Origin of the sequence: Psychrobacter sp. 5A.1, from assembly GCF_030407455.1 — a bacterium.
Taxonomy (GTDB): Bacteria; Pseudomonadota; Gammaproteobacteria; order Pseudomonadales; family Moraxellaceae; genus Psychrobacter.
The window spans coordinates 57,672-114,371 of the sequence record NZ_JASDDJ010000003.1 but is presented as its reverse complement, the minus strand read 5'-3'; the positions used below and the strand labels follow the sequence as shown (position 1 = coordinate 114,371).

Genomic DNA, 56,700 nt, shown 5'->3' with positions numbered 1-56,700 from the left:
CGACAATAGCATGATGGCACCACCTGATCCCTTCCCGAACTCAGAAGTGAAACATCATAGCGCCAATGGTAGTGTGGATTCGTCCATGTGAGAGTAGGTCATCGTCAGCTCTCTATATTTAAAAAGAGTCACCCTTAACTGGGTGGCTTTTTTTTTATCTTTTATTTCTAGTGACTAGCGCAGCACATCCTATTTAAAGGTGAGCAAGGAGTAACGACTGTCTGGGAGACAGTCGTCCGTAGCGCAAGACGAAAGGCTATGCCTGTAGATAGCTCTTGCGCTGCATTAGGGAGTAAGAAGCAAAACACAGTTTCGCCCGACGCAAGACAAGAGCTGTGCTCGCAATTAGCATGCTTTGCTTTTATAGCGCTCTTCTCGTTCGTCAGCTCTCTATTCCTAGAAAACCCCCTCTGACATAAGTCAAAGGGGGTTTTCTTTTGCCTGGCGTTTTAAGAATGCAGTATAGTAAAAATGCAGTGTAGTATTATCTGTGATATCGGTTTAAAGTAGATGAGTAAAACAATCAATAAAACCAAGCTAGAAAGCAAATTAGGATATAAACCGATGTTAATTATCAAACTGACTGATAGCAGAGAAACTCTAGATGACATTGAGAAAGTATGTCTATATTTAACAACGCACAAAGAGTTATTGCCTTTGATAACACCTGAAGAATGTAAGGATATTTCTTATATTTTGAAGCCAACGTTTAAAGCTGATCATAACGAGTCTGAAAAGAAAGCACACTGGGAAAAAGTGTTTAATGAATTTACGTTGACTGATAATAAAGGCGATGAAATGCGTTTTTATAGAGAGGAAAAAACAGACGCTCTATACTTTGGTACTAAGAAAGGATTCGAGACCCTAGAAAGTATTAATAATGATCAACCTATTATTGAAAGTAGATTTAACAACTAAGGTGTATTGATTACTCACAAATAGGCATTGCTGTTCGCTAATACGCTTAAAGACAAGGCAGATGGTAGTCTTGTCTTTAACTAGGTTTACAACACACTGCTTATATATAGTCGGTGAACTACTAAACTGCTACGGCGTTACCCTCCTTAGATGTACTACTTGTACAATCTGCAGTCGGCTGTCTTGTACTCATTTTAGAGTTCTTTGACTATAGATCTAGTAGGAAAGCATTAAGCTAATAAAGGATAATTCATGTCAATTTGGTCACTGGTTCTAATATCATTTTTGCATATTACGATTGGTGGGGCTTTTTCACTGGGTTTTCTCTTTTATATCTGTGCAGAAAATAGCCCAGTTTTATCCAAATTTGAAAATATGGCTCTGTTTACTTTACTCATCGCATATTCAGTCTCTCTGCTAGTGAGTATTGGACTGGCTATTTACTTTTATGTGGCACTTGATAGCGAGTCATACTATTTATGCTTTTCGTTATCTTGGGGCTTGCTCATACTGCTGTTAGGTTATTGGACATATATTTCAGTGTGATTTAGATAAAAAATTATTTAAGAGTATTTGGCAGATTAGTGAGATTGGATTAAGTGGTTGTAGAGTATTCTTTGGTATGGAAACGTTAACTGTGAGCTTTTTATTCCAGATGATTTTCCAAAGTTGATTTGTTAAGGGACTATTTTCCAGCTTTTATTAAATTATAATCCTTTTCAAATCATCTATCAGTTAGCTTCATTAGAGCTCTTGCACAAGTTATTTCTAGCCCTCCATCAGTAGAAATCAATGACTTGATACTTTTGCAAGAGCTCTATTGTTCAAGCAATATAAATTAACTAAAGTGGACTGTGTTTCGATATTCATATTGTTGGCCTTTAATATTAATGCTAAATTTGGAAGAGAAAAATATTTTTTTAAATTAACGTGAGGATAAAATTTAGAACCTAAATTTTTTCGTCTTTTAGCAACGCTTTATATTTCTTTTGGAGAAATTAGTGGCAAATCATATTAAGCAAAATAAAAACGACGTTGATGGATGGTTTGATGCGGTAGTTAATAATGGAATTATTTTTCTTGACTCTTCAGTTAGTAATTTATCAAAGTCTCCTAAAAGCTCACTGATTGATTTATACACTGCAATAGAGCTATTTTTTAAAGCTCGACTAATGAAAGAGCATTGATCACTCATTATTTCAAAGCCAGAATCAGCAGATAAACAAAAATTTGAAAGTGGTGACTTTCATTCTGTTTATCTGGAGCAAGCACATATTCGTTTGAAAAATATCTGTGGAGAAAATATTAAAAAAGAAGCTATGAATAATTTTAAAGCCTTGGGTGAGCATCGAAATCAAATTGTTCATTTTGCTCATACAGGGTTTTCAGGTAAAGAAACAGAGGTGGTTATCGAGCATTGGGTATCATGGTTTCATTTGCATAAACTATTAACTAATAATTGGGCTGATATTTTTACTAACTATATAGGCTCAATAGATGAAATAGATGTAAAAGTTAAATTGAACCATAATTTTCTTAAAGCCAAGTTTGATTTGATTCAAGATGAAGTTGAGATAGAAAAGAATAGAGGGAATCGTATCGTCTCTTGTACATCATGCGGATTAGAGTCAGCTAAAGTGCTTAAATCACATAGCTGGGGTGGAGAAGATATCGAGTGCTTAGTCTGTGATGTGAAAGATTTAAAGTTAAAAGCAATCGAAATTTCAATACCATGTTCAAACTGCAATAAAGAAGTTAAGTATTTTATGGTTAAAGATCATAAATGCACTGAGTGCCAGACAGAGTTAGCTTCTGAATATGCTCTGGAGAAATATACTGAAATATATCAAGAGCAAGATCCTGAGACCCGTTATGATGATGAGGCTGATCCATTGGCTTATTGTCACAAATGTCAAATCGAAAAACAAACAGTATTAAACTTGGAAGGTATGTGGGTTTGTGTTGAATGCGAAGATCGTGGTTGGGCTGCTTTAGATTGTGAAAATTGTGATAGTTTCGTTACAGGAGATGTGGAAGCTATTAGATATTTTGCTTGTCATCGCTGCGAAGAGGAAGTTAGAAAAAATTATGTAGATACATGGGAAAATATATAGCTGGAATTACAAGTTAGATATCATAATATTTTTAAATTGAATCAATCTCACAAATTAGGTTCCACTATAGGTTTATCTAACTATTCTAAGTTATTTAATGAGAGTTTATATATAAAGGCTTTCTTTGGACATTCCAGAGCTTAATATTCCACATTGCAACTAATGGAACATAAGTTACTATTGTCTAACAGCGCTATACTATTTAAAAAGAAGTAATCCAAAAACAACAACTACCAAAGAGAAACCCCCATGACAACCTCAAAAGTAACCTATCAAGGCGATTTACGTACCACCGCCATTCACCTACAGTCAAACAACCAAATCATGACCGATGCTCCTACAGACAATCTGGGCAAAGGCGAGGCGTTTTCACCGACTGATTTGATAGCGACCAGTTTGGCCAGTTGTATGTTGACGATTATGGGTATCAAGGCCCATGACATGGGTATCGATATCACAGGAACCACTGCCGAAGTGACCAAAGTCATGGCTGCTGACCCAAGACGCGTGAGTGAAATAAATATTATCGTAACGTTTAACAAAGCACTTGATGACAGAACGAAAACGATATTCTACAACACAGCACTCACTTGTCCTGTGGCGAAAAGCCTACACCCTGATATCATTCAGGATGTTACTCTTAAATGTATAACATCGCTTTGATAAGATAATGATTATGGCCGCTAAAACGCTACTGATCGTCGCTCATGCACCATCGCCCAATACTAAAAAATTGGCGCAGGCAGCTTATGACGGTGCTAATCATTCTGATATAGATATTAACGTCATCTTGAAGTCACCGCAGGAGACGCAGCCTGAAGATGTGTTGGCTGCTGATGCGTTACTGTTAGGCACGACTGAAAATCTGGCGTATATGGCAGGGCTGACCAAGGACTTCTTTGATCGTTGCTACTATCCTGTGCTAGAAGAGAAGCAAGGCATGCCATTTGCGGTATATATACGAGCAGGGCATGATGGCACAGGTACGAAGCTTGCTATCAAGACGATTACGACAGGGCTACGTTGGTCATGGAGCCAAGAGGCGCTGATACTACAAGGCGATTGGCAAGAGAGCTTCACTGAGCAAGTAGAAGCGCTAGCCATGACGCTAGCCGCTGGGGTCGAGGCAGGTATTTATTAATAGTGAGATGTCTGATAATGCTTGTTGATATATGCAACTACTGCCAAAAGTACCATAGACAGTTTGGAGAGAGCCGTAATGCACAATGATGATTTGAATAATAAAGTGGATGTTTCTGCGTTGCCATTTTCCCAAGCGTGTGAGAATAATAAACAGCCTATCTTAGAAGTGCTTCAAAGCGAGCTACAAGGCTCTAATCATGTATTGGAGATTGGTTCTGGAACTGGTCAGCATAGTGTTTATTTTGCGCCTCATTTAGCACATTTAAAATGGCAAACTAGCGATGTCACTAGTAATCATCGCCACATAATCGCTTGGCATGATGCTTATCCTGCGCCCAATTTATATGCCCCTTTAGCATTTGATTTGAGTACGGATGCCGTACCTGTCAATAGCCAGTTAAACTTACCATATGATGCAATGTTTACAGCCAATACCTTACATATTATTGGTTGGGATTTGGTCAAAAAGTTATTTGCATTGGCAGGTGATACTTTGCAAACAGATGATAAGCTGATTGTATATGGCCCTTTTAATGAGCATGGTGACTATACCAGTGAGGGCAATCAGCGATTTGATGCGATGTTGAGAGCAGGCAATCCTGACAGCGGGATTCGCCATAAAGAAGATATTGTTAGTCTAGCAAAGGTTCATCATTTACAACTCAGAAAAACATATACGATGCCTGCTAATAATCAACTATTGGTATTTCAAAAAATATAAAGCACCAAACTCTTAGAACAGAAAAGCCACCTCAATTAAGATCAGAAGATGATCGATTGAAGTGGCTTTTTAGTTGGGCTTTCTTATTTTTTTCGCTGTTAGACTATTTATATTCTTCTGCTAAAAAGTCCAAATAACGTTTCCAAGAGCGCTCATCGGCACGTGCATCATATCTATCACTACCGAATACACTAAAGGCATGTGGCGCACCGCTATAAGTAACCATCTCATGAGGTACCTTGGCCGCTTCTAATGTTTTACCTAGTGTCGCAAAGCTTTCTAGAGAGACGGACTGGTCGGCAGAGCCGTGAAAGACTAATATCTCCCCAGTGGTGTTGTCATAACTTTGACCGGTTGGAACCTCAAAAGCCCCATGGAATGGTACAAACGCTTTTTGCTCAAAGCCTGAGCGTGCTAGCTCTAACGCAACCGTACCGCCAAAACAATATCCCATAGTCGTGCCTTTTCGCACATCATTGCCTTGCAGCTGTCCTGCCGTTAATGCCCCTGCTAATATCCGACGCATTTTATTACGGTCGTCATATAGCTCCCCCGTTAGACGTTTGTTTTCTTCAATAGAAGTAGGGCGAACGCCTTGACCGAACATATCTGCTGCTAATACGTTGTAGCCTTCAGTCGCTAACATATCAGCACGTTTGCGCTCATAATCGGTGAGACCATCCCAGTCATGAATGAGTAAAATAAAAGGTGCGTTGGGCTTATCCGCTTTGGCGTAATAACCTTCGTATGCTTGATCATCCACTGTATAGGTAACGTTTTTGGTCGTGATAGCAGCAGCCGTTTGACTGAAAGTCAGTGCCATTAGGCCGATTGAAGCACCCATTAGCAATGAGTGGTAAGGTTTTTTGGATGGGGAATTTAAAATTGGTAACATGGTAGGTCGCCTTATAGTCATATAAAAAATAGTCGCATCGTCAAATCCATACAAACCCGCTACATCGTCATCCTCGCTAACCATACTAATGTATAGCTTGCGCTCGGTTTCCTTGTATCGGAATTATTTGAATCCAACGATATAAAAAAGATAAATATTTTGAAATGAGGACACACCCTAAAACCATGCCAATGTATTTATCAGTCGTTTTTAGTGCTTGATAAAAGCATACCTTAAAAAATCACTACATTACAAGAATCTATTATCAGTGTTGATACCCGCTTTAAATAGTCTAAAACGGCTTATTTATCACGGCTGCAAACTTTAACCAAATATCAACAAGGAGCGCCATGAATTAGTCATATCTTTTGGCTAATATTAAATACAGCTCAGCATAGAGCCTACTTTTAATGACTAGCTAGGATGCATAATGAAAAATAATATTGATCATACTGACCCCGCTAAAGATATGAATACGGAACGTGGAAATGGAGGCGAAACCCATCAGCGTGCCGGTGATGACACGAAAGTTTTGACGACGCAACAAGGCGTTGCCATTTCTGATAATCAAAACTCTCTAAAATCTGGCAGTCGTGGCCCTACATTGCTAGAGGATTTTGTACTGCGTGAAAAGATTCATCATTTTGACCATGAGCGTATTCCTGAGCGTATCGTCCATGCGCGCGGTAGTGCTGCACATGGTTATTTTGAGCTGACAGAATCACTAGAAGAATATACCACGGCGAAAATTTTGACCGAGACGGGTAAGCAGACGCCTTTATTTACCCGTTTTTCTACCGTTGCTGGTAACAAAGGCTCAAAAGATACGCCACGTGATGTCCGTGGTTTTGCCGTGAAGATTTATACCGAAGAAGGCAACTGGGATATCGTCGGTAACAACATGCCGATTTTCTTTATTCAAGATGCGATGAAGTTTCCGGATTTGATTCATGCGGTAAAACCAGAGCCTGATCGCGGATTCCCGCAAGCAGCATCTGCGCATGATACCTTTTGGGACTTTGTATCATTGAGTCCTGAAACCATGCACAACTTGATTTGGCTGATGAGTGATCGCGGTCTGCCACGTAGCCTACGTATGATGGAAGGCTTTGGTATTCATAGTTATCGTCTCATCAATGAAGAAGGTAAGAGCACCTTTGTACGTTTCCATTGGAAGCCAGTATTGGGTGTGCAGTCAACCACATGGGATGAAGCAGTAAAAATATCAGGTGCTGATCCTGATTATCATCGTCGTGATTTGTTTGAATCAATCAATAATGGTGACTATCCTGAATGGGAGTTTGGCGTTCAGTTATTTACCGAAGAAGAAGCCAATGAGTTTCCATTTGACCATTTAGATGCGACCAAGCTGATTCCAGAAGAAATGGTGCCGGTGAAAGTAGTCGGTAAAATGGTGCTCAATCGTTATCCGGATAATTTCTTTGCGGAAACGGAGCAAGTCGCGTTCTGCCCATCACACTTGCCACCGGGTATCGACTTCAGTAACGATCCATTATTACAAGGTCGTCTATTCAGTTATCTAGACACGCAGCTATCGCGTTTGGGTTCGCCCAACTTTGCGCAGATTCCAATCAATGCGCCTAAATGTCCGTTTGCGAACAATCAGCAAGATGGTCATATGCAAATGCAAGTGCCTAAAACTCGTACGCTGTATGAGCCGCAGAGCTTAGATCCAACGAGACCACGTGAAAGTGCCAAACGTGGTTTTGAATCATTCCATGAGCAGTTGGATGATGGTGTAAAAGGTCGCGTACGTGCAGAGAGTTTCGCCGATCACTATAGTCAACCACGTATGTTCTATCGTAGTCAGACACCAACTGAGCAAGCACACATTGCAACGGCGTATGCCTTTGAGCTGGGTAAAGTAGATACCGCTCATGTACGTGCTCGCATGCTTGGTCATTTGATTCATATCGATGAAGACTTGGCCAATCGTGTGGCAACCGCGCTCGGTATGGAACTGCCAGAGCCTGCGGATGCCGCTGCACCTGTCCAAGATATGGCAACGTCTAAAGCCGTACAAACCATCGGTCTGACACCTGACAGTCTAAAAGGTCGTATGATCGGTATATTGGTAGCAGAAGGGTCTAACAGTAGCGAAATCAAGAAGTTTGAAGCAGCAGCGATGGAACAGGGTGCTAGCGTGAAAATCGTTGCCCCTAATAAAGAAGTGGTATTAGACGATGGCACACGCATACAAGCGGATGAGCGTCTAGCTGGCGGGCCGTCAGTGATGTTTGATGCGGTTGTCAGTATCATCATGCCAGAGCAAGCCAAAAAGCTCGCAAAAGACAGCTCAGCACTAGACTGGTTTAATGATGCGTATAACCATTGCAAAGCCATCGCTTATTGCGGAGCGACCGATGAATTTATCCTAAGTAAACTGCCAGTTGAAAAAGACAGTTTTGTCACGCCACTTGCCGAACTAGATAGCTTCATTGAAAATGCGAAGTCTCGTCTGTGGGAGCGTGAGCCAAAGGTTCGTGATTTGGCCTAATAGACGTTTTAGTCTAAGAGAAGTGTTAGTCTAAGAGAAGTGTTAGTCTAAGAACCAGCCATAGCAATATGGCTGGTTTTTTTGGTAAGAGGAAGTGTTTAAACCATCTCAGCATTTACCGCAAAAACACCACATAACCTTTAAAGTATGGATTGTTTTCCAAAAACGCTGCGCCTTGCCATTGACCGCCTTCAACAATACCAACCTTAAAATCAAAGGGTAGGTTTTCTAACTTTTTTAGGTATCGGGAATAATTGGTCAAAGTAGTCGTTCCTTGGTAGGTTTGGATAACCAGCTCATCGACGGCATCACTGAGCTGCATAAACTGAGGGTCCTCAGCTTGGTTTGACCAATCAAGCAATCCAGTCACACTCAATTGATAATGCGCTGGCAGCTGCTGACGAACATGCCTAAGTAATTGTGCGTACTTATCTAGTTGATAGGTGGGAGCATCATAATCTATTTGGAGCCCCATAACGTGATTGCCTGCACGTTGCCATTTTTCTAAGCGTTCAATAAGCTGTGCCATCACTTCGTCTGACCACTCTTGACTGGTCGCACGATAGACGAGCCAAATCTTTTTATCACTTAGAGACCGAACGCCTAAACCTTGCGGGGTTAGCGTTGCAAGTGCAGCATGATCCGCATTCTCATTGGTATTGGGACGATAATACGGAATATTAGACGGACGAATTTCACCTTGTAAAATATATAAGGTATGAGCTTGGCTAAGCTTGGTATCATCTTCGGGCGGTGTCCATATCCAAAATTGCTCATAATCCTTAGTATGAACAATCTCATCGCCAGTAGCAGTATTGGCAAAAGGAACACTATTGAGAGAGCTATCCATTGATTGGGTTTGTTGATAAATCTCAGACTCATGAATTGAAGTAGGACTAGTGATTTGATTATAAATAAAAGCCGCAAAAACCAATATGATTAAGCCAATAGACCCTAATACCACTCCTTTATATTTCTGCTGATTTTTTATCAAATCAATAAGCCCTTAAATTTACCAGTAATATTTTTGATTTTGTGCCCAAGTAGTATGGCTAAAGTCTGATTTTAAACGTTTAAACCAAGCTTTGCGGACTGACATGTCCACATTTTCATCGCTACAGTGGTTACTACCAGAGCTGGCAAAACAGCCAATCGCACGATGTAGCGCATAAGCAGATAACTCGTCATCTCGATTGCTGGCAAATATGGATTGATAGATGTCCAATCGGTTTAGTGCTTGACCTTCAAAACGACTGGGCATATCACCCAAGTAAGGATAGCGATAGCCTGAATCGCTTTGATCAGAAAAATGATAAGACTGATCATAATCTTCGAGATAGTAAGTTAACGTTGAGTCATCCATAAACTCGGCCAGACATAGGGTTTGTAGTCTGTCTTTTGGGTTTTGGCTCAGGCGCGTCACTGTTTTTGTTAAATCTTGGCAGTTTATGCTAGGACTAACCTTTTTACCTTGCCAATTAAATTCACTGAATACAGGCAAGTATTTCAATGTTTCGTCTTCACTATCAAAGCCTAAATACTTTTGTGAGTTCTTTGGAAGATAGTCCTGCTGGTATGTTAAATAATCAGCATAGCGTCCCTGTATTAGCGATTTGGTCAGTAGCGCGTAACGAGCCTCTGCGCCAATCTTATCCGTAGCCGAATGACTATTAGCAATTTTCTTTAAGCGTGCTGGATCGGCAGAATATTTTATCACTCGCATTTTTAAAGTTTGAGATTGTACCGTAGCGTTATTGCCAAAAAGCTGGCTGTAATCATTGGTTTGATCTGCTTGAAGTGCTAATGCAAGCTCGGTTACCGTGTTTTGAAACGGCTGTTTGGGCAGTTGATGCAGACGACTCCATAGTGTGTTTGCCTCATTGATACTACCCATTTTCTGCAATGCCTTGGCTTTTAGGACATATTGGCTAAATTTTGAGTATGACATCTCGCCTGTCGGTAGCGTGGTTGGTAAATATTTTATGGCAAGTTTTGGATTATTCTCCTGCACGAAATAATAGGTCGCTATGAGATACTGGTACAAATCCATGCGATCTTTAAACTTAGGTTTTAGACGCTCAAGCTCTGTTCGCGTTAGCGGTGTAGGAGCGTTGAGAGAGTCGGCAGGTCTTAAACGGTATAATGCAAAACTGGTGAGCAAGATTGGGTCATTAAGCTTGTTAATATCGATTGGCTCATCAAAATTTGCAAAGAAGACTTTTTGTTCGATCTCTTCTGGCAATAAGCGACTATCAAGATTAAAGCGTAGAGAGTTTGTATGATCGATTTGCCATTCGATCTCATCAACCAGCTTTTCTTGTTGACCTGCCAGCCAATATAGTCGGCGTTGTAAGCCGCGAGCTGAGGCAGTATAGTGACCATTTTTAAAGCGGCTAAGGTAAGTATTGATAGCCTTTTGAGTGCTAGCAAACAGTTTTGGATCAACGGTCTCGCTCTTATAGCGGTAGTCTCCCATGCCATGCTGATAAATACGATTAATACCAGTACGAATCAGCATATAGTTGGCGGTATCGACTAGCCAAGCAAGCCCTGCATTATTACCTGTTTTAAGATCAATCAACGCACTATAGAGATTATGGGCACTGTCAAAGTCTGATTTTTCACCCAAATAAAACAGTTGAGTGGCCATAATATAGTCTGCGTATGGCTGAGCATTGATAGACCATTTTAATGGAAAAACAGGTGCGTCCTCTGCTGATGAGGTGTCATGACCGAACGAGTCCGTACATTCGCTGCGAATGGCTTGGCGAAACTGCATCAGTTGTAAGCGTTCTTTAGACGTCAATTGAGTATCAATTTTGAGCGCGCCTTCTAGCGCCTCTTCACCCGTATAAAAACTATTACAATATTCGGCGTAATGACTTTTTTCAGAGTGCTCTAAAAAATTCTGATTGGGGTTTTTGACTTCATTCACAGCCGTTTGTCTTAAAGTCCTTAAGTTTAACGGAAAGTCATGAGCCTGATAAGAGTCTGAGTCATGCGTATTAGGCTCGTCAAAGCGAATTAAGCCTTTATCTGCGAGTAGTAGATATAGGTTGGTTTGGGTGTCATTGCCTGTGTCTAGGATTGGAAAATTAATCTGACATTCGTTATAGGTGCGATTGTCCAATGAAAAATTAGAGCCGCAGTATCCACCACCACCAGCTTTTACAGAGATAGAGAACCCCAGTAATCCTGTTGTGAATATTGTTAAAACACAACCCTTCGTAATAAGATTTAAAAAAGGGTGTGTAGGCAGTTTTATCATCTCTGCAATATTATTCATGGACAGCTCATTAATTATGATTTCATTAGACCTTGTAATCATATCAGGATTTTATTTGAACTATGCCATGTTTTACCAAAAACTCAGCTTATGTGCTGAGTTTTTGTTTTATGAAGAAGAATGGTTTATAGTCACAAGCGTTCACTCAAAGTCATTACAATCTACATGGCGAGGGTTATACTAAATTCTATTAAGGCGCGTTAAAAGCGTCTCATATAGTAGGGATACTATAAAAGTGACCAATCATGTAGCAGGGAATGCCAATGAGTTTATGTGAGATTATAAGGTTAGAGGGATATATTCAAAGCACGTATCTGGCGGTATATCCAGATAAGATTATGCTGTTAGATGGGGCGTGTCGACCTGATGTACCGATGGTATTAGACTATATCAAGACAACGTTGCAACGACCAATAACGGATCTAAAAGTCGTCGTCGTGACTCACATGCATCCAGATCATGCAGGCGGCGCGCATAAGTTCCGAGGGCAAACGGGCTGCCTCATTGTCTCAGCAGACAAAGACACGCAGTGGTATAGCCGTATCGCTGGGCATACCATGCATTTCGTGGATATGAATCTGGCGCACTATGTGGCGAGACGTCAAGGTCGCTCCCCAAAAAACCTATATTATCCAGCACATCTCAAAGCCGATATCACCGTTGGTGAGGGCGACTGCGTGCCAGGGTTTGATGAATGGCAAGTATTAGAAACCCCAGGACATACAGACCGTGATTTGTCTTTGTTTCATCTACCCAGCCGACAGGTTTACACTGCTGATTTGATTATCAAACTGCGGCACAAATTTGTGGCGCCATTTCCTATCTATGATCCCAAAGTCTATATTCAATCACTCCAAAAAATAAAAGATTTAAAACCATCAATGGTCATGATGGCACATGGCTGTGAGCTGGCAATAGATGAGGCAACTTTTGATCTGTTGATTAGCCAAGCGCCTAAGCATCCACGTACGATTAAAGATACCATTAAACATAAATTGCTATGGCGTAAAGGAGATGGCTTTCGACTCTTTAAGCGTAAACATAATAAGTAGGTATCAATAAAAACTAAAAAATGACGTTTAAAAAACTCAGACGAAAAAAAGCCCAGTCACTATGATAGTAACTGGGCTTTCTAAATATGGTGGGCTGTCCGCGACTCGAACGCGGGACCAATTGATTAAAAGTCAACTGCTCTACCAACTGAGCTAACAGCCCTAACGTTTAAAGTGTTTGTATCCCTAAACGTGAGAGCACATTATATATACTATTATGACAATTACAACCCCATATGACGAAAAAAGTGCAAATCTAACGTAAAAATCGCTATTTTTTTATAATTTCATCATTATATTGAGAATAAGGGCTCAATATTTTGCCAAAAGTGCCTTAATAACGATTATTAGTCCCTAGACAGGGCTTCCACGGGATCTAATTTGGCGGCATTACGCGCTGGTAAGAATCCAAATACAATACCAATCAGTGTCGAACACACAAAAGCGGCAATAATAGAGGTCGATGAATAGATGACTTTGAAATTGTCACCGCCCACACTATTAATTAATTCACCAATGGCAAAGGCCAATCCAATGCCAATCAATCCTCCTAAAATACAGACCAGAACGGCTTCAATGAGGAACTGCTGCATGATATCGCTTTGACGCGCACCCACTGCCATGCGTACACCAATCTCGTTGGTACGCTCGGTGACAGACACCAGCATGATGTTCATGACCCCAATACCGCCGACTATCAATGAAATCACAGCAACAGAGGATATGAGTAATGTCAAAGCACCGGTTGTCGATTCAATGGTTTGACGAATAGAGTCTGAATTACGTATTTCAAAGTCATCCTTGCCATGGCGACTCTCTATCAAGTCAGAGATGGCCGTCTCGGCCGCACTAGAAGAGATGCTGTCGTCTAACAGCGCCACAAAGCGGTCAATATTGGTGCTGCCTGTGACCCGCGACATCACAGTGGTATAAGGCATATAGATGGTGGGCGTCGTAATATCTGGCCCAAATCCACCATCGTTTTCTTCAAGCACGCCAATCACGCGCCCAGGCACACTACCAATCAATATCACTTCGCCAACAGGATTGTCAATATCCGCAAAAAAGGTTTGTTTGGCATTGTCATCGATAATAATATCTTGGCTGCGCAGCGTAATGCTTTTGGTATCGAACCCTTGGCCCAATGCCAATGCCTCACCAGTGACTGCTAAATAATCTTCACCAACCCCGTTGACGGTGGCATCTTCTTGTACATTGCGATAACGAACGCTAGAGTTGGCATTCACTTGCGGACTGACGCTGATGATATAAGGCTGATTGCCGACAGCTTCTGCATCTTCTGGCGTCAGGTTGTCATCGTTGTAACGGCGTCTAGGGTCGCCTCTAGGATAGCCATCATTGACGGTGATGGTGTTAGTACCCAATGAGCTGATATTGGCGAGGATCTGCTGCTGAGAGCCTTGTCCAAGGCCTACGATCGATACGACCGCGGCGATACCGATGATAATACCTAACATGGTCAATAGGGTGCGCATCTTGTGCGCGCGCATGGCGAGTAAAGACATCTTAAAAGCTTCAAGCAGTCGATCAACAAAGCTACCAAACGCACTTTTTCGATGTTCACCGAGGATAGGCTCTGGCTTTTTGTCCGTTTGCTTATAATGCTCAGTTTTATAATCAGCGATGACATAGCCGTCTTTTAGCTCAATCACGCGCTCCGCTTGTGCCGCCAGACTGGGATCATGGGTGACCATGATGATGGTATGACCTTGTGCATTTAGGTCATGCAATATCGCCATCACATCTTCGCCAGACTTGCTGTCTAGAGCACCAGTGGGCTCATCTGCCAAGATAACGTCGCCACCATTCATCAACGCTCGAGCGACAGACACACGCTGTTGCTGTCCACCTGAGAGCTGATTGGGGCGATTATTGACTTTATTACCAAGGCCCAAATCCGTTAGTAGTTTCTCAGCACGGTTGATACGAGCATCGGTATCCATGCCAGCATATACCGCAGGGACAGCGACGTTGTCTTTGGCACTGATATCACCAAGCAAATGATAGCGCTGAAAAATAAAACCAAAGTGCTCACGACGTAATTCGGCAAGCTCATCGGCATCGAGCTTACGTGCTGATTGGCCATATATTTTATAATCACCAGCAGAGGCCTGATCTAGACAGCCTAAGATATTCATCAATGTGGATTTGCCAGAGCCTGACTGGCCAATGATAGCGACCATTTCACCTTGATGAATCGTTAGATTGACATCGTGCAGGACTCGAATGGTTTGCTCACCAGCAGGAAACTCTCGGATAATGCCGGACAGTTCCATAATGGGCTTGCTTGACGACGTGTGGTGAGTGGTCTTGGTGTTTGCCGAATGGTTTGTGTTGTTTGCATGCTCGGTAGCCGTGTGCGGCCCTGACTCTTGAGCCGTAGCACTTTCAGAACCACTTTTAGACGGCTGTTTAGAAGGTTGAGATATAGTCATAGCAATGTCTTTAATAAATAAAGGCTAATATAGTCATTCCACTATAAAAGTATTACAGCGTGAACCTCGCTTGAAGTATTTCATATACGTCTACACTCGGTTGCCTTGTACTGCTTTTAAATTGAATCGACTATAAGCGTTGTAGCGTCGTTAAGGAAGGGCTGCTACATTCAACAAGCCCTTCCTTTGTCAACACAGTCAAAGAACAAGTTACATTCGAGGCCCACCAGATACACGGCCGTTGCCTGATTTATCGCTGTTTTCTTCACTGATGACCACTTTTTCCCCTTCTTTCAAACCGCTTAAGATTTGTACTTTTACTCGGTTGTCGATACCGACTTTTACGGTTCGCTCTTCTACGCTACCGTCCTCTTTTAACACACGTACAAACTTGCTCGTTTTTGCTTTTCCGTTTTCTTTACCTTTGGAAGGCTGCTCTTGTACCACCGTTGACGGTACGAGTAGTGCGTTTTTGGCTTCATCAACGATGATATAGATTTGCGCGGTCATATCAATACGAAATAAGCGCTCAGGGTTGGGTACTTCTACGTAGCCGACATAATAGATAGCGGAATCTGTCGAGCTGGTATTACTGATTTGCTCGGGGGCAGGCTCGATGGCGGTCAGCGTCGCATCATACTGCTTGTCTGGATTGCCAATGATATTGAAATAAGCGGGCATACCAGCACTGACATTGATGACGTCAGCTTCGGAGATTTGCGCGTTAATACGTACGGTCGATAAGTCGGCTAGCGTCACCAATGTTGGCGCGGTTTGATTGGCGTTGACGGTCGTACCTTGCTCAGTCGTAATAGACACGACAGTGCCTGATATCGGCGCACGAATGGTGGTATAGCTCAAATCTTCTTCAGCGGTGCTGACGTTGGTTCGTGACTTGCGCAGTGCCGCTTGCTGACTATTGATATTGGCCGCTGCCGTCGCAATGGCGGCTTTTGCCGTATCGATAGCCGCCCGTGCATTGGCAACGGCTGCTTTTGCTGTCTCAACGCTGGTCGCTTGTGTGTCATATTCTTGTTGAGAGATGGCATTAATAGCGACTAAATCTTGTAGACGCGCAAAATCAGACTGTGCTTGCTTTAGCTCAGATTGACGGCTGGCGAGATCGGCATAGGCACTTTTTAGACCAGCTTGTTTGCTTAACGATTCTGCTTGTGCACTTTGTAGAGCGGCTTCACTTTGCTCGAGGCTGGCTTGCTCATTGCTCAGACTATTCTTTTGGGTAACTTGGTCAATTTGTGCGATCAAATCGCCCTGTTGTACTTCGTCACCGACCTCGACGTATAGGCGTTTTACTTCACCAGAGACCTGCGCACCCACATCGACGGTATTTAAGGCTTTAACTTTACCAGATGCCATGACATTGTTTTCAATATCGCCAAGCTCGACCGTTGCGGTTAGGTAGTTAGGCGTGGTTTCATTTGGTTTTAAAAAAGTATAGGCCAAAGCCCCTACTGCTACAACAATTAGGGCGATAACCCCCCATTTAATAGCAGACTTTTTGCTCATTTTGCGCATGACAACAATCCAATCACAATTAAATCAAGTATAGATATAGTAGAGACTTGAGGTGCAAAAGGGAATGGCAATTAGTTTACGAAAGGTTAAGGTGGTTTTGTAAAAAAACATAATAATTTGAAAGTAGGTTAGGATAGTATGATTACTCATATTGAAATAGGGATTTTATGATGCTAAATCATCAGCAAGTTCAAAATATAATCAATGATTATGGTAAAAAAATAGGGTTGAGTACTAGGGTGTGTCTTCAATTCACCCGATAGTCATCTAAATGGGCTAAAAATGGCTAAATCTTGCCAAACATCGTCAAATAGCTGGCTAATATCCCGATATTATCTGCGCTATTTTTCTTGTTTGACGGCAATTTATCTCATTTTTATCGCCATTTTTGAAATAAAGACACGCCCTAATGATGTGCTCTTAAGAAAAAAACCATCTGGATTTGGCGAGCCACACTTAGAAATAAGCGATGACTATTACCATTACATGGTATATGAATGCGGTAGTGAACTCACTAGAGAGTCTTCTAGGGATGTAGATGATTTTATCTATAGGTTTTTCGAAACTATAACTTCTATGATAGCGGGTGAGTATCAACAGCAGAATATTGTCATCGGTGAGGATCAAAGAGTAATTCGTTTTCATAAACAAATTGAACTTATGACTCAATTAAAAGATGAGTGGGGTAGAAGGAAAGAAGCTGATATAGCAGAAACTTTACAGAATGCTCCTTATTCAATTAAAAAGCTTACTTGGCTAAATAAGTTATTAAAATTCTTTGAATAATCAAACGGTAAACAGACGCTTTCCTGCTAGTTCTAGCGCAGCTTGTAATAATAACTCCCACGCTGGCTGACGAACCAGTCCTTTGATGGCTTGGTCACAACGGTATAAGAGCGCAGGCCATTCAGCCGTTTGCGTTTTTGATTGGCGACGGCAGGCTTGTTGATATAGCCCTTGTTTGCTGCGCCAAATGCCAAGCGTTTGCGGATCTTGTCCGTCCATCAGTTGTATAATCTGACGCATGTCTTTACTAATTGCCCATAATACTAAGGTCGTCGGCTCATCAGTCGCTTTGAGTTGAAAGATGATTTTTGCCACTTGTGCGCTATTACCTGCCAGCATCGCATCCGATAAATCAAAGACGCTAAATTGAGCGTCACTGACCAGTGCTGCTTGTAAATCTGTGATATCGAGTGCCACAGTATTTGTAGGCTGTGCAAAATCGCCAGCTGTTTCGGTATCTTCATGAGGAGCCATTAACTGCGGCGCAAACAGATAAGACAGGCGCCACAAGGTTTGATAAGCACTTAATAGATGATGCTCAGTATGTGACATCAGTAGTTGCCATGCTTCTTGAGACAGCCGTAATCCAAACTTTTGAGCCTGAATCTGCAAGAGCTGCTGGCGCTGCTGCTCGTTGTATAAATTACAGTCAATGACATTGCCATATTGCGCAAAAGGGGCAAACCACTTACTGCTCTGGCTACGTTTGTCTTGCTTAGGCGTAAGCCATAATACACTATGACCGTGTGTACCTGCTTGTGCTTCAACCGCAAAGCGTTCGAGCTCAGCAATGACAGCCTTGTCAGGTTTATGGTTGCCAGTCACGATTAAGGCGCTGGCATCATCAAACAATGATTGGCTACCCAGCTCTGATAGCACTTCTTGCCAGCTCTTGACTGATATCAGCTCTATGCGCTTGATTGCGTAGTTTTGCGCGCGCCAATGTGGACGAAGCGCATCGATGAGCCATTGACTGAGCAACGGCTCATCACCGTGCGCCAGCCACAAGCCCGCTACTACAACGGAGGGTCGCAGTAGTTTTGGATAGGCTTTTATAAAAGTATCTTGCATAACGTGGTGGTACACAGGTTGATGAGGGGGGAATACCAATCTCAAAGTTATGATAAGCGGTGTAAAACTCGCTTAGTCTACTCATTTTGCTAGAAATAGTATCGTTTGATAATAAGAACGACTGAATATTAAGGTTGTGGTACGACAACGACCGTTGGTTTCACACCTTTATTCTGTAGCATCGCTTGTTTTGTCCCAGATGTGACTTTAGGGAGAGAGATAGCCACGTACTGATCAGTGATACGTCGTGCTAGGCTGTCATACAGCCAGTCACGTATTTGATCGCCTTGCTGATCATCAGTGTTCACGGACGCCTCATTGTATTGATAGCTACGCTCGACCTGAATAGGATTGCTCAGTTTAACAGGCTTGCCATTTTCCATCGTTTGATAGCTGACATCGGCTGATAGTACTAAGCGAATCTCTGTTAATACCCCGACCAATTCGTAACGCTTAAAACGCACATTATGAATGTCAATGGCGGCAATAGAATCAGCATTCGCTTGTTGGTTATTACGAGCAACTTCTGCCGAACTCATATTGCCAATGATATCGACACCTAACGTTTTTAGGCGCCGCGTCAGTGGCAGTTTTAGAGGAAAGGAGGTGCGATTGTCTTCGATAATCACCGCTGTTTTTTCGACATCAAGCAGCATCGCGGAGTCATAGCCACGCAATTGAAAGCCGCAGCCACTAAGCGCCGCCGTTGCACCGATCACCGCAAACATTGGCAGTGCAGTAAGTAATGCAGTCACTAGCTTTTGTCCGCCGGACTTTTTTGCAGTAGGGTTTTGTGCGTTTGGTGTTGATTGTGACTGCTCAGCTCGATGCTTGTACGACATAAACGCTATCCTCATATGATAAAAAGGCTTAGAACACTAGGGCGTGTCTTCATTTCAAAATAGAGATAAAAATGAGATAAATTGCCGTCAAACCAGAAAAATAGCACAGATAATATCGGGATATTAACCAGCTATTTGACGATGTTTGGCAAGAGTTAGCCATTTTTAGCCCAGTTAGATGACTATCGTTTGAATTGAAGACACGCTCTAAGCCTAAATGACCTAGCCTGCCACCACGATATTAACCAACTTATTAGGGACAACGATTTCTTTTTTGATCTCGCCAGTGATGAATTTTGCCACACTTTCCATCGTCCGAGCTTGCTCTTTTAACTGCTCAGGATCGCTGTTCGGTGCCACATCCATCTTACCACGCATCTTACCATTGACCTGTACCACCATGGTGATCATGTCCTGTACCAGTGCACTTTCATCCACGGTTGGGTAGTCTAAAGTTAAGGTGTCGAGGCCTAGCTGCTCAAGCAAATGCTCACCGACGTGTGGCGCATATACAGACAGCATAATCAGCAGATTGGTCAACGCTTCGTGCTTGACGTGTAGCTCTTGCTCATTACTAGCACTAAAGCTGGTCAACTCGTTGGCAAGCTCCATAAGGCTTGATACAGGTGTGTTCAGTGCCAAACGGTCACCTAAGTCACTGTCAATTTTGGCAATCGTTTCGTGCGTTTTACGGCGTAAGTTTTTGGCGTCTTTGCTCAGGCCTTCCGTGCTCAAGGTGGCACTGTTGAGCGTCTCAATGCTGATATTGGCGACCGTTAGCGCTTGCATATGGTCGGTGGCAATGCGCCATACTTTTTTCACAAAGTTATAAGGGCCTTTTAACGCATCATCTGACCATTCAAGCGTTTGGTCAGCAGGCGCGGTAAATAGCGTATACAGACGAACCGTATCAGCACCATATTTATCAATGGTTAGCTGCGGATCGACACCGTTGTTTTTTGACTTAGACATTTTTTCGATTTTGCCAATCGTCACTGGCTGCCCATCAGATTTTAAGATTGCTTTGATTGGTTGACCGCGTTCGTTGAAGTCAATATCGATATCTTCTGCAAAATAGTAGGTCGTACTGCCATCAGCGTTGACGCGGTAGAATGTACCAGCGAGCACCATGCCTTGGGTCATTAGGTTGGCAAATGGCTCATCACCTGTGACTAAGTTTTCGTCACGCATCAGCTTATGGAAAAAACGCGCATACAATAGATGCATCACCGCATGCTCGACACCGCCGACGTATTGATCGACCGGCAACCATTTATTGGCCGCTGATTTGTTGACCATGTTTTGCGTGTCATTTGGGCTAGCAAAGCGTGCGTAATACCAGCTTGACTCTACGAATGTGTCAAAGGTATCGGTCTCACGCTCAGCAGGGTTACCACATTTAGGACAAGTGGTATTGACAAACTCTGGTAGATTTTTAAGTGGATTACCACGACCATCAGGCACGACATCGGTTGGCAATACAACTGGTAGATCTTGCTCTTCGACAGGCACAGTACCGCAATGCTCACAGTTGATCATTGGGATAGGGCAACCCCAATAGCGCTGGCGAGACACCCCCCAATCACGTAGGCGATATTGAATTTTTTTCTTAGCCAATTCTTGTGGCTCAAGCTTAGCAAGCATCGCTTCGAACGCTTGATCGAAATCTAGACCGTCAAACTCACCTGAATTAACCAAGGTATTACGCTCAGTATAAGCAAGATTGACTTCCGTATGGTTCGCTTTTGCTTCTGCTTTTAGTTCATCAAAATAACCGTCAGGCACATTGATGACTTGTTTGATTGGTAGGTTGTATTTATTGGCAAACTCATAATCACGTTCATCATGAGCAGGTACCGCCATGACGGCGCCTGAGCCATAGCTCATCAATACATAGTTGGCGACCCAAACTGGCACTTCTTCACCAGTCAGAGGATGCGTCACAGTGAGACCTGTGTCCATACCGATTTTTTCAGCTTTGGCCAAGTCCGCTTCAGCAACTGAGCCTTTTTTGCACAGGGCGCAGAATTGCGCAATCGCTTCATCATTCTCAGAAGCATATTGTGCAAGTGGATGCTCTGCCGCAACAGCGACATAAGTCACACCCATCAACGTATCAGGACGAGTGGTGAACACATCTAAGGTGTTTGCTTCACCAGCAAGCTCATAAGGGAAGTGTACTTCCATACCAGCACTACGACCAATCCAGTTGCGCTGCATGGTCAATACTTCAGATGGCCAATGACCCTCTAGCTGATCCAAATCATCCAACAGCTCATCGGCATAATCGGTGATGTTGAAGTAATACATGGGAATATCGCGCTTTTCGACTGCAGCACCACTACGCCAGCCTTTGCCATCGATGACTTGCTCGTTTGCTAAGACAGTGTTGTCAACGGGATCCCAATTGACCGTCGACAGCTTTTTGTAGACCAAGCCTTTTTTGTACAATTGCAAGAACAACCACTGCTCCCACTGATAATACTCAGGGCTGCAAGTAGCAAACTCACGTGACCAGTCAATAGACAGACCTAACAATTTGAGCTGCGCACGCATGCTGTCAATATTGGCAAACGTCCATGCCGCAGGTGGGGTTTGGTTCGCAATCGCAGCGTTTTCTGCTGGCAGGCCAAAACCATCCCAACCCATTGGTTGCATGACTTCATAACCTTTTAGGCGATAGTAACGGCTCAGTACGTCTGAGATGGTATAGTTACGCACATGGCCCATATGCAGCTTGCCACTTGGGTAAGGAAACATCGACAGCATGTAACGACTTGGCTTGTCGCTTGGCTCATTGCTTACTTCAAAGCGCTTGTCAGTTGCCCATTTGGTCTGCTGCGCGGCTTCTATCGCTTGTGGGTTATAATAATTGTTTTCTGCTTGGTCAGATGTCACAGTATTACTCATAGTGGGCTCTAGATTGAATATTTTGATAAGAAATTAGATACGATAGAATAGCGCAAATCGGCAAAAAATGCGATGGGGCAACGTAATAATAGAGCAGTATTAAGAAGTATATAACGACTTATGAATGGATAGTAAGGCTAGACATGCAAAAACTAAAGAAAGGTCAGGTATTAAAGTATCCTATTGATTTGTATTTATCTAAAAAGAATATAGCACTTATGCTTGTTTTAGGTATGTTGCTTTTCCCCTTGTTTTTTTATGGAATACCTTGGGCACAAGAAAAAAATGATTGGCTTTTTCTGATGAGCATATGGTTTTTCATCGTTTTAATTTTTTTTGGTGTGATTGTAGTGTTACTCACGCTAATAAAAGGTAAGCCTGTCTTGCAAATTACGGATACAGGTATAACGCTTCTACAAGTTATTCGACGACCACAACAAAGATATTTGTCATGGCAGGATATTGAATGTATAGGCATCGATTGTCGGGTTGTTAAGCACCACGAAATTTGGTTGCTAGTGATTCAGCCCAAGCAAGGCAAGCTCATACAACTCCCGATAAAACCTATGAGATATAAAGACGCTATCTTGAATGAGATGGAGATTGTACATCTAGTGCAACTCGCCTTTGAAGGCCAATCCGCTATACACTACGAACCGATAGAAATGGAGAGAATGAAACTGCTCACGCCAAGAATGAAGTGGCTAATATTAGCCTTGATTCTGAGCTGTCTCGCTGTTTATCTATTTCTACTTTTTAAGTAAAACGCACATAATCCATATTATATTTAAAGGAACAATAATGACCATCACCATTTACGGTATCAAATCATGCAGCACCATGAAAAAAGCATTTACCAAGTTGGATGAATTGAATATAAGTTACGATTTCCATGACTATAAAAAACAAGGTATCGATAAAGAAACCGTACAGCGTTGGGTAGATGATCTGGGCATCGATAAGGTGCTGAACAAGCGCGGTACGACATGGCGCAAGTTGACTGACGAGCAAAAGCAAGCGGCTGATGCCAATATAGATAACGCGATTGACCTGCTAGTAGAGAATACCAGCATGATTAAGCGTCCGATTGTAGAAGGTCAGATCGACGAGAAAAACCAAGGTCAGCCAATATTGCTTTGCGGTTTTGATGAGGCTGTATTCGATAAAGTTTTTTCGTAAAAGAATATTGCTACCATCAAAAAAGCCCGAGCTTGGATACCAAGCTCGGGCTTTTTTGATGCTAATAATTATAGGCTGCTAGCACAATTATGAATCCAATTCACGACTGATTAATGTGCCGACACCTTCATTGGTGAAAATCTCAAGCAAGGTAGCATGGGGCACGCGGCCATCAACGATAACAGCGCTTTTCACGCCGCTACGTACGGCATCCAGCGCACATTGAATTTTAGGAATCATGCCGCCTGAGATCGTGCCATCTTCGATTAAGCTATCGACTTTCTTTGGCGTCAGCCCAGTGACTACTTCGCCATCACGCCCCAATACACCTTTGATGTTGGTCAGCAGCATTAATTTTTCTGCTTGCAAAAACTCTGCGACTTTACCAGCGACTAGATCTGCATTGATGTTGTAGGTATTACCTTCGGCATCGACGCCAAGTGGGGCGATGACAGGGATAAAGTCAGACGCAATGAGCATGTTAATCACGTCTTTATTGACACTGACCACATCACCGACGAACCCTAGGTCTATCGGAACAGCGATGCCATCTTCGCCGATTTTTTCCATCATTAGCTTTTTGGCTAAGATTAAGTTGGCATCTTTACCAGTTAGGCCAATCGCGCGTCCACCGTGCTTATTGATTAAGCTGACGATCGACTTATTGACGCCACCGCCTAACACCATCTCGACGATATCCATGGTGCTTTTATCAGTGACGCGCATACCATCGATACGGTCAGAATGACGGCCGAGCTCTTTTAGGAGGTTGTCAACTTGCGGGCCACCGCCATGTACGACGACTGGATGCATACCAACGGTTTTTAGCAAGACAATATCGCGGGCAAATGAGCTTTCAAGTGCAGGGTCAGTCATGGCGTTGCCGCCGTATTTGACGACGATGATCTTATCGACAAAGCGCTGGATATAAGGCAGTGCCGTGGTTAAAACTTCAGCGGTGTTTTTGGCATCATCTAAATCAAGCGTCATTACAAACTCCTAAGTTATGAGGTTAAAAAAGTCACGTTGTATTTGATGGTAATTACTAGGGCGTGTTTGATATTCATAAATAGGCACTGCCATGGTCGAATATCAAACACGCCCTAATTGGCTGGTCACGATTCGGCAGGAATAGCGGCAATCTGTTCTGCCAGTGTTTTATCAAATGGGCGACATAAAGCGGCGAATTTTCCTTGGATATCTTTTAGATCTTCCATACTGTCGCCAGCAAAGCGTACGGTCAGATTGTGACTGGTATTTGATTGGCGAAGCACCCCAAAACCATGCGCAAAATCCAACCGAACACCATCGATGCAGCTCAGTTTTGTCCCTACTGGCAATAAATATTTGGCTTGCTTGAGCGTTATGTCTTGTCCATCATACGAAAAATGACAAAGGGATGGCTGGCAAGTGGTGGCCAAATAATGACCAGTATCTGCTGCTACAGTCGCATCTACAAGTTGTCGTAAATACTGACAGAGTGTGGCCAAATGTTCTACGATAGAGCAATCTTGTTCAAGCGTTTTTGGCATTGACAGTGTTGGCAATGTCGATACTGGCCGCTGAGGCATAGGCAGTTTGGGCATGGGCAAATAATGATCCGCAGTACTGACCATGGCTGGCAAGCTTTGAATAATATCTGACAACGTCTTCTTATCATGTAGGTCGTTGCGAGTACGAGAGAACCAATGCAACAAGCGTAATGCTGCATACATCGCATCATCATAAGGAATGAAGCGACTGTCATTGAATATAAAATGTCCTGATAATTCACCAGCAAAGACAATTTGACTATCAGACTGCTGGATCTGTTGGCGCATAAAGCTGCTCCCCGTCTTACTAATCACAGGCGTAGCGCCTAGCTCAGACAAGAGTGTCGGTAAGTGATGAGAGCATTTGATATCAAACAGGACTTGAGATGGTACTCGCGATTCTAGGGGTTCTGTAGGGTGTAAAGTGGCAGGGCGTTCCGCGATAGCCACTTGTGCTAATAAATATAGCAAATGATCAGGCATGACCACTTTACCGCTATCATCGACAATCATTAAGCGATCGCCATCACCATCAAAAGCAATGCCGATGTCTGCTTTATGATGAAGCACGCTCTGCTGCAATTGTGTGAGGCGGTGGGGCTCAGTGGGATCAGGGTTGCCAGAGGGAAAACTGCCATCAGCGCTGTCATTGAGCATGATGACTTGTTGGCAGAAATGACTAAATAAACGCTGAGCGATATTGCTGGTCGCGCCATGCATACAGTCAATAACGACTCGAAAATCAAGTTTCGATAAGGGCTGTTGAGTAACTTTTGAATGTGGTCTCTTTGAATGTGGCTTACTGGATTGATAAATCTGCTGAAAAACTTGAGCGATAGCCTTAATATAAGCCGTTGCTATGTCCTCAGTAGATAAGCCTGTATCCTGAGTGTTTTGCTTGAGAGTATTCGCTTGAATGACGCTATTATTTTTTGAATTGCTTTTAGTCAACTGATGAAAAAGCAATTGAATCTCTGCACTGCTAGGAGACTGATGATTGACTAACCACTTAACGCCTAAAATTTCTTTAGCAGAATGACTGGCGGTTACAATGATGCCATGTCCCTGATACTGCTCTGCCCAAAATACCATCATTGGTGTAGTGACGAGACCTAGCTGGATAACAGTTAGACCATGCTGAGCCAATATATCAGCGAGTTTCTGTGCAATAGCTTTACTACCATTACGCACATCATAACCAATCACAATAACGATTTTTATAAAGCTGACCTGTTGCGCTAATAGGCTGTTTTTCGAATCGTTATCTTCTAATATGCATAGTAAGCCACTATAAAGATTAGCAAAAGCATTGCCGAGCGCTTGTATAAAGTTGGTCGTAAAATGCTGGCGTGAACCACGAATATCATAAGCACGAAATAAGGATTGCTGCGCCGCAAAAGTTGGCATCGCTTACTCTCCTTATAATCGTGGTTATGATGGTTGTGACAGTTGTAATTGCTAAAAAATAATTAAAACGCTAACTCAGTAATGATTACTGGCGACCTGAATGTCCGAATCCGCCCGCACCGCGTTCGCTTTCATCACTAAAATCTGTGACGATTTCAAACTCAGGACGGGCAACAGGTACGACGATATACTGTGCCATACGCTCTGCTGGATTAAGCACAAAGTCGTCCCCGCTACGATTCCAGATACTGACCATTAGCTCACCCTGATAATCGGCATCAATCAGCCCAACCAAGTTACCCAAGACGATACCGTGCTTATGACCAAGACCTGAGCGCGGTAAAATCATACCTGCATAATTAGGGTCTTGAATGTAAACGGCGAGGCCTGTGCCGATTAAGTGTGTTTCACCCGCTTTAATCGTTAACGGCTCGTCAATACAAGCACGCAAGTCAATACCTGCACTGCCATCGGTGGCACGAGTTGGTAGAGAAAACGCTTCATCTTCAGTAATTTTAGGGTTTAACACTTTAACTTGTACAGCTTGCATAACGCACTCACTTAACGATTTGATGGTTTTTAAATGATGTTTTTGAACTAGGGCTTTGAAAAAAATGTATTCAGAGTTTTTATATAAATAACAATTCTATATTTTGATTGGGTAATTAATTATTCAGCAATTGATTATAGTATTAATACGCTGGCTAAGCCTAAAAATGACATAAAACCGACAATATCCGTGACGGTCGTTAGGATAACTGAAGCAGATAGCGCAGGATCGATATTCATCCGTTTGAGCATCAGCGGTATACTGATACCCGAGACATTAGCCGCAGTCATGTTAATAGCAATGGCAAAGCCGATAACTGCACTGATCTTAATATCATGAAACCATAATTGAGCAATAAATGCCATGATTATCGCCCAAATGATACCGTTTATCGCGCCAACCCACAGTTCTTTGTTTAATAGCCAGACACGGTTAGAACCACCGATTTGGCCCATCGCCATACCACGGATAACGACCGTCAATGTCTGAGAGCCAGCAATGCCGCCCATACTGGCGACCACTGGCATGAGTATCGCTAGCGCCACGACTTGTGCTAGTACTTCCTCAAACTGCCCAATGACCGCTGCGGCCAATAGGGCGGTACATAAGTTAATACCTAGCCAAACACTGCGACTTTTGGCACTGGTCAGAATCGGCGCAAACAGCTCTTCATCTTGGCTGACACCAGCGAGGTTTTTCATGGTGCTATCGACATCATCTTGGATGATTTCCATGATGTCTTCACCGTTTAGTTGACCGACCAGCTCGCCATGGCTATTGATGACGGGGGCAAAGCGAATGTCTTCTGAACGAAAAATCGCGGCGGCATCTTGAATATCCAAGCGATCATTAATCGTAATGGCAGTGTCAATCAGTTCCGAGACCAAAGTAGTTTGATGATGTTTAATTAAATCAACCAAACTCAGTAGACCAAGTAATTGTTGGCTTTGATCGACAACGAGCAGCTCTTGGCTTTCGTCATCGAGCAGGTCGTCGTTCTCTCGTAGCCAGTGTTGCACTTTTTCTAGCGTAATGTCTTCTCGCACCTGAATAATATCAGGATCCATATAGCTACCAACTTCCCAATCCTCATAAGTATCGAGTTTGTTGACTTGAACACGGGTCTCTTCGTCTAGCGTTGCCATGACGGAGGTACGTACGCTCTCGGTCACAGTATCCAAAATCTCAGAGATGTCTTGTGCATCGAGGTCTTGGGTAAATAAAGAAATCTCTTTTGAAGAGATGTTCTCCATCAACGGCTGGCGAGTATCGACATCTAGCTCAGCGAGGACTTCACCTTTAATACTCTCTGGAACCTGCGCCCAAATTAAAAGCCGGTTTTGAGTCGGAAAAGACTCTAGTAAGTTGGCAATCTCATATTCAGACTGCTTTGTTAAAAACTCGGTAATGGCTTCATATGCCTTGTCAGCTACCAATCCCTGTAGATACAGTAGCTTATATTCAGCATTATATTCAGCTGGATTATAATCTCCCTGTAGCGTAGATGGTCGTTCTTGATTCGGCATAGGGGTAGGCATAAAATTTCCAAGGTTTTCAAAAAATATAAATAACAATTAAAGCAGTCATTTTTCGCCCAGTCTCAGGCGTGTGTTCTCAAGCATTCTTATTTAGGCATTTTCATTAAGGCTAGCGATTGCCTAATAACGCTCTAATATTTGCCAAATACTCATCAGCAACTGCTTCTGGGTCTTTGGTGGCTTTTTTCTTTTTCGCTTTGGCTGGCCAGTCGATGTGATCTTCTGGTAACTCATCTAAAAATCGTGACTCTGAAGTAACACGCATCTGACCACCTGCACGGCGCTGTGTGGCTAGCGTCAATGTGAGCTCACGGCGTGCACGGGTAATGCCCACGTACATCAGACGGCGCTCTTCTTCGACCGTCTCGCTCATGATAGAGTTACGATGCGGTAGCATCTCTTCCTCAAGTCCCATGATATAAACGAAATCAAACTCCAAGCCTTTTGCGGCATGCAAAGTCATTAAGTTGACCTTGTTGGTATTCTCTTCTTCTTGCTGCTGCTCCAGCATATCAAGCAATACCAGCTTACGAATGATGGTATCAATCGTCCGATCTTCGTCTTCTTCAGCGCGATTAATCAAAGATTGAATACTGGTATAGAGCATATCGATATTATCAATACGGTTTTTTTCTTGTTGCGGCGTTTTGGCATCACTGCGCACAAAGTCAATATATCCCGTCTCATCGATCATCTGGCGTACGATTGGCACAGGGTCAGGATGTTGATCCAACTCACGCGTATAGTGCTCGATAAATTCACCAAACTCTCTTATCGTACCATAAGCCTTTGACGGCAATACATGAGTCAGACCAGCGTGGGTACAAGAGGCCAATAGCGATATGCTGTGCTCTTGCGCAAACAGACCGAGTTTTTCTAGCGTGGCAGGTCCCATACCGCGCTTAGGCGTATTGATAATGCGTAAAAATGCGCTGTCATCTTCGGGGTTCAAAATCAGACGCAGATACCCCATGATGTCTTTGATTTCACTGCGTGCAAAGAACGACTGACCACCCGATAACTTATAAGGGACTTGTAGCTGACGCAGTTGTGCTTCTAACATCCGCGCCTGAAAGTTACTGCGATAAAGGACAGCATATTGCTCCCACTCATTACCAAAGCGCAGTTTATGAGTGACAATCTCTTTTGCTACGCGTTCGGACTCATCGTCATCATTACGGCAGTTGATAATCCGAATTTTTTCGCCTTGACCTTTATCTGACCACAGTTTCTTTTCAAATAAATGCTCATTATTCATAATGACTGCGTTGGCTGAGGTCAAAATGCGAGTGGTCGAGCGGTAGTTTTGTTCTAGCATGACAATTTTGAGCTTAGGAAAATCTTCCTTTAGCAGCGCCATGTTTTCAGGCTTTGCCCCGCGCCACGCATAGATAGATTGGTCATCATCACCTACCACGGTGAAGCGGCCTTGCGGGCCAACCAAATACTTAATCATTTCATACTGGGCGGTATTGGTATCTTGATATTCATCGACTAAGAGGTAACGAATGCGGTTTTGCCATTTATCACGTAGCTCTCTATTTTCGCGCAGTATTTTCGTTGGCAAGACAATCAAGTCATCAAAATCGACAGCGTTATAAGCACGCAAATTGCGCTCATATAATGCATACAACGTGGCAAAAATCATATCTTCTGGATCGTCTAATGTTTCCATTGCCTTGTCAGGCTCAATCAGATCGTTTTTCCAATCCGAAATCATTTTGATTGCTTTGCCGACCAACTCACGACTTTCAGCGCCACTTAGGTTGTCACGCATCATCAGCTCCATCAGCAGTCGCTTGCTGTCGTCGCTGTCCATGATAGAGAAGTTCCCCTTTAGCGGGGTATGAATCAGCTCATAGCGCAAAAACTGTAGGCCGAACTGGTGAAAGGTCGACACGGTCAGACCGCGCATCTTTTCACTTGGCAGCAGTTTGCTGACACGGGCTTTCATCTCACGTGCGGCTTTATTGGTGAAAGTCACTGCCGTGATACGCTCAGCTGGCATGTTGCATTCTTCGATCAAGTAAGCAATCTTGCGCGTGATCACAGAGGTCTTACCGGAGCCTGCACCTGCGAGTACAAGTAATGGACCAGATACGTAGAGCATGGCTTCTTGTTGTTTGGGATTGAGTTGACTCATAACGTGACCTGTAAGACAAAAGCGAAGAGAAGGGGGTGTTGATGCCGTACCGCTACCTGCAAGCGGTGCGTATCATCAAAATCGCTATCGTAGCGATATCTTAATCATATTTATTATAAGAATAATAGGGTTTCAGGTTTGAAGGTGAAATACCATAAAAATCAGGTGGGTCATTATAAAGCAAAAACAGTCACTTTGGGGGAGGACTTGGGTGATGAAAAAGGGGTATTCGGGCACTTGATTTTTGATAAATAGCGTGGCAGTGGTTGCTCATAATCAAAAGCATGGATTTGGGGTTAATATAAGGTAACGTCTATATCATAATTCATAGTAAAAAAAACACATTTTTTTTACACAGAAAGTGACCGTTCAATACAGTTAAAAACTAGCTTTTGGGCACTGATATGCGTATAGTACGTAAATAATTTATGCCAGTTGTCTCGTCTCTATTGACCACGTGTAATGAGCTATTAAATCAATTAAGTAAGCAGTCGAATATGATATTGATTTAATACGTTGATCTTACGTTGTTAGAAGATGCGTTGGGCGACCAGCCTTTATCCGCGCGCATACCGGAATCTCTACAGTTGGTCACGTCTGACATCGTCGTCAATATGCTTGATAATTGGTTATTACTAGCAAAATACCTAACATGTGACTCAATGACAGTTACTTAAACACAGTGGCAGTTACTTAAATATAGTGACAGTTGCATCGTGTTTTCGTCTGCGTTATACCTGTCGCAAGATGACCTTGGTGGGTCATTGCTTGCGCTGTGTCTAACACTCGATTGGGTGAGGAGCACGTATTATCATGTCTGCTTTTAATTGGTCAGCCATTGCTTTTATCTTAGCCGCCATTGGGCTAGTTGTCTTTATGCTGGTCGTGCCGCGTTTGCTTGGCGGTCGCTCTCAAGGCTCACAAAAAGAAGAAGTATTTGAAGCGGGTGTTGTCGGATCTGGCAACGCCCGTATTCGTTTGTCTGCCAAATTCTATTTGGTGGCAATCTTCTTTGTCATCTTCGATCTAGAGGCGCTGTATTTGTATGCTTACGCCGTTTCAGTACGTGAGGCTGGCTGGCTTGGTTTTGCCGCTGCTGCCATATTTATCACCATCTTAATCATCGGTTTGATCTATGAGCTGAGTTTGGGTGCGATGAACTGGGCACCTGCTGATAAACTGCGCAAAAAGGCACGGCTCTATGCTGCGCCTGCTGGTTTTAACTTAGCAGACATCACCAAGTTTGATGGTGCTCATGAGCTGATGGTTGATCCGACGGGTAAAGTGCCAGCGCAGTCATCTGGTCAAATCAATGTTTCGAACAATATTGAGACCAATCGTCGTCATCTACAAAACATCGATCATATTAATACCACGGGTAACGTTACGTCTGTGGATTTTGCGACGTCTGCTAAACAAGATAAAACTGAGCGTTAATGCCAGTTGATGATTTTGGCTCATAGAGTTTGTAAAGACGGGTAGCAAGAGATAAAGACGTCAGTCTGTTTGTATTAATGATCGCTGATGATTAGCCACTTATTAATAATAAAATTATGGTGACAGCGCGCGCAAGATGATTGCCACGCCAAGCCTAATATGAAGGTTGTATGTTATGAAATACACATTAACAAAAGCCAACCCCGATGCAGATACCTATCCTGCACAGACCAGTCAAACGGTCAATGACCCTATCGAAGACGAAGTTAATAAAAACGTCTTTATGGGTCGTCTCGAAGACCTCGTCCATTCGACAGCAAACTGGGGGCGCAAGCACTCACTATGGCCATTTAACTTTGGTACTTCTTGTTGCTATGTAGAATACGCCACCACCCTGACAGCCGTTCATGATTTGTCACGCTTTGGTGCTGAGGTTATTCGTGCCTCGCCTCGTCAAGCAGATGTCATGATCGTCGCTGGTACTTGTTTTGTCAAAATGGCACCTGTTATTCAACGTCTTTATGAGCAAATGCTTGAGCCAAAATGGGTCATCTCAATGGGTGCCTGTGCCAACTCTGGTGGTATGTATGATATCTACTCTGTCGTACAAGGCGTGGATAAAATCATTCCAGTCGATGTCTATGTGCCAGGCTGTCCGCCACGTCCAGAAGCGTTGATTCAAGGCTTGATGTTATTGCAAGAATCTATTACTAAAGAGCGTCGTCCGCTGGGCATTCATGTCAATGAGCAAGGTATCTATCAGCCACAAATGACGCCTGAGCGTGACCGTAAGCAAGCAGATCGTATCGCTGTTAAAAACTTGCGTAGTCCAGACAGTATTTAGATTTGTGCGTTTAGATTTATAGCGATAGCAACAACATCAATATTTTATGCCCTCATCATAGTTCGGTTATGATTAACATAGCTTAGTTATGGTTGACATAGTTCGGTTATGACTAACATAGTTCAGTTATGATTAATGAAGGAATACATCATTCATGGTCACGGTAGTCGAAAACATAGATCCTAAGATTAAGCCTGTCCCAGCGGTTATCAAAGAGCTGGAGCAGAAGTATGCCGGTAAGTTTGTCGTGCAGCATACTGTTGATGAGATTCCAACAGTGTGGGTTGCGCGTGCGGATTTGCTCGATGTTCTCTTATTCCTGCGTAAATTGCCACAGCCATACGTCATGCTATTTGACTTGTCAGCGATAGATGAGCGTTTACGCCAACATCGTCAAGGCTTACCTGACAGTGACTTTACGGTGTTTTATCATCTAATGTCGCTTGAGCGCAATAGTGACGTACGTATAAAAGTCGCGCTGAGCGAAGACGATGTCAATGTACCTAGCGCCACCAATATTTGGCCAAATGCCAACTGGTATGAGCGTGAAGTATGGGACATGTTCGGTATTGTCTTTACGGGCCATCCGCATTTGACCCGTATCCTATTGCCAAAATATTGGGAAGGTCATCCACTGCGTAAAGAGTATCATGCGCGTGCGACGGAATTTACCCCATACTTCTTGAATACGGCTAAGCAGCAATATGAGCAAGAAAATCTGCGGTTTGTCCCAGAAGAATGGGGCATGAAACGTTCAGGTCGTGATGAAGACTTTATGTTCTTGAACATCGGTCCTAACCATCCCTCTGCTCATGGTGCCTTCCGTTTGGTGCTACAGCTTGATGGCGAAGAAGTCGTCGACTGTATCCCTGATATCGGCTATCACCATCGCGGTGCAGAAAAGATGGCTGAGCGTCAAACATGGCACTCATTTATTCCTTATACCGACCGTATTGATTATCTCGGTGGTGTGATGAATGAGCTGCCGTACATCATGTCGGTCGAAAAGCTTGCAGGGATTACGATTCCACCGCGCGCTGAAACCATCCGCGTGATGATGAGCGAGTTTTTCCGTATTACCAATAACCTACTATTCGTTGGTACGTTTATTCAGGATGCGGGCGGTATGACCCCTGTATTTTATATGTTTACCGATCGCCAAAAAGCCTATGACGTCATCGAAGCCGTGACTGGCTATCGTATGCATCCCGCTTGGTTCCGTATCGGTGGTACGGCTGCTGATCTGCCACGTGGTTGGCAGCGTCTGGTTCGTGAATTCCTAGATTGGATGCCAAAACGCTTGGACGAATATGTCAAAGCAGCATTACAAAACAGCGTGCTCAAAGGCCGTACTCAAGGGGTTGCTCAATATAATGCCAAGCAAGCATTGGCTTGGGGCGTCACTGGTGCAGGTCTGCGTGCGACAGGCGTTGACTTTGATCTGCGTAAAGCACGTCCATACATGGGCTATGAAAATTACGACTTTGAAGTGCCAGTTGGCTACAACGGTGATGCTTATGACCGTTGTATGGTAAAAGTCGAAGAGATGCGTCAGTCATTGCGTATCATCCGTCAGTGCATGGATAACATGCCACAAGGCCCTTATAAAGCGGATCATCCATTGGCTGTGCCACCGCCGAAAGACCGTACATTAAATGATATCGAGACGCTGATTAACCACTTTATCTCAGTATCTTGGGGTCCTGTGATGCCAGCGGGCGAATGTACGATGATTGTAGAAGCGACCAAAGGTTTGAACAGCTATTACATCACTTCAGATAAGGCGACGATGAGTTATCGTACCCGTATCCGTACGCCGACATTTGCGCATTTGCAGCAGATGCCATCAGTGATTAATGGTTCGCTCGTCTCTGATGCCATTATGTATCTGGCATCGATTGATATTGTGATGGCTGATTGTGATCGCTAATACTTTGATCTAAGACTAGTGCTTTGATTAGAAAATTATCGTTATTAAAGAAATACGTTTATCAATATATCATTGCCAAATGGCACACCAAAATGCTGATATTTTGCCATGTAGCGACACTCATAAAACTGTCGCTATTAGCTGATAAAGCGTGATGAGTGAGGACAGATAGAAGACTATGAAAATTGTTTCCGACAAAATGCCAAAAGTAGATGTGGCAAGCATCCTCACTAGCGAGGAAATTGCGGCTATTCATGAGTTCATGCACCATTACCCACAGGCGCGTGCCGCCTCGTTAGATGCGCTAAAAATTGTGCAAAAGCGCAACGGCTGGGTCGACGATGCACAAGTGAATGCCATTGCCAATATTCTAGACATTCCAATGTCAGATATGGACGGGGTCGCTACTTTCTTTAACCGTATTTATCGTCAGCCTGTCGGTCGCCACGTCATCCTTATTTGTGATTCAGTGGCTTGTTTCTTGACAGGTTATGAGGCGTTATCGGCTGAAATCAGATCGCAGCTGGGTATTGAATATGGTCAGACGACGGCTGATGGTCGTTTTACGCTATTGCCAATTTGCTGTTTAGGTAACTGTGATAAGGGTCCTGCTGTGTTGATTGACGAAGACACCTATGGCCCTGTCCAGCCTGAAGAAGTAACGCAATTATTGGAGCTATACGCATGAGATTAACACTTTCAGAGCAGATTGCTCAACGTAGCCAAGGCAAAGCACCAAGCCAGCTTAATGAGCAGCGCATTCCAATTTATGGTGATAAAGCCACAGCGACTAGCGAAACCAAGCCGTTAACATGGCGTCTAGCACATCATGATGCAGTACTTGATTTGGCCACCTACGAATCTCTAAAAGGTTTCACTGGTTTAAAGCAGGCCTTGAGTCAATCGCCTAAAGAAGTCGGCAATATGATCAAAGCTGCCAACGTCAGAGGCCGCGGCGGTGCAGGTTTTAATGCTGGTTTGAAGTGGACATTTATGTCGCCGCCGGATGGTTTGCCACGCTATCTCATTTGTAATGCAGATGAGATGGAGCCGGGCACGTTTAAAGATCGTCTATTAATGGAGCGTCTACCGTTTCAGCTGATTGAAGGTATGTTGATTACCGCACATGCGATTGGTGCCACTGACGGTTATATCTTTATCCGCGGTGAGTACATCTTGGCCGCTGAACGTTTGGTCGCTGCCATTGAAGAATGCTTGGCCAACAATCTAATGGGCAAGAATATTTTAGGCTCAGATTTTAGTTTTAATCTACATGTGCATACGGGCGCTGGCCGCTATATATGTGGTGAAGAAACCGCACTGATTAATTGTCTAGAAGGTCGCCGTGCTAACCCACGTACCAAACCGCCTTTTCCGCAAATCTCTGGTGCATGGGGTCGTCCAACGGTAGTCAACAACGTTGAGACTTTGTGCAACATGCCAGCGATTTTGAACCATGGCGTCGAATGGTATCAGTCATTATCTACTATCAAAGGCAAGAGCCAGACACCAGGCACCAAATTGTTTGGTTGTTCAGGTTTGGTCAACGACCCAGGTCTATGGGAATTACCATTTGGTTATACGGCGCGCGAAATCATTGAAGATTTAGCAGGTGGTATGCAAGCAGGTAAAACCCTCAAAGCTTGGCTACCGGGCGGCGCATCGACTGACTTTTTAACCACTGAGCATTTAGATGTGGTGGTAGATTTTGACACCATTCAAAAAGCAGGTAGCCGTATGGGTACTGGTCTTATTATGGTTGTCGATGAAGCTCAAGATATGGTGCCACTCGTTCGCAATCTCGAAATTTTCTTCCAACGCGAATCCTGCGGTTGGTGCACACCATGCCGTGACGGTCTACCGTGGGGCGTCAAACTGCTTACCGCTATCAATGATGGTGAAGGGCAAGTAGGCGATGTGGAAAAATTAGAAGGCCTTACGCGTGACTTATGGATTGGTAAAACATTCTGTGCGCATGCCCCAGGTGCGATGGAGCCACTAATGAGTGCGATTAAATATTTCCGTCCAGAGTTTGATAAAAAAATCACTCAGGCGGTTGGTGTAGATATCATTGATGCTGCAGCCAATCAACAGCCAGTAGTGAAATAAGGAGAGCGGCATGGCAGTCATACATATTGATGGAACCACTGTCGAAGTAGATAGCGCGGATAACTTGCTACAAGCTTGTTTATCACTCGGCATTGATGTGCCGTATTTTTGTTATCATCCAGCCCTTGGCTCAGTAGGCTCGTGCCGTCAGTGCGCGGTCAAGCAATTCCAAAACAAAGAAGATATGGAAGCAGGTCGCGGTCGTCTCGTGATGTCATGTATGGTCGCTCCTGGCGATGACATGTACATCTCGGTCACTGATGATGAAGCAAAAGCATTTCGCAAGTCGATGGTTGAGTTACTTATGACCAACCATCCACATGACTGTCCAACCTGTGAAGAGGGCGGACATTGCCATTTGCAAGACATGACCTATATGTCAGGTCATAGCCGCCGTCGCTACCGCTTTACCAAACGCACGCATCACAACCAAGAGCTTGGTCCATTCATCGCGCATGAAATGAACCGCTGTATCGCTTGCTATCGTTGTGTACGTTTTTATAAAGACTATGCGGGCGGCGAAGATTTGGGTGTTTATGGCTCAAACAATCGCGTTTACTTTGGCCGTGATAAAGATGGTCAGTTCGAAAGCGAATTCTCAGGCAACTTAACTGAAGTATGCCCAACCGGTGTATTTACTGACAAAACACATTCTGAACGTTATAACCGTAAATGGGACATGCAGTATGCGCCAAGCATCTGTCATGGCTGTTCGGCAGGTTGTAATATCTCACCAGGTGAGCGTTATGGTGAATTGCGCCGTATCGAAAACCGCTATAACGGTGAAGTAAACCGCTATTTCTTATGTGACCGTGGTCGCTTTGGTTATGGCTATGTCAATCGTGACGATCGCCCAACCCAAGCGCTTGAACGTATCAATGATAAGCATGTCAAAATCAATATTGACTATGCACTCGATGAAACCATCAAGCGTATCAAAGATAAAAAAGTCATCGGTATTGGCTCACCGCGCGCCAGTCTAGAGACTAACTTTGCGCTAAAAAATCTCGTTGGCTTTGATAAGTTCTCAACAGGTTTGAACCATCAGCAGCAAGCACTGGTCAATAAATGCATCGAAGTATTAAGTACTGATGGCATTTATAACCCTAGCATGACTGATATCGAAAGCCATGATGCGGTATTGGTGTTGGGTGAAGATATCACGCAAACTTCATCACGTGTCGCGCTGTCAGTACGTCAAGCCGCAAAAAATGAAGGCTTGAAAATGGCGGCGGCGCTGCAAACGCAACCTTGGCTTGCAGAGCCTGTTAAGCGTATTGCTCAAGATGCGTTAAGCCCAGTCTATGTCATCGATGTAACGCAAACTAAGCTAGAAGATATCAGTAAAGTGAGCGTAGTGGCGACCCCTGAAGACATCACTAAGCTTGGCTTTAAAGTCGCTGATGAGATTGCTAGTTTCGCTGATGATTTAGCGGAAATAGCAGATCCACAAGCGGCTGAACAAGATGCTGATGCCAGTACTGAGACTGACGGCATGCAAGTGTTGGCTCAGCAAATCGCTTATGACTTGATTCAGGCCGATAAGCCATTGGTCATCTCGGGTAGTAGCTTATCGTCTACCGCATTGATAGAAGCAGCGGCGCAGATTACTCAAGCATTGACGCAAAAACGCGCGGCAATCAAAGCGACTGAACAGCAGCAAGTTGAAGCGCATAACGCCAAAGTAAAAGCAGCTAATGACCAGCCTGAAGAAGATCAAGATTTATCTGCTAAGCCAAACAAGCCTGAAACGGGTGTAAATACAGAAGCGCAAGATGATGTAGAACGCGCTCCTGCCGAACCGCTCGAATTAAAAGAAGTGAACAACCGCTATCAGGCACAAGCAGGTATCTACTTAACGGTTACCGATGCCAATAGCATGGGTGTTTGCATGCTCGGCGGTCAATCAGTAGAAGAGTTGTTAGCGACTGATTTCGATGTGGTTATCGTTGCTGAAAACCAGCTGACTGATGCCATTGATGCCAATAAATTGACGCAGCTATTGACGGATAAAACGGTCATTGCATTAGATCATCAGCTACTTGATTGGCATAAAGACGTCGATATTGTATTGCCAGCGGCTAGCTTTGCAGAAGCAGACGGCACATTGATATCGGCTGAGGGTCGTGCGCAGCGCTTCTTCCAAGTCTATGACAACGAATACTACCATCCAATGAGCAGCATCAAAGAAGGCTGGCGCTGGCTACATGCAGTGCATAGCAGCATCGAAGGTCGTGATGTCGATTGGACACAGCTAGATGATGTCATCAATGCATTGATCGCAACCCATCCTAAGCTTGCGGGTATCAAAGGCGCTGCACCTGATGCTGCTTACCGTATGACTGGTCTTAAGATTGCGCGTCAGCCACGTCGTTATTCAGGTCGTACCGCTATGCGTGCACCGATATCCGTCCATGAGCCGATGCAACCAAAAGATTTAGACACCGGCTTGACCTTCTCAATGGAAGGCTATAGCGGTAAAGAAACGCCAAGCTCGATGATTCCTTTTGCCAATGCGGCAGGTTGGAACTCACCGCAAGCGTGGAACAAATACCAAGACAAGGTCGGTGGTAGCCTGAAAAACGGTGATCCAGGTGTACGTTTGTTCGATCAGCTAGCACGTTTAGAGACACGCCAATATGTTGCGCCGGAAGCGATGTCTGCGACGACGACTGATATGCAGCAAGGCCAAGCGAAGCTAGTGCCTATCTATAATATCTATGCCAGTTCAATGATGGCTTCTCGCAGCCCAATCGTCGCTGAGCAATTACCTGTTGCCGCATGGCGTATCGGTATGGATGATGCTAAGGACTGGAATATTGCTGCTGGTGATTACTTGGCGATAGAGATTGATAAGCAACAAATCACTTTGCCAGTACAGATTGTTGGTTACTTAGCAGAAGGTTGTATCGGTTACCCAGTTGGGCAGGTGAGTATCATTCACCCATCGATGCCAGCGTCGGTACGTAAAGTGGATGCACCAGTGACGATGATGGGCAGTATGGCTAACGATATGATGAACAATAATGACATGATTAACGATAACGATACTGCGCAAATGAACACAGCGCCGATCACCACACAGGAGGTGTAATATGCAAGTTACCCGTATTATCCCTGATGTGCCAAGCTTTTTGACTGGTAGCCTGAGCTTTGATGCTTGGTCTATCTTATTTCTGGTTGGGCAATCACTGGTTATCTTCTTAGTCGTGGTATTGGTTGCGGCAATGATGATTATCTATGAGCGCCGTATGTTGGCCTTATGGCAAGATCGTTATGGTCCAAACCGTGTGGGTCCATTTGGTTCGTTGCAGCTGGTCGCTGATATGCTCAAAATCTTCTTTAAAGAAGATTGGACGCCGAACTTTACCGATAAGTTTATGTTTACGTTGGCACCTGCGGTCGCCATGTTTACCGCATTGGCCTCATTTGCCATTATTCCCATCTCGCCAACGCTTGGCGTGGCTGATTGGGATATCGGTATTCTGTTCTTCTTTGCTATGGCAGGTATTGCTGTCTATGCAGTGATGTTCGGTGGTTGGGCTTCTGCCAACAAGTTCTCGTTATTGGGTGGCTTACGTTCAGCGGCACAAACCATCAGTTACGAAGTCTTTTTAGGCTTATCTTTGATGGGTGTGGTCGCACTGACAGGTTCATTTAACTTACGTGCTATTGTTGAAGCACAAGCAGACGGTTGGTATATCATCCCGCAGTTTTTTGGCTTTTTGACTTTTGTGGTTGCTGGTGTTGCTGTTACGCATAGACATCCATTTGATCAACCAGAAGCAGAGCAAGAGCTGGCCGAAGGGTATCATGTTGAATATTCTGGCATGAAGTTTGGTATGTTCTTTATCGGAGAGTATGTCAACGTTGTCTTGATTTCTGCATTGATGACTTGCTTGTTCTTTGGCGGTTGGCTTGCGCCTTTCAATTTAGATATTCCATTTATTCCACCAGCTTTTTGGTTCATGATTAAAACACTGTTTTTTATGACGATGTTTGTTTTGGCTCGTGGCTCACTTATGCGTCCGCGCTATGATCAGGTAATGAATTTTGGTTGGAAAGTCTGTCTGCCAGTAACACTGATTAATCTGTTGGTTACTGCTGCAGTCATTTTGATCTTTTCCCCAACGTTATAATCATTACTAGCCATCATTGATGAACTAGGGTAAAGCTGATAAGGATAATAATCCCATGTTTACTACCATAAAAAAGACCGTCATTGGTATATTTACCATTGTTCGCAGTATGTGGATGGTCAATAGTCATGCGCTCAGGCCACGCGACACCATTCTTTATCCTGAAGAGCCCGTACCAGTACCGCCGCGTTTTCGTGGGCGCATTGTGCTGACGCGTGACCCTGATGGTGATGAGCGCTGTGTTGCGTGTAACTTATGTGCTGTGGCATGTCCCGTTGGCTGTATCTCATTACAGAAAGCTGAACGTGAAGACGGCCGCTGGTATCCAGAGTTTTTTAGAATTAACTTTTCGCGCTGTATTTTTTGCGGATTGTGTGAAGAGGCGTGTCCAACGACAGCCATTCAAATGACACCTGACTTTGAGTTGGGTGAATATAAGCGCCAAGATTTGGTTTATGAAAAAGAGCATTTGCTTATTTCAGGACCAGGTAAATATCCCGATTATAACTATTATCGTGTGACGGGTATGGCGGTAGCGGACAAACCAAAAGGGGCGGCGCAAAATGAAGCTGCACCTATTGATCTAAGGAGTTTGCTGCCATGATGAATATTTTGAACCATCCTGAGTTGGCAGGGTTTTATTCACTCGCAGCAGTGGCAGTATTTGCCAGTTTGCGTGTGGTGACCCAAGCCAATCCGGTGCATGCTATTTTGTCGATGATTGTGTCATTGTTAGCGATTGCTGGCATATTTTTTGTGCTCGGTGCGCCATTTGCAGGGGCACTAGAAATCGTTGTTTACGCTGGTGCCATTATGGTGCTGTTTGTCTTTGTCATTATGATGCTGAACTTGGGCATGAGCAATGATGAGCGTGAAGAACGTTGGCTTGATGCGGGCACTTGGGCGATACCGACAGGATTGACGATTATTATCGCGGTTGTGCTATATGCGATGATTGGTCTCAATCATGACGAAGCAGCAATGATTGGTGTGACGTCAATTTCGGCGAAAGAAGTTGGTACGGTATTATTTACTAAATATGTGATGCTGATAGAAGTGGCTGCATTATTATTACTAGCTGCTCTGGTCGCCGCTTATCATCTGGGCAAAGAGTCTGTAGATGATGAGGTTATCAGTCATGATAGCCAAACAGCACGCTCGAACAGTCGTGTTAAGCAATACGATAACATTCATCCAGACAGCACACACACAGATAACGATGCCGTGAAAACAGCTGAGCCCTACGAATATAAAGAAGTAGATCCGCATGACTACGTAAGTATGAATGTAGGCACGCAGATGAGTACGAAGAAAGTCACGCGCAAGGAGTCAGACTAATGGTACTAGCAGCGAGCGTGGCACAAGAGGTCGCGAATGTGCCGTTTGCCCATGAAGTAGCAGGCTTAGTACAGCCAGCTGTTGAGGTGCAACAGGTATTGGGCCTGATACCCATGAGCCATGGATTGATTTTGGCAGGTATTTTATTTGCTATCGGTCTATGCGGTGTCATGGTACGTCGCAATTTTCTCTTTATGCTTATGAGCCTTGAGATCATGATGAACGCGGCAGCACTAGCATTTGTGGTGGCAGGTAGCCGTTGGGTCGATCCAGATGGACAAATTATGTTTATCTTTATTTTGACGTTAGCAGCAGCAGAGGCCGCCATTGGTTTGGCAATATTATTGCGGTTTTATCATCAGCGTGGGCATCTAGATGTCGATAGCGCCAATGAGATGAAAGGATGATGTCATGAGTTTATTACCATTAACCTTTATATTCCCGCTCGTTGGCTTTTTGATTTTAGCCTTTATGCGCGACAAGCTAACAGAGCAGGTGGCAGCGATTGTCGGTGTGGGTAGCATGCTGTTATCAGCACTATGTACGCTATTCGTTAGCTATACTTTTTTAACCAGTAACCCAGCAGGTACGGTGGTCGAGATTCCACTTTGGACATGGTTCCAAGTCGGTGATTTTGCGCCAAGCTTTGGTCTTAGTTTTGACGGCTTGGCTCTAACGATGACGGGCGTCATTACAGGTATTGGCTTTTTAATCCATTTGTTTGCCGCTTGGTACATGAAAGGCGACACTGGATTTGCCCGTTTCTTTAGCTATATGAATTTGTTCGTTGCTAGCATGCTATTACTGGTATTGGCAGATAACTTGTTCTTGCTATATCTCGGTTGGGAAGGCGTCGGTATCTGTTCTTACCTGTTGATTGGTTTTTATTACCATGACAGAGCCAACGGCCGTGCCGCGATGAAAGCCTTTACCGTCACGCGTGTGGGTGATGTGTTCCTAGCGTTTGGTTTGTTTTTATTATTCCGTGAATTCGGTACGCTTAATATTCAAGAGATTATTACGCGCGCGCCAGAAGTATTCGATATCAACAACCCGACGATGATGCTGACTACGATGATGTTGGTTGGCGGCGCGATGGGTAAATCAGCCCAGCTACCACTACATACGTGGCTTGCTGATGCGATGGCAGGTCCAACGCCAGTGTCGGCATTGATTCATGCCGCGACGATGGTAACAGCGGGTGTTTATTTAATCGCCCGACTACATCCATTGTTTGAGCTGACCCCAGGTATCTTATTGTATTGGGTCGGTGGTGTCGGTGCATTGACGCTTATCGTTGCAGGTTTCTGTGCACTAGCACAGACAGACATCAAGCGTATTCTTGCTTATTCGACCATGAGTCAGATCGGTTATATGTTCCTAGCACTCGGTGTGGGCGCATGGCAAGGGGCTATCTTCCATCTGATGACGCATGCTTTCTTTAAAGCATTGCTGTTTTTATCGTCAGGTGCGGTCATCCTTGCCGTACACCATGAGCAAGACATCTTTAAGATGGGCGGCTTACGCAAAAAGATACCATTGGTATTTTGGTGTTATATCGTCGGTGGCGGCGCACTTGCTGCGATACCTTGGGTTACCGTTGGTTTTTATTCTAAAGAAGCAATTCTTTGGGAGACTTATGCCACAGGTCATCTAGTATTGTTCTATATGGGTGTATTCGGGGCTTTCTTAACCGCGATTTATACGTTCCGTATGATTTGGATTATTTTCTTTGGTGAAGAAAAAACGCCTGCACATAAGCTAACAGGTATGTCGTATTGGTTGCCTTTGACGGTATTGCTAGTACTATCTACCGCCGTTGGTGCATGGATTACACCGCCATTAGATGGTGTCTTACCAGAGAGTGTCGGTCACTTATTAGAAGTCGCGGGTCAAGCACATGCTAAGCATACTGCAGAGTATATCGCGATGGGTGCAATGGGCGCGGGCTTGATATTGGCAGCATTATTATACGTCGTAGATAAAGGTAGAATGCTTACCAGCTTTAAGCGCTCACGTATTGGCGGGGCGCTATATCACTGGTGCTATCACGGCCTAGGTTTTGATGCGCTATACGATGTAATTTTTGTAAAACCCTTTTTGTTCATCGGCCGCTTACTTAAAGCCGACCCTATTGATAAAACGTGGCTCATCCTACCTAAGCTGGCTTCAGCAGGTAATAAGGTGTTGTCTGCGACGCAAACAGGGTCACTTCGAGGTTATGCTGCAAGCTTTGGCTTGGGTATGGCTGTATTGCTGGTGCTGGTAATGATGACGGTGGTATAAGATGATTGAGTTACAACAAACGTGGATGCTGCCAGCATTAATCGCAATTCCTTTTATTGCAGGATTGCTATGTTGGTTGGTCGAACGGTTTAATAAACGTCTACCGCGCTGGATTGCCTTAATCGGCATGACGTTGACCTTTGTATTGTCATTGGTACTTTGGCAGTACGGCGATTTTAGTGGTATGAGTAAGCAAGTGATTGCGCCAGGCGCAAACGTTCCTTGGGTCGCAGAGTTTAGTGTGCCATGGATACCAAGCTTTGGTATCAGCTTTCACTTGGCGCTAGATGGTTTGTCACTGATGATGGTGGCATTAACAGGCCTGCTTGGTGTGGCAGCTGTTGCTTGTTCGTGGAACGAAATTCAGCGCCGTGTTGGCTTCTTCCATTTGAACTTGCTATGGAGCTTAGGCGGCGTCATCGGCGTTTTCTTAGCCATTGATTTGTTCTTATTCTTCTTCTTTTGGGAGATGATGCTGGTTCCTATCTACTTCTTGATCGCGATCTGGGGTCATGATGTGGTCGGTAAGACCAAAGAATACGCAGCAACCAAATTCTTTATTTATACCCAAGCCTCTGGGCTTATCATGCTCGTCGGTATTTTGGTATTGGTCATTATCAGCTACGCTCAAAAAGGCGTGGTGAGCTTTAACTATAATGACTTGCTTGGTACGCCACTTGGCGGCTGGGAATATCCAGTCATGCTGTGCTTCTTTATTGGTTTTGCGGTGAAGTTGCCAATCATTCCTTTCCATGGTTGGTTGCCAGATGCGCATGCGCAGGCACCAACAGCAGGTTCGGTAGATTTGGCAGGTGTTTTGATTAAAACGGCGGCATATGGTCTGATTCGTTTTGTGTTGCCGCTATTTCCAGCAGCCTCACAAGAGTTTGCGCCGATAGCGATTACCTTAGGTACGATTGGTATCTTCTACGGTGCATGGCTCGCGTTTATGCAGACCGACATGAAGCGTCTGCTGGCGTATACCAGTATCTCGCACATGGGTTTTGTGGTACTAGCAATTTATGCGGGAACATTGCTCAGCTTACAAGGTCTAATGATTCAAATGCTTGCTCATGGTTTGAGCTCGGCGGCATTATTCATTATGGCAGGTCAGCTGTATGAGCGTTTGCACACACGAGATTTGACCTTGATGGGCGGTATGTGGGGACAGTTCCGTTACTACGCACCGATACTGATGTTCTTCTGTGCGGCGTTGCTTGGTATTCCAGGGACGGGTAACTTCATTGGCGAATTCATGATTTTATTTGGCTCATTTGCTCAGTATCCTGTGTTTGTGGTTTTTGCGACATTCAGTTTGGTGCTAGCAGGACTGTACTCGCTGATTTTGATTCATCGCGCATTATTTGGTGAAAATAATATTGAAGCGGTGGCCATGCAAGAAACCAAGTCACATGGTTTGCCTGCACGTAAATTAAAAGACTTAGGCAAGCGTGAGCTGTCATTACTACTGATGTTGGCCGCTGGTTTGGTATGGCTCGGACTGTATCCACAGCCGTTCCTTGATACCTCCAGTCATGCGATGCAGTGGATTAATAACGCGTATATATATAGTCAAGTAACACAAGTAGATGCGTCGCACCTGCTTGATGCAATGGAGGCACGTTAAGTCATGAATGATATTACGATGAATGATTTGATAGGATTGTTGCCTTATGCGCCAATCATTACCGTCGTGATTACGGTACTGGTGGTCATGATTGCCATCGCAGTTAAACGCTCACATATGGTGACGGGTACAGTTACCGTCGTTGGTTTAAACATTGGTTTATTTACTTTGCTTGGTCAAATGACTGGCATCGTGAATAGTGGAACCATGATACCAAGTGCTGAACAGTTATTTGTGATTGATAACTTTGCGCAGTTTAATATGGTGATTATTTTTATCTGTGCATTGGCTTGTTGTACGCTGTCTTATGCGTACTTAGCAAATCTTAAAGATAATAAAGAAGAGCTGTATTTGCTCATGTTGCTATCGACGATTGGTGCTTTGCTGATGGTCAGTGCTCAGCATTTAGCGTCATTCTTTATGAGCTTAGAGATGCTGTCTATACCACTGTACGGTATGCTGTCATACACCTATATGCGCAAAAACTCGCTAGAGTCTGGTCTAAAGTACTTAGTGCTATCTGCAACGGCCTCGGCCACCTTATTGATGGGTATGGCCTTTATTTATGCAGAAGTAGGCTCGCTGGCATTTAAGCCTATCAGCATGGTGCTAGGCAATGTTTTTGAATCGCCACTGTTGATATTGGGCGCGGCGATGATGATGTTTGGTATCGCCTTTAAACTCTCAGCTGCGCCTTTCCATATGTGGACACCAGATGTGTACGAGGGTGCACCAGCACCTATCGCGACCTTCTTAGCATCCGTATCAAAAGTGGCGATGATGGCACTGGCCGTTCGTTTCTTAATTGATACCGCTTTGCTAGCACTGCCATCTGTGCAAATGCTATTGATGGTCATGGCGACTTTATCTATTCTGTTGGGTAACTTATTGGCAGTACGTCAAACCAGCCTCAAACGTCTACTCGGTTATTCTTCTATTGCCCACATGGGCTATGTGCTGATTGTTATCGTCAGTATCGGAACAGCCGCTGACAGTATCTCTAGTATGTATATGGCGGTTTATGCCTTTACCTCTATCGGTGCTTTTGGGGTAGTGACTCTCATGTCGAGTCCATATCGCTTATCTGGAGAAGCCGATGAGCTGACCCATTATCAAGGGCTATTCTGGCGTCGTCCTGTGCTGACCGCTGTAATGACCATCATGATGCTATCATTGGCTGGTATTCCGTTGACGGCAGGCTTTATCACCAAGCTATTTGCGATATTGGCTGCGGTACAAGGCACCAACTGGTTCTTAGCTGCCATGATTATCTTGGGCAGTGCGATTGGTCTATTCTACTACTTACGCGTTTTACTCACGCTGTTCAAACGTCCTAAGCAATTCATCGAGTTTGACGTGTCTGGGCAATGGGGTATTCGTACCGGTGGTATTATGATCATTGCTGTGACGGCCATGATTCTATTCTTTGGTATCTTGCCAAACAGTATGATTGAGTGGGCAAGTTTGGCTCGTATTTGGTAATGCTACCAAGTTAATACAACAGATAAGTCGCTGTGACGTATCTGTTGTTACGGTTAAAAAACCAAGATGCGCCAGCTTTATGATAAGCTTGGCGCATCTTTTTTATGCTTACCTTTTTGATGTCAATCTCTTTTTTGCCTATCAAAGGTATCTTATAAAAATACAGTTTCATACAAGTATAAGTGATGAATAGTTATGAGTGACAATATTCAAACGGTGACGGTACTCAGTAAAACCACATGGACGCCAAGTTTATTCAGTTTTACCGTCAGTCGTCCTGATAGTTTTAAATTTACGGCTGGTCAGTTTGTACGCTTGGGTGTCAACCCCAGTCGACTGAAGTACTATACAGAGCAGAGTGGCATGTCTGATGCTGATATATCTGATAAGGCCTTGGATGAGGATATTTTTCGCGCGTATTCGATTATCTCGTCGCCCTTCGATGAGGTGCTAGAGTTTTTCTCTATCGTCATCCCTGATGGTGCATTTACCTCACAATTACAGCATCTGCAAGTGGGCGATGAATTGCTACTTAACACCTTACCATTTGGATTTTTAACGTTGGCACGTTACCAAAAACCATTGCCCAAGGACTTATGGCTACTGGCGACAGGTACGGGATTAGCACCGTTTTTATCCATGCTACAAGATTTGAAGACATGGGAAGATTACGAACATATTGTATTGGCTTATAGCGCGCGCTCGATAGAAGAACTAGCCTACGTCGAAAAGATCGAAGGTTTGCAAGCAGAATTTGGCTCGTTGGTTGACAATCCAGCGAAACTTATCTTTATCCCAATCGTCACTCGTGAGCCTGTCGAAGGTGCGTTGTCAGAACGTCTGCCCAAGCTACTGCTAGATGGCACGTTACAAGCGCGCGCAGGTATCACTTTGGATATCGATACGACTCATGTCATGCTATGTGGCAACCCGGATATGGTCGAAGACACCAAAGAAGCATTGAAGACGTTAGGGTTGGTGATGAATCGTCGCGGTGAGGGTAATATCGCTGTAGAAAACTATTGGTAGTTATATAACTGATTTGAGTATTCTATAGATCTGCTTTGACAAAATAAAAAGCGCTGACCTTCAAAGACGATTGTTTTTGAAAGTCAGCGCTTTTTTATAGGGTAAGAGGGTTAAGCTTGGCTTGGTTCAGTCGCATCATCTACAGGATTGACTGGGCCTTGCATCAGCTCGGGCTCATCATCATCGCTGATGATATCTTCATTACTACTAGCGGCCAATAAATCACGATAATTGACTTGAGCTTTCAAAATCATTTGCTCTTCTTCAAGTTCGCCATAATTTATTTGTACCTTATGTAAGGTACTCATGATTTTTTTGTTCTTTTTTAGCCAACGATGAATATCAATATAGATGACTTCGTCTTTTGCACGAGCAATATTGATATAAGAGAGCAGAAATCCTAGTGGGTCTTTTTTGAGTACGCGATGATAAAACCAAATGCCGAGTTTGATGCCTTGGCGCTTGATAAATGATTCGCAGCGCAGATTTAATATGTCGGTATAAGTCTGCTGGCCAAACACAAAGCGCTGGACATTGCGATCGAGCTGGACATGAACTAGGCTAAAGTTACTGGCTACTTCGGCGTAAACCCCGCCCACATTGACCGTACAGTACAAGCGAAACCAATCATCATGCATCTCGACACGCAGCTCTAAAATGGCTTTTACATTGTCGGTGACGAATTTTTGCAGTGCATCATTGACGTAGGTTTGTGCCACTGGCAATGACAGCTCGTCTTCAAACTTGTCCGTCGTTTTGTTATAGATATCTTTAACCGATTGGGCGATACGATCCCAACCATTGCCGAATGACTCGTCAAAACGATAGCCAATATTTTCGAAAAATTCATCAAAATTGTCTGAAGTATCCATGTTATCAAAGTCACTCAAACTTATTATCCTTATAGGGCGCGTCATTCAATAGATGACGTAAAAATGGCTAAACAATATCTGCAGGCTATCGTTGATTTACATGAAAGCCAATTATCTATAACGTCTCAATATCTACGAACCGTTAGTAATTTTTATACTGATAGGTAGCAAAAGCGAAAAGCTTGCCTCTGATACTAGGGCGTGTCTTTAATTTACTCGATAGTTATCTAAATGGGCTAAAAATAGCTAAATTTTGCCAAACATCGTCAAATAGCTGGTCAATATCCCAGTATTATCGACGCTATTTTTCTCGTTTGACGGCAATTTATCTCATTTTTATCACCATTTTTGAAATGAAGACACGGCCTAGGGTCTGTTGTGCTAAAGCAGTATATAACAAATGCAGTGGCTTCAAAATGGACACATGCGTTTTATCGTAATTCATTTGGTATCGTCAATGTCTCGTCTGTCTTATGATAGTCTCAAGCACCTGCTGTGCAAGCAACGGGTAAAGGTTATCAATACTGCATGGTAAATGTCAAAATGCCGCATCAGTGGTTGTGCTAGCGACATAATTCTATGTCATGTTATGATAGCGCCAGCATAAACCATGCATATCGATATAATGCTCATTATTCAATGCCTTGTACTGATATGCTCATACCCATAAGCTGAGATCCATTGTGGCCTATATAAAAGACTCACAAAGCTATCATTTTTCTGCGCAAGCTCCCAAGCGTGATGTGAGCCTGCCTGTCGCTATTGTTATTGCAATAGCTGTTCATGTGCTGATTATTTTTGGTATCAGCTTCTCTATCGGAAAAGGCCCTGCTGCCATGATGCAAGATGTGGCAAAAGCACTAACCGATAACATGCAGCCAAATGAGGATGCGCACTTTATTGCCAACGCCTCACAAGAAGGGGGCGGCACAGTAGAGGAGCGGCTGAGACAAGAGAATGATCAGTTGAGCCCATTGCCTGCTGAGCAAATGAGTGAAACGCAAGATGTGATTAGCTTACAGCGTCAAGTTCGCCAACAGAATTACCAAGAGAGCTATCTGCGTACCACCTTAAGCTGGCGTCAAGCGAGCGTGGAATCTGACAATGATAGCAAGCAAGCACAAGATGATATGATGGCGCAAGAAGAGCGTCTGCGCAAACAAATTGCTACTTTAGAGACGCAGCTGTCTCAGCGCCAGCAAGTCTATGCGACCAAATCGAAAGTAGTGACGGTCGATAGTAATTCGACCACGCGCGGTGCGGCAGCAGACTATATCAATACGTTTCGTGAACATGTCGAGCGTGTGGGTAACTTGCATTATCCCATGCAAGCGCGGGCGCAAGGTATCACTGGCGAAGTACGTCTGATGGTGATCATTAGCAGTGATGGTAATATTAAAGCCATCCGCTTGCTGGAAAGCTCCAGCTCAACGCTACTAGATGAAGCGGCCAAGCAGTCGGTACGCCAAGCTGCGCCTTTTGGAAAATTCACTAAAGACATGAACGATATCGTGGAGCTACGTTTGATACGTACCTATCGTTATAGTGATAAGGTCGAGGTCACTTATTAAAGTTGGGAAACGACGCAGCCATCATTCAAAAAATGATGGCTGCGTCGTTTTTTGAATGATGGATGTTCAAGTTTATAACACACCGCTATAGAATAAAGAGTCAGTATGGAATTTTTAGGTTTTACAGTAGATGTCGCCACACTCACCAGCAACGCTTTAGATCTTGTCATTAAAGTCGCTTTAGCAATACTTATATTTATCATCGGACGTTGGCTTGCCAAAAAGGCCGTTGCTCTTTCTGATCGTCTTATGGCACGTAGTCATTTGGATGAGACAGTCGCCAGCTTTTTAAGCCGTCTATTATACGGTGTGCTATTAGTAGTGGTTGCTTTAGCCGCCCTTAGCAAAGTCGGCGTCCAGACCACCTCGGTCGTCGCCATATTGGGTGGTGCAGCTGTTGCCATCGGTCTGTCATTAAAGGATCAGCTGTCAAACTTCGCCGCTGGTATCATGATTGTGACATTTCGGCCATTTGTGCGCGGCGATTATGTACAGATCAGCAGCTATACAGGTACGGTGACTGAGATTACGTTGGTCAACACCCATCTGACGACTATTAATAATCACGATATCATCATTCCCAACAGCGATATCACTACCTCAGCTGTGGTCAATTATACCGCGCTACCCAATCGCCGTGTCGATATTACGGTTGGTATTGGTTATGATGCCAATATCAAAACTGCCAAAGATGTGATGTTAAGTTTGGCAAAAAACAACCCGTTGGCTTTCGCTGATCCCGAGCCTATCGTTCGAGTGACCAATCTGGGTGACAACTCAGTGGATCTCACTTTGAATGTTTGGACAACCAATGCGGACTGGTGGACGATGCAGTGCGACTTACTGGAGCAATTCAAACAAGCGTTGGACGATGAGAAAATCGAAATTCCATTCCCGCAGCGTAGTGTCCATGTAAAGGGTCTGGATCATATGATCAATCAAATGGGTCAAGCGCAAAAGCTACCACTCGCTAAAGACTAGTTGATAGAAGGCTGTTTCATAAAAAGCTGGTTCATAAAAGACTGTTGAATAAAGAACCGAGTTAAATATAGGGGTTTGGTAGGTTTAGGCCTGCCAAAATATCAATCTCCAACTGTTCCATCTCATCTTGTTCAGCTTGTCCGAGCTCATGATCGAAACCCAGTAGATGCAGCACGCCATGTACCAGTAAATGGCTGATGTGCTGTGCGACGGTCTTTTCTTGTTCTGCGGCTTCGCGCACGATTACATCATGACAGATAATCAGCTCGCCTAGTGGTAGCGTTGGCATCAGCTCGATGACAGCGGCTGGCAGGTCACTTGGATAAGACAAAATATTGGTCGCATAATCCTTACCACGGGCTTCTAGATTTAATGCACGGCCCTCAGTGTCATCTGTAATGTATATATCAAGCGCTTTAGATTTATCTTGCCATAGCTCAGGCTCAATATCTGCAAAGTAGGGTAGCGTTAGACTGTCTTTGATACACTCATCAATATAATCCAAAGTTGCCATCATGATAGGCAATAGGTGATCGCGATGATAGAACATGTCCAGCAATGCGTCGTCGATACTGTCGGTCGCATTGATATCGAGTGCGGCTAAGCTGGCATGATTGCTAGTGATGTCAGTAGCGTCATTTTGGTTAAAATTGTCATCGTCATTATACTGGCTCATATGGTTCTCCCCTTATTTTATTGTGTTGTCGTTTGTTTAATTTGCCAAAACTGCTCAAGGCTAACTTACTAACTCTAATCTACGACGCTAACTATCAGTCTAACAGTAAAAAACCGGACTACTAATCAGTAATCCGGTTTTGTATTTCTATATTTGCGTTTCTAAGGTGGCAAATATCAAGCCTGCCACTCTATAGTTTGGCTGCGGCATTAGCAATGGCTTGTCTACGCTCTTGCTCTTTGATGCGCTCAAACTTACGTTTTTCTTCTAATATGATTTGTTCTTCATCAAACACATCATACGCTTCGACAATTTTTTGCACCAGTTGATGGCGTACCACATCTTTTGAGTCAAACTTAGTGATATGAATCTCTTCGATACCGCTTAAGATTTCCATCGCTTGGGCCAAGCCAGACTTATGACCCCGTGGCAAATCTACTTGGGTCACGTCACCAGTAATCACGGCTCTTGAGCCAAAACCCAAACGCGTCAAAAACATTTTCATCTGCTCAGGCGTGGTGTTTTGCGCTTCATCCAAGATGACAAATGAATTGTTTAATGTACGACCACGCATATAGGCAAGAGGTGCGATTTCGATGACTTGCTTTTCAATCAGTTTGCCCACTTTTTCAACACCAATCATCTCATATAGCGCATCGTACAATGGGCGCAAGTAAGGATCAATTTTTTGTGTTAAATCACCTGGTAAAAATCCCAGTTTTTCACCAGCTTCTACGGCTGGACGCACGAGTAAAATCCGCTCGATTTCATTACGCTCTAGCATATCAACCGCACAAGCAACGGCTAGGTAAGTCTTACCTGTACCAGCAGGCCCAATACCGAATGACACGTCAGAGTTCAATACATTTTGGACGTAGCTTTGCTGATTGCCACCGCGAGGAATGATGCGACCTTTACGCGTGCGCAAGCTAACCGGCGTAAACTCGTGAGCTGCTTCTAATGCTTCAATGTCTGCATCATCATCTGCCTCTTGCTCATCGGCGGCCATATCTTCATCGCGTGAGATACTCGATTGGATAATGAGATGCAGCTCTTCGGCACTGATGTCTTTTTTGTTTTGAGCTTCATCCACCATCTTATAAATAATACGTTCACCACGCTCAACACCTGTCACGTCGCCACTCAGGCAAAAGTCACCTTGACGTTGCATGATTTTGATATCGAGGCGTTTTTGGATATATTTCATGTGATTGTTGTATTCACCTAGCACGGTCTTTAGCTGTGCTGGCGTCAAAGATTCAAACTTTATACGGCGGCTCATGGAGTCAGTCAAGCGATTATCCTTTTATTGTGTGCCCGACGCTATGATCTGATTTTAATGGCGTGGCGGGCTTAAGAGATAAAGTGGTCGGTAGCGTTATATTGGGTTTGGATGATAAAGATAACGGTAATATTATTATTGGTTTTGTGGTGGATGATAAATAAAAGTCTTGCCTTCATTATGGTAGAGAATTTTTAAATTTCAAGCCATATATTGGATAGATGACACTGTTTTTGTATGCGGATTGCAATCTCTATGCAGGCTGTCTTTGGATTGAATCACGGTATCTATCAATCACGTATTATTCATGGCTGTCATTTTGCGGTCGGCTCAGCACGTCCGACTATAAACCTTGCTGACAATGAGAGTAGATAAACGATTCGTCTACCGTTAAGAGCACGGTATGATAGACAATTTGTGGTAATCTATGAGCGATATCATAGCGCTTTTCGAGTACGCAAAAAATGACCGCCACCTGATTGAGATTATAAAATAACGTCAGTGACGAGCGGTTATTCATCACTAATAAAGCGTATATTCAAAAATTATAATAGGAAAAATAATGATGCAAAATACTGATTCACATTTATCGAATGCTAAAAACCTATCTCAAAAAACAGACACAGTAACCGACCAGCAAGTGCTTATCGCGGGTGGTGGTCACGTTGGTTTATCCTTTGCACTATTGCTCGCGAATCATGGTATTGCGAGCACGTTATTAGAAAAAAATATTTACCCAAGTATCAGTCCAAAGTATGACAACAATCGCAGTCATTATTTGGACAGTCGTAACACCGCACTATCACGGCGTACGGTACAAATTTACCAAGAGATTGGACTGTGGGATGAACTACAAAGCCATGCTTGCCGTATCGATGCCGTACAGATTAGCGAACAGGGTAGTTTTGGCCGTGCAAAGCTCAATAAAGCTGAAGAAAAGGTAGAGTCATTTGGTCAAGTCATTGAAAATGCTTGGCTGGGGCGTAAGCTTTTATTAGCCGCGCAACAGGCGCCATTGATTACCTTGATTGATAATGCCAATGTCAGCGCAGTGACACAAAAAGCGGATGGGGTAACGCTGAGCTTTAGTTATAACGGTAACGTGGCACATGAGCAGCAGCTGCAAGCCAGCGTACTGGTTGCTTGTGATGGCCGCGACTCTACCGTGCGTCAGCTATTGGATATCGGTACGACAACATATGACTATCAGCAAACGGCTATCGTTGGGGTGGTGGAGACAGACAAAGCGCATGAGCATGTGGCGATTGAGCGTTTTAGTCCAGCTGGCCCGCTTGCCGTGTTACCACTGACCGATCCAGAAGGTGATGGCAATGATGAGTATCAACAGGGCTTTAGACGCTCTGTCGTGTGGGTGTGCCCGACGGGTGAAGAAAAACGCTATCTAGAAGATGATGCGCATTTTTTACAGACGCTACAGCAAGCTTTTGGTCAACGTGCTGGCACGTTTGTCGCGGCTGGTCGCCGCGGGGCTTATCCACTGACACGCGTGCTAGCCGACAAGCAAGTAGAGGGCCGCTGCGTCATTATGGGCAACGCTGCTCACACCTTACACCCTGTCGCTGGACAAGGATTCAATCTCTGTATGCGTGATGCCCATGTATTGGCGCAAATGCTGAATGCACAAGTGCTCAAAGGCGCAGACATGGGTGATCCAACGCTACTCAAGCGCTATGAGAAAGCGCGTCTAAGCGATCAAAAACGGGTCATTCGCTTCTGCGATGCCGTCGTACATGGCTTTACTCATCCTAACCCAGCGATTAAGCTGGCACGGAATGTGGCATTGGTGGCCTTTGATAAACTGCCAAACATCAAGCCATTGGTTGCCACTTACGCGATGGGCTTAAAATCGTAGTGCTATAGCCAATCCTCTTTAAAAGAGTGACAGCGTTAACCTCGATTGAAGTATTACATATACATCTACACTTGGTTGCCTTGGCTCTCTTTTAAACTGAATCAACTATATATAAGTAAGATTGATAATAAGCATTCTAATATTGACCAGTATTGAGAGACACCTTATGAAAAACAACCATACGCTGATTATCGGTAGCGGTATCGTTGGTGCAACGCTTGCGCTAAAACTGGCACAAGCAAAAATGCCTGTGACATTGATTGATGCTCGTCCGGATCGTGATGCCTCAGCTTGGCAAACTGTGCTCAGTAAGCGTGATGCTCGAGTTTATGCGCTCAGTATGGCCAGTATTAATTTGCTTAAAGATATTGGCGCGTGGCAAAAGATTGCTAGCTCTGAGCGTAAGGCTGACTACTCACAAATGCAGGTCTGGCAATTGAATGGCATGGGTGAGCTGTTATTTGGGGAAAGTGAAGACAGTAGTGGTGCTGAGGATAATAGTACTGAAAATCGTGAGTCTAAATTATTAGGCAGTATGGTTGAGCCAGCCGTCATCGAGCATGCATTATGGCAGCGCTTGTGTGAGGATGACGTCAGTGATTATCTAACCATTATCGCGGGGAAAAA

Annotated in this window: 45 protein-coding genes, 1 tRNA gene and 1 rRNA gene (1 of these 47 cut by a window edge); 30 read left to right on the top strand and 17 right to left on the bottom strand. The window is 44.0% G+C overall.

What is annotated here, in order from left to right:
* From rrf to QL982_RS01365, 7 genes are all read left to right on the top strand, one after another.
* Positions 1-110: ribosomal RNA gene (gene rrf / locus QL982_RS01395) — 5S ribosomal RNA — on the top strand; the annotation flags it as partial.
* Positions 111-510: 400 nt separating this feature from the next.
* Entirely contained in the window at positions 511-918 is a 408-nt protein-coding gene (locus tag QL982_RS01390) for a hypothetical protein (RefSeq protein ID WP_290166113.1), read from the top strand.
* Between the two features lie 1,001 nt (positions 919-1,919).
* Entirely contained in the window at positions 1,920-2,105 is a 186-nt protein-coding gene (locus QL982_RS01385) for a hypothetical protein (protein WP_290166124.1), read from the top strand.
* 93 nt (positions 2,106-2,198) lie between these two features.
* Positions 2,199-3,032, top strand: coding sequence for a hypothetical protein (locus tag QL982_RS01380; RefSeq protein ID WP_290166122.1), 834 nt, complete (start codon positions 2,199-2,201; stop codon positions 3,030-3,032).
* Between the two features lie 249 nt (positions 3,033-3,281).
* Complete coding sequence (locus tag QL982_RS01375; protein WP_290161773.1) at positions 3,282-3,695, top strand: OsmC family protein; 414 nt, start codon at positions 3,282-3,284, stop codon at positions 3,693-3,695.
* A gap of 13 nt (positions 3,696-3,708) precedes the next feature.
* Entirely contained in the window at positions 3,709-4,173 is a 465-nt protein-coding gene (locus QL982_RS01370; protein ID WP_290161770.1) for a flavodoxin family protein, read from the top strand.
* Positions 4,174-4,251: 78 nt separating this feature from the next.
* Complete coding sequence (locus QL982_RS01365; RefSeq protein WP_290161768.1) at positions 4,252-4,896, top strand: DUF938 domain-containing protein; 645 nt, start codon at positions 4,252-4,254, stop codon at positions 4,894-4,896.
* Between the two features lie 103 nt (positions 4,897-4,999).
* Here QL982_RS01365 and QL982_RS01360 read toward each other — a convergent pair whose 3' ends face one another.
* Positions 5,000-5,791 carry a dienelactone hydrolase family protein gene (locus QL982_RS01360; protein ID WP_290161766.1) on the bottom strand — a complete coding sequence of 264 codons (792 nt, stop codon included), beginning with the start codon at positions 5,789-5,791 and terminating at the stop codon, positions 5,000-5,002.
* Positions 5,792-6,221: 430 nt separating this feature from the next.
* Here QL982_RS01360 and QL982_RS01355 point away from each other — a divergent pair, with 430 nt between their 5' ends.
* Positions 6,222-8,309 carry a catalase gene (locus tag QL982_RS01355; protein WP_290161763.1) on the top strand — a complete coding sequence of 696 codons (2,088 nt, stop codon included), beginning with the start codon at positions 6,222-6,224 and terminating at the stop codon, positions 8,307-8,309.
* A gap of 115 nt (positions 8,310-8,424) precedes the next feature.
* Here the strand turns inward: QL982_RS01355 and QL982_RS01350 are convergent, their stop codons facing one another.
* Entirely contained in the window at positions 8,425-9,303 is an 879-nt protein-coding gene (locus QL982_RS01350) for a DUF3142 domain-containing protein (protein ID WP_290190126.1), read from the bottom strand.
* 18 nt (positions 9,304-9,321) lie between these two features.
* Positions 9,322-11,595, bottom strand: a complete 2,274-nt coding sequence (locus QL982_RS01345) for a hypothetical protein (RefSeq protein ID WP_290161759.1) — start codon at positions 11,593-11,595, stop codon at positions 9,322-9,324.
* Between the two features lie 263 nt (positions 11,596-11,858).
* Here QL982_RS01345 and QL982_RS01340 point away from each other — a divergent pair, with 263 nt between their 5' ends.
* Positions 11,859-12,647: an MBL fold metallo-hydrolase gene (locus QL982_RS01340; RefSeq protein ID WP_290161757.1), complete on the top strand. Its 789-nt coding sequence runs from the start codon at positions 11,859-11,861 to the stop codon at positions 12,645-12,647.
* A gap of 87 nt (positions 12,648-12,734) precedes the next feature.
* Here the strand turns inward: QL982_RS01340 and QL982_RS01335 are convergent.
* From QL982_RS01335 to QL982_RS01325, 3 genes are all read right to left on the bottom strand, one after another.
* Positions 12,735-12,810: transfer RNA gene (locus tag QL982_RS01335), tRNA-Lys, on the bottom strand.
* Positions 12,811-12,994: 184 nt separating this feature from the next.
* A complete protein-coding gene (locus QL982_RS01330) occupies positions 12,995-14,944 on the bottom strand; it encodes a MacB family efflux pump subunit (protein WP_290161784.1) in 1,950 nt (649 codons plus the stop codon).
* 369 nt (positions 14,945-15,313) lie between these two features.
* Positions 15,314-16,639 carry an efflux RND transporter periplasmic adaptor subunit gene (locus QL982_RS01325; RefSeq protein ID WP_290161755.1) on the bottom strand — a complete coding sequence of 442 codons (1,326 nt, stop codon included), beginning with the start codon at positions 16,637-16,639 and terminating at the stop codon, positions 15,314-15,316.
* Between the two features lie 282 nt (positions 16,640-16,921).
* Here QL982_RS01325 and QL982_RS01320 point away from each other — a divergent pair, with 282 nt between their 5' ends.
* Positions 16,922-17,425, top strand: coding sequence for an Imm63 family immunity protein (locus tag QL982_RS01320; RefSeq protein WP_290161753.1), 504 nt, complete (start codon positions 16,922-16,924; stop codon positions 17,423-17,425).
* On the opposite strand, the gene holA is transcribed toward QL982_RS01320, so the two are convergent.
* The 3 genes from holA to leuS form a co-directional block, all read right to left on the bottom strand.
* Entirely contained in the window at positions 17,426-18,496 is a 1,071-nt protein-coding gene (gene holA / locus QL982_RS01315; protein ID WP_290161751.1) for a DNA polymerase III subunit delta, read from the bottom strand.
* Between the two features lie 128 nt (positions 18,497-18,624).
* On the bottom strand, positions 18,625-19,338 hold the full coding sequence (locus QL982_RS01310) for a hypothetical protein (RefSeq protein WP_290161749.1): 714 nt from the start codon (positions 19,336-19,338) through the stop codon (positions 18,625-18,627).
* 222 nt (positions 19,339-19,560) lie between these two features.
* A complete protein-coding gene (gene leuS / locus QL982_RS01305; RefSeq protein WP_290161746.1) occupies positions 19,561-22,248 on the bottom strand; it encodes a leucine--tRNA ligase in 2,688 nt (895 codons plus the stop codon).
* Between the two features lie 143 nt (positions 22,249-22,391).
* Here leuS and QL982_RS01300 point away from each other — a divergent pair, with 143 nt between their 5' ends.
* Together QL982_RS01300 and QL982_RS01295 are read left to right on the top strand one after the other, a co-directional pair.
* Positions 22,392-23,012 carry an STM3941 family protein gene (locus QL982_RS01300; protein WP_290161745.1) on the top strand — a complete coding sequence of 207 codons (621 nt, stop codon included), beginning with the start codon at positions 22,392-22,394 and terminating at the stop codon, positions 23,010-23,012.
* A gap of 37 nt (positions 23,013-23,049) precedes the next feature.
* On the top strand, positions 23,050-23,427 hold the full coding sequence (locus tag QL982_RS01295) for an arsenate reductase (RefSeq protein WP_290161743.1): 378 nt from the start codon (positions 23,050-23,052) through the stop codon (positions 23,425-23,427).
* Between the two features lie 87 nt (positions 23,428-23,514).
* Here the strand turns inward: QL982_RS01295 and argB are convergent, their stop codons facing one another.
* From argB to QL982_RS01270, 5 genes are all read right to left on the bottom strand, one after another.
* Entirely contained in the window at positions 23,515-24,417 is a 903-nt protein-coding gene (argB, locus tag QL982_RS01290) for an acetylglutamate kinase (protein WP_290161741.1), read from the bottom strand.
* 125 nt (positions 24,418-24,542) lie between these two features.
* The gene (locus tag QL982_RS01285) at positions 24,543-26,366 is read right to left on the bottom strand and encodes a phosphomannomutase (protein ID WP_290161739.1); all 1,824 of its coding nucleotides are present in this window, start codon (positions 26,364-26,366) and stop codon (positions 24,543-24,545) included.
* 85 nt (positions 26,367-26,451) lie between these two features.
* Complete coding sequence (gene dut / locus QL982_RS01280) at positions 26,452-26,916, bottom strand: dUTP diphosphatase (protein WP_290161737.1); 465 nt, start codon at positions 26,914-26,916, stop codon at positions 26,452-26,454.
* 134 nt (positions 26,917-27,050) lie between these two features.
* Positions 27,051-28,454 carry a magnesium transporter gene (gene mgtE, locus QL982_RS01275; protein WP_197218284.1) on the bottom strand — a complete coding sequence of 468 codons (1,404 nt, stop codon included), beginning with the start codon at positions 28,452-28,454 and terminating at the stop codon, positions 27,051-27,053.
* A 109-nt stretch (positions 28,455-28,563) separates the two neighbouring features.
* Positions 28,564-30,597, bottom strand: coding sequence for a UvrD-helicase domain-containing protein (locus tag QL982_RS01270; RefSeq protein ID WP_290161735.1), 2,034 nt, complete (start codon positions 30,595-30,597; stop codon positions 28,564-28,566).
* Between the two features lie 813 nt (positions 30,598-31,410).
* Here QL982_RS01270 and ndhC point away from each other — a divergent pair.
* The 14 genes from ndhC (at position 31,411) to QL982_RS01200 (ending at position 48,818) form a co-directional block, all read left to right on the top strand.
* Positions 31,411-32,034 carry an NADH-quinone oxidoreductase subunit A gene (gene ndhC, locus QL982_RS01265; RefSeq protein ID WP_290161733.1) on the top strand — a complete coding sequence of 208 codons (624 nt, stop codon included), beginning with the start codon at positions 31,411-31,413 and terminating at the stop codon, positions 32,032-32,034.
* A 175-nt stretch (positions 32,035-32,209) separates the two neighbouring features.
* On the top strand, positions 32,210-32,878 hold the full coding sequence (locus QL982_RS01260) for an NADH-quinone oxidoreductase subunit B (protein WP_021813431.1): 669 nt from the start codon (positions 32,210-32,212) through the stop codon (positions 32,876-32,878).
* 154 nt (positions 32,879-33,032) lie between these two features.
* On the top strand, positions 33,033-34,808 hold the full coding sequence (gene nuoC, locus QL982_RS01255; RefSeq protein WP_290161730.1) for an NADH-quinone oxidoreductase subunit C/D: 1,776 nt from the start codon (positions 33,033-33,035) through the stop codon (positions 34,806-34,808).
* Between the two features lie 178 nt (positions 34,809-34,986).
* A complete protein-coding gene (nuoE, locus tag QL982_RS01250; RefSeq protein WP_045444735.1) occupies positions 34,987-35,496 on the top strand; it encodes an NADH-quinone oxidoreductase subunit NuoE in 510 nt (169 codons plus the stop codon).
* Positions 35,493-36,917 carry an NADH-quinone oxidoreductase subunit NuoF gene (gene nuoF / locus QL982_RS01245; RefSeq protein WP_290161726.1) on the top strand — a complete coding sequence of 475 codons (1,425 nt, stop codon included), beginning with the start codon at positions 35,493-35,495 and terminating at the stop codon, positions 36,915-36,917. The genes nuoE and nuoF overlap by 4 nt, the downstream gene beginning before the upstream one ends.
* 10 nt (positions 36,918-36,927) lie before the next feature.
* Positions 36,928-40,011, top strand: a complete 3,084-nt coding sequence (gene nuoG / locus QL982_RS01240) for an NADH-quinone oxidoreductase subunit NuoG (RefSeq protein ID WP_290161724.1) — start codon at positions 36,928-36,930, stop codon at positions 40,009-40,011.
* 1 nt (position 40,012) lies between these two features.
* A complete protein-coding gene (nuoH, locus tag QL982_RS01235; RefSeq protein WP_197133077.1) occupies positions 40,013-41,056 on the top strand; it encodes an NADH-quinone oxidoreductase subunit NuoH in 1,044 nt (347 codons plus the stop codon).
* Positions 41,057-41,111: 55 nt separating this feature from the next.
* Positions 41,112-41,660 (top strand): NADH-quinone oxidoreductase subunit NuoI, encoded by a 549-nt coding sequence (gene nuoI, locus QL982_RS01230; protein WP_110922265.1) that lies wholly within the window; start codon positions 41,112-41,114, stop codon positions 41,658-41,660.
* Positions 41,657-42,394, top strand: coding sequence for an NADH-quinone oxidoreductase subunit J (nuoJ, locus tag QL982_RS01225; protein ID WP_197218292.1), 738 nt, complete (start codon positions 41,657-41,659; stop codon positions 42,392-42,394). Before nuoI ends, nuoJ begins: the two co-directional genes overlap by 4 nt.
* A gap of 98 nt (positions 42,395-42,492) precedes the next feature.
* On the top strand, positions 42,493-42,801 hold the full coding sequence (gene nuoK / locus QL982_RS01220) for an NADH-quinone oxidoreductase subunit NuoK (RefSeq protein ID WP_041753378.1): 309 nt from the start codon (positions 42,493-42,495) through the stop codon (positions 42,799-42,801).
* A 4-nt stretch (positions 42,802-42,805) separates the two neighbouring features.
* Positions 42,806-44,680 (top strand): NADH-quinone oxidoreductase subunit L, encoded by a 1,875-nt coding sequence (gene nuoL, locus QL982_RS01215; RefSeq protein WP_290161719.1) that lies wholly within the window; start codon positions 42,806-42,808, stop codon positions 44,678-44,680.
* 1 nt (position 44,681) lies between these two features.
* Positions 44,682-46,307, top strand: coding sequence for an NADH-quinone oxidoreductase subunit M (gene nuoM / locus QL982_RS01210; protein ID WP_290190125.1), 1,626 nt, complete (start codon positions 44,682-44,684; stop codon positions 46,305-46,307).
* 3 nt (positions 46,308-46,310) lie between these two features.
* On the top strand, positions 46,311-47,789 hold the full coding sequence (gene nuoN, locus QL982_RS01205) for an NADH-quinone oxidoreductase subunit NuoN (RefSeq protein ID WP_290161715.1): 1,479 nt from the start codon (positions 46,311-46,313) through the stop codon (positions 47,787-47,789).
* Between the two features lie 195 nt (positions 47,790-47,984).
* The gene (locus tag QL982_RS01200) at positions 47,985-48,818 is read left to right on the top strand and encodes a ferredoxin--NADP reductase (RefSeq protein WP_290161713.1); all 834 of its coding nucleotides are present in this window, start codon (positions 47,985-47,987) and stop codon (positions 48,816-48,818) included.
* A 110-nt stretch (positions 48,819-48,928) separates the two neighbouring features.
* Here the strand turns inward: QL982_RS01200 and QL982_RS01195 are convergent, their stop codons facing one another.
* Entirely contained in the window at positions 48,929-49,708 is a 780-nt protein-coding gene (locus QL982_RS01195; RefSeq protein WP_290161711.1) for a hypothetical protein, read from the bottom strand.
* 665 nt (positions 49,709-50,373) lie between these two features.
* On the opposite strand from QL982_RS01195, the gene QL982_RS01190 reads away from it, so the two are divergent.
* Together QL982_RS01190 and QL982_RS01185 are read left to right on the top strand one after the other, a co-directional pair.
* Positions 50,374-51,261 (top strand): TonB family protein, encoded by an 888-nt coding sequence (locus QL982_RS01190; RefSeq protein WP_290161709.1) that lies wholly within the window; start codon positions 50,374-50,376, stop codon positions 51,259-51,261.
* 105 nt (positions 51,262-51,366) lie between these two features.
* Entirely contained in the window at positions 51,367-52,242 is an 876-nt protein-coding gene (locus QL982_RS01185; RefSeq protein WP_290161708.1) for a mechanosensitive ion channel domain-containing protein, read from the top strand.
* Between the two features lie 61 nt (positions 52,243-52,303).
* On the opposite strand, the gene ybeY is transcribed toward QL982_RS01185, so the two are convergent.
* A complete protein-coding gene (gene ybeY / locus QL982_RS01180; protein WP_290161705.1) occupies positions 52,304-52,918 on the bottom strand; it encodes an rRNA maturation RNase YbeY in 615 nt (204 codons plus the stop codon).
* Between the two features lie 190 nt (positions 52,919-53,108).
* On the bottom strand, positions 53,109-54,200 hold the full coding sequence (locus tag QL982_RS01175; protein WP_290161779.1) for a PhoH family protein: 1,092 nt from the start codon (positions 54,198-54,200) through the stop codon (positions 53,109-53,111).
* 562 nt (positions 54,201-54,762) lie between these two features.
* Here QL982_RS01175 and QL982_RS01170 point away from each other — a divergent pair.
* Entirely contained in the window at positions 54,763-56,073 is a 1,311-nt protein-coding gene (locus QL982_RS01170; protein ID WP_290161703.1) for an FAD-dependent monooxygenase, read from the top strand.
* Positions 56,074-56,239: 166 nt separating this feature from the next.
* On the top strand, positions 56,240-56,700 hold the start of the coding sequence (locus QL982_RS01165; RefSeq protein WP_290161701.1) for an FAD-dependent monooxygenase. The gene runs 826 nt beyond the window's last position; 461 of the gene's 1,287 nt are visible here — the first part of the coding sequence; its start codon is at positions 56,240-56,242; its stop codon lies beyond the right edge, outside the window.

Coding starts and splice junctions, on each gene's coding strand:
- QL982_RS01390 (WP_290166113.1), top strand. CDS start 511: ATGAGTAAAACAATCAATAAAACCAAGCTAGAAAGCAAATTAGGATAT.
- QL982_RS01375 (WP_290161773.1), top strand. CDS start 3,282: ATGACAACCTCAAAAGTAACCTATCAAGGCGATTTACGTACCACCGCC.
- QL982_RS01370 (WP_290161770.1), top strand. CDS start 3,709: ATGGCCGCTAAAACGCTACTGATCGTCGCTCATGCACCATCGCCCAAT.
- QL982_RS01365 (WP_290161768.1), top strand. CDS start 4,252: ATGCACAATGATGATTTGAATAATAAAGTGGATGTTTCTGCGTTGCCA.
- QL982_RS01360 (WP_290161766.1), bottom strand. CDS start 5,791: ATGTTACCAATTTTAAATTCCCCATCCAAAAAACCTTACCACTCATTG.
- QL982_RS01355 (WP_290161763.1), top strand. CDS start 6,222: ATGAAAAATAATATTGATCATACTGACCCCGCTAAAGATATGAATACG.
- QL982_RS01345 (WP_290161759.1), bottom strand. CDS start 11,595: ATGAATAATATTGCAGAGATGATAAAACTGCCTACACACCCTTTTTTA.
- QL982_RS01340 (WP_290161757.1), top strand. CDS start 11,859: ATGAGTTTATGTGAGATTATAAGGTTAGAGGGATATATTCAAAGCACG.
- QL982_RS01330 (WP_290161784.1), bottom strand. CDS start 14,944: ATGGAACTGTCCGGCATTATCCGAGAGTTTCCTGCTGGTGAGCAAACC.
- QL982_RS01325 (WP_290161755.1), bottom strand. CDS start 16,639: ATGCGCAAAATGAGCAAAAAGTCTGCTATTAAATGGGGGGTTATCGCC.
- QL982_RS01320 (WP_290161753.1), top strand. CDS start 16,922: ATGGCTAAATCTTGCCAAACATCGTCAAATAGCTGGCTAATATCCCGA.
- holA (WP_290161751.1), bottom strand. CDS start 18,496: ATGCAAGATACTTTTATAAAAGCCTATCCAAAACTACTGCGACCCTCC.
- QL982_RS01310 (WP_290161749.1), bottom strand. CDS start 19,338: ATGTCGTACAAGCATCGAGCTGAGCAGTCACAATCAACACCAAACGCA.
- leuS (WP_290161746.1), bottom strand. CDS start 22,248: ATGAGTAATACTGTGACATCTGACCAAGCAGAAAACAATTATTATAAC.
- QL982_RS01300 (WP_290161745.1), top strand. CDS start 22,392: ATGCAAAAACTAAAGAAAGGTCAGGTATTAAAGTATCCTATTGATTTG.
- QL982_RS01295 (WP_290161743.1), top strand. CDS start 23,050: ATGACCATCACCATTTACGGTATCAAATCATGCAGCACCATGAAAAAA.
- argB (WP_290161741.1), bottom strand. CDS start 24,417: ATGACGCTTGATTTAGATGATGCCAAAAACACCGCTGAAGTTTTAACC.
- QL982_RS01285 (WP_290161739.1), bottom strand. CDS start 26,366: ATGCCAACTTTTGCGGCGCAGCAATCCTTATTTCGTGCTTATGATATT.
- dut (WP_290161737.1), bottom strand. CDS start 26,916: ATGCAAGCTGTACAAGTTAAAGTGTTAAACCCTAAAATTACTGAAGAT.
- mgtE (WP_197218284.1), bottom strand. CDS start 28,454: ATGCCTACCCCTATGCCGAATCAAGAACGACCATCTACGCTACAGGGA.
- QL982_RS01270 (WP_290161735.1), bottom strand. CDS start 30,597: ATGAGTCAACTCAATCCCAAACAACAAGAAGCCATGCTCTACGTATCT.
- ndhC (WP_290161733.1), top strand. CDS start 31,411: ATGTCTGCTTTTAATTGGTCAGCCATTGCTTTTATCTTAGCCGCCATT.
- QL982_RS01260 (WP_021813431.1), top strand. CDS start 32,210: ATGAAATACACATTAACAAAAGCCAACCCCGATGCAGATACCTATCCT.
- nuoC (WP_290161730.1), top strand. CDS start 33,033: ATGGTCACGGTAGTCGAAAACATAGATCCTAAGATTAAGCCTGTCCCA.
- nuoE (WP_045444735.1), top strand. CDS start 34,987: ATGAAAATTGTTTCCGACAAAATGCCAAAAGTAGATGTGGCAAGCATC.
- nuoF (WP_290161726.1), top strand. CDS start 35,493: ATGAGATTAACACTTTCAGAGCAGATTGCTCAACGTAGCCAAGGCAAA.
- nuoG (WP_290161724.1), top strand. CDS start 36,928: ATGGCAGTCATACATATTGATGGAACCACTGTCGAAGTAGATAGCGCG.
- nuoH (WP_197133077.1), top strand. CDS start 40,013: ATGCAAGTTACCCGTATTATCCCTGATGTGCCAAGCTTTTTGACTGGT.
- nuoI (WP_110922265.1), top strand. CDS start 41,112: ATGTTTACTACCATAAAAAAGACCGTCATTGGTATATTTACCATTGTT.
- nuoJ (WP_197218292.1), top strand. CDS start 41,657: ATGATGAATATTTTGAACCATCCTGAGTTGGCAGGGTTTTATTCACTC.
- nuoL (WP_290161719.1), top strand. CDS start 42,806: ATGAGTTTATTACCATTAACCTTTATATTCCCGCTCGTTGGCTTTTTG.
- nuoM (WP_290190125.1), top strand. CDS start 44,682: ATGATTGAGTTACAACAAACGTGGATGCTGCCAGCATTAATCGCAATT.
- nuoN (WP_290161715.1), top strand. CDS start 46,311: ATGAATGATATTACGATGAATGATTTGATAGGATTGTTGCCTTATGCG.
- QL982_RS01200 (WP_290161713.1), top strand. CDS start 47,985: ATGAGTGACAATATTCAAACGGTGACGGTACTCAGTAAAACCACATGG.
- QL982_RS01185 (WP_290161708.1), top strand. CDS start 51,367: ATGGAATTTTTAGGTTTTACAGTAGATGTCGCCACACTCACCAGCAAC.
- ybeY (WP_290161705.1), bottom strand. CDS start 52,918: ATGAGCCAGTATAATGACGATGACAATTTTAACCAAAATGACGCTACT.
- QL982_RS01175 (WP_290161779.1), bottom strand. CDS start 54,200: ATGAGCCGCCGTATAAAGTTTGAATCTTTGACGCCAGCACAGCTAAAG.
- QL982_RS01170 (WP_290161703.1), top strand. CDS start 54,763: ATGATGCAAAATACTGATTCACATTTATCGAATGCTAAAAACCTATCT.